Below are 57,671 nucleotides of genomic sequence, written 5' to 3'. Positions count from 1 at the left end.
GTGGCAGGATCTTCAGAAATATCGATAACTTCACCGGTTACTTCTGTAATCACTGCTTGTCCTTTCGGATTACGTGCTTCAAAGATTTCTTGGATACGAGGTAAACCTTGAGTGATATCGTCACCGGCAACCCCACCGGTATGGAACGTACGCATGGTTAACTGTGTACCAGGTTCCCCGATAGATTGAGCGGCGATTGTACCAACTGCTTCTCCGACTTCAACGTCAGAACCAGTTGCCAAGTTACGTCCGTAACAGTGCTTACATACACCATGTTTTGTGTTACATGTAAAGACAGAACGGATGGTTACTTTTTCAATACCAGCGTCCACGATTTCTCTGGCAAGATCTTCAGTGATTAATTGATCCGCACCAATGATGATTGCACCAGTTTCTGGATGAACAACTGATTTACGTGTATAACGACCTAATAGACGTTCGTCTAATGGTTCGATAATTTCGTTACCTTCACGAATTGCTTCGATTTCAAGACCACGGTCAGTGCCACAGTCGTCTTCACGAATGATTACGTCTTGGGCAACGTCAACTAAACGACGTGTTAAGTAACCTGAATCGGCTGTCTTCAAGGCCGTATCGGTCATCCCTTTACGAGCCCCGTGAGTTGAAATAAACATTTCTAAGACAGAAAGTCCTTCACGGAAGTTTGAGATGATTGGTAATTCCATGATTCGTCCATTCGGAGCGGCCATCAAACCACGCATACCAGCTAACTGTGTAAAGTTGGAGATGTTACCACGGGCTCCAGAGTCAGACATCATGAAGATTGGGTTACGAGCTTCCATACTTTCGATCAGTTTTTGTTGGATTTCGTCTTTGGCACCGTTCCAAACGCCGATTACACGTTCATAACGTTCGTCATCAGTAATTAAACCACGACGGAATTGTTTAGTAATTGTTTCAACTTGTTTGTGGGCAGCGTCAATGATTGCTTGTTTTTCATGAAGAACCATGATATCGGCAATCCCTACCGTCATCCCAGCATACGTTGAGTGTTTGTAACCTAAGTCTTTCATGCGGTCAAGCATTTTAGAGGTTTCCGTAATGTGGAATCTCTTGAAGACTTCAGCAATGATATTTCCAAGATTTTTCTTCTTGAATGGTAAAACTAATTCTTGCTCTTTAATGTGTGCAGGAATGTCTGTACCAGCTTCTACGAAGTATTTATCTGGTGTTTGAACAGTTAAGTTATAGTCTGTTGGTTCGTTCAAGTAAGGGAACTCAACAGGCATGATTTCGTTAAAGATGATCTTACCAACTGTGGTGATTAAGATTCGTTCTTTTTGCCAATCAGTAAATGGTTTGTCACCTAAAAGTGTTGTTTGAACCCCAATCCGTGAGTGTAAATGCACGTAGCCATTTTGCCATGCTAAAACAGCTTCGTTCATGTCGCGGAAGATCATGCCTTCCCCTTCACGGCCTTCTTCTTCCATTGTTAGGTAGTAGTTACCTAAGACCATATCTTGAGATGGTGTAACAACTGGTTTACCATCTTTCGGGTTCAAGATATTTTGGGCAGCAAGCATTAACATACGAGCTTCTGCTTGTGCTTCTTCATTTAGAGGCACGTGAACCGCCATTTGGTCTCCATCGAAATCGGCATTGTAGGCTTCACAAACTAATGGGTGAAGACGGATCGCACGACCTTCAACAAGAACAGGTTCGAAAGCTTGGATCCCTAATCTATGCAACGTAGGTGCCCGGTTAAGTAAAACTGGGTGTTCTTGGATAACTTCTTCTAAAATATCCCAAACTTCATCTTCGCCACGTTCGATTTTACGTTTCGCATTTTTAATGTTTGTCGCAATTTCACGTTGTACTAATTCACGCATTACAAATGGTTTGAATAATTCAATCGCCATTTCTTTTGGTAAACCACATTGGTACATTTTTAAGAACGGACCAACGACGATTACGGAACGACCAGAATAGTCAACACGTTTACCTAGCAAGTTTTGACGGAAACGACCTTGTTTCCCTTTCAACATGTGAGAAAGAGATTTCAATGGACGGTTACCTGGTCCAGTAACTGGACGGCCACGACGACCATTATCGATTAAAGCATCGACCGCTTCTTGTAACATCCGTTTTTCGTTTTGAACGATGATGCTTGGCGCATTTAAGTCTAATAAACGTTTTAGACGGTTGTTACGGTTGATAACACGGCGGTATAAGTCGTTTAAGTCACTTGTTACAAAACGACCACCTTCCAATTGAACCATCGGACGTAAATCTGGTGGAATAACTGGGATAACATCCATTACCATCCAGCTTGGTTGGTTACCAGAAGCACGGAAGGCTTCTAAGATGTCTAAACGACGGATGGCACGTGTCCGTTTTTGACCAGAAGCTGTTTTTAATTCTTCTTTTAATTGCGCAACTTCGCCATCTAAATCGACGTTATCTAATAATTGTTTCACGGCTTCGGCACCCATAGCAGCTTTGAAGGCTTGGCCATATTGTTCACGTTTTTCACGATATTCGCGTTCCGTTAACAATTGTTTTTTCTCTAATGTTGTGTCACCTGGTTCGATGACAACGTATGAAGCAAAATAAATGACTTCTTCCAATGCACGAGGGCTCATGTCTAAAACAAGACCCATCCGAGATGGAATTCCTTTAAAGTACCAGATATGTGAAACTGGTGCGGCTAATTCAATATGTCCCATACGTTCACGACGTACTTTTGAACGAGTGACTTCAACGCCACAACGGTCACAGACAATACCTTTATAACGGATACGTTTATATTTACCACAAGCACATTCCCAGTCTTTGGTTGGACCAAAAATGCGTTCACAGAATAACCCTTCACGTTCGGGTTTTAATGTACGGTAGTTAATTGTTTCGGGTTTTTTAACTTCCCCATAAGACCAGCTTCTGATCTTTTCTGGTGAAGCAAGCCCTATTTGCATACTTTCGAATTTATTTACATCGATCAAAAGGAATTCCCTCCATTTCCTTATTTAGAGAAGCTGAGTCAGCAACTTGTTAGCAAATGGCAAGCATCACTTGAAAGAAGGTCTGACGACACTTGGAACAAGTAATGGCTTGCGCAGTTGCAACAAAGTCGCAGTTGAATCAACTCATCAGAGTGGTAGCGACAAATTAGTCTCTGTCTTCGGCTGTTTCAATTTCTTGAACAACGTCTTGTGCTTCTTCTTTCACGACTGATTCTGCTTCTTTTTCCAGCTGTTTCGCTGATTGTTGTTCCGCAAATTTGGTTAGTGCGTCAACGGTGATTAAATCATCATCGTCATCGTCCATATCGCGTAACTCAATCTCAGCTTCCTCAATGTCCAAGACACGCATGTCTAAACCAAGTGATTGTAATTCTTTCACTAATACTCGGAATGATTCAGGCACACCTGGTTTTGGAATTGGTTCACCTTTAACGATGGCTTCGTATGTTTTCACACGTCCGACAACGTCATCAGATTTGTAAGTTAAGATTTCTTGTAATGTGTAAGCAGCACCGTAAGCTTCCAGTGCCCAAACTTCCATTTCCCCGAAACGTTGTCCACCGAATTGAGCTTTACCACCCAACGGTTGTTGCGTAACAAGAGAGTAAGGTCCGATTGAACGAGCATGCAATTTGTCATCAACCATGTGGGCTAATTTAATCATATACATGACACCAACGGAAATACGGTTATCAAATGGTTCACCTGTACGTCCATCGTAAAGAACTGTTTTAGCGTCGCTAGCCATACCAGCTTCACGAACAGTTTCCCAAACGTCTTCATCGGTTGCCCCATCGAAAACAGGTGTTGCGACGTGAATACCTAATTGGCGAGCAGCCATACCTAAGTGTAATTCAAGTACTTGTCCGATATTCATACGAGAAGGTACCCCTAATGGGTTCAACATGATATCAACAGGTGTTCCGTCAGGTAAGAATGGCATATCTTCTTCCGGCATAATACGGGAAACAACCCCTTTATTTCCGTGACGTCCCGCCATTTTATCTCCTTCGTGAATTTTACGTTTTTGAACGATATAAACACGAACTAACATGTTGACACCTGGTGATAATTCATCGCCAGCTTCACGAGTAAAGATTTTCACATCATGAACGATACCGCCGCCACCGTGAGGTACACGGAGAGACGTATCACGAACTTCGCGGGCTTTTTCCCCGAAGATTGCGTGTAATAAACGTTCTTCTGCAGATAATTCTGTAACCCCTTTAGGTGTGACTTTCCCAACTAGTAAGTCGCCATCTTGAACTTCAGCACCAATGCGGATAATCCCCATTTCGTCTAAGTCTTTCAACGCGTCTTCCCCAACGTTTGGAATTTCACGGGTAATTTCTTCAGGTCCTAATTTTGTATCACGTGCTTCTGATTCATATTCTTCAATATGCACAGAAGTGTAGACATCGTCTTTAACTAAACGACGGCTCATGATAATGGCATCCTCGTAGTTGTAACCTTCCCATGTCATGAAGGCAACTAAGACGTTTTGCCCTAAAGCCATTTCGCCTTCTTCCATAGAAGGTCCATCCGCTAAAGTATCGCCTTTTTCAACTTTTTCACCTAAGTGAACAATTGGGCGTTGGTTGTAGCTTGTTCCTGAGTTAGAACGACGGAATTTTGTAACCATATATTTGTCTAATGCGCCATTGTCGCGACGAACGCGAATTTCTTTTGCATCGACGAATTCTACGACACCGTCATGTTTACATAGTAAAGCAGCACCTGAGTCATGGGCTGATTTATATTCCATACCTGTACCTACCCACGGAGAGCGTGGTTGAATTAACGGCACCGCTTGACGCTGCATGTTGGCACCCATCAAGGCACGGTTGGAGTCATCGTTTTCTAAGAAAGGAATACATGCTGTTGCGACTGCGACTACTTGTTTTGGTGAAACGTCCATGTAGTCAACTTTGTCTACGGCAACTTCTAAGTTTTCACTTTGTAGACGCGCCATAACAACATCATTGGCAAATGTGCCATCTTCATTTAAAAGTGAGTTCGCTTGCGCTACGATATAATGGTCTTCGATGTCTGCTGTTAAGTAATCTACTTGATCAGTAACACGGCCTGTCGCACGATCAACACGGCGATAAGGCGTTTCGATGAAACCAAATTTATTCACTTTCGCATAACTAGATAAGCTATTGATCAACCCGATATTTGGTCCCTCAGGCGTTTCAATTGGACACATACGACCATAGTGAGAGTAGTGAACGTCACGAACTTCATAACCGGCACGGTCACGAGTCAAACCACCAGGCCCTAAGGCTGATAGACGACGTTTATGGGTTAACTCACCTAATGGGTTTGTTTGGTCCATGAACTGTGATAACTGTGAAGAACCAAAGAATTCTTTGATACTTGCTACCACTGGACGGATGTTAATTAATTGTTGTGGTGTCAATGTTTCTGTGTCTTGAATAGACATTCTTTCACGAACCACACGTTCCATACGGGCTAAACCAATACGGAATTGGTTTTGTAATAATTCGCCTACTGAACGGATACGACGATTACCTAAGTGGTCGATGTCATCGACATTGCCGATATCTTCCATTAAGTTGAAGAAGTAGCTCATTGAAGCAACGATATCTGCTGGACGAACTGTTTTGACGCTGTCGTCTGGATAGCCGTTACCAATCACATTTACGATACGTTCAGGATCTTTTGGTGAAAGAACTTGAATCACTTGGATCGTCATTGGTTCAGTTACTACCGCATCTTCACTTGGATAGTAAGTTACGCTGTTTAAGCCGTTGTCAATGTATTCGCCTAATGTTTCCATGATTTGGTGTGTTAAAACCGTGCCTTTTTCGACAATGATTTCACCAGTTTCTGGATCAACTAGCGTTTCAGCTAAGGTTAAGTTTAAGAGACGTGTTTTTAAGTCTAATTTTTTGTTAACTTTGTAGCGACCAACGTTTGCCAAATCATAACGTTTTGGATCAAAGAAACGTGCAGTTAACAAGCTACGTGAGCTATCTGCTGTTTTTGGTTCGCCTGGGCGAAGACGTTCATAAATGTCTTTCAAGCCTTCTTCTGTACGAGAATCACTTGCATTTTTGTGTAAATCTTTTTCAATTGTGTTGCGTAAGCTTTCGCTGTCGCCGAAAATTTCGAAGATGGTATCATCTGAACCGAAACCTAAAGCACGAACTAACACAGTTAAAGGAATTTTACGTGTGCGGTCAATCCGAACATAAGAAATGTCTTTCGCATCTGTTTCCATTTCTAACCATGCACCACGGTTAGGAATGACTGTTGAGCCAAAACCTTCTTTGCCGTTTTTGTCCACTTTTCCATGGAAGTAAACACCTGGAGAACGAACTAATTGGGAAACGATAACACGTTCTGCCCCGTTGATGATGAAGGTACCCATTTCTGTCATTAATGGGAAATCGCCGAAGAAGACTTCTTGGGATTTAATTTCACCTGTTTCACGGTTGGTTAAACGTAATGTTACATGTAATGGCGCAGAATAGTTGGCATCATGTGCGCGGGCTTCTTCTACTGTGTACTTTGGTTCTTTTAATTCATAGTCAACAAATTCTAAGGATAAGTTTCCTTGGAAATCATCAATTGGTAAAATGTCTTCAAACATTTCACGAAGTCCCTCATCTAAAAACCATTGATAAGAGTCTGTTTGGATTTCAATTAAATTTGGTAATTCCAATACTTCACTGATACGTGCGAAACTTCTACGTTCGCGATGCTTTCCGTATTTTACTACGTGTCCAGCCAAGCTCTTCACCCCTCTAGTTATAAGTCTATCAAAACACCGATCCGAAAAATTACATTTACGTTACATATATTAAATATATGTAACAAAAAGCATTTTTTGCAGTTTTTAAGCAAAAAAAAACCAAAAATAGAACATGCTTCCGAAAAATTTTCTGGCGTTTCTACTTTTGTTTTCCTATAAAAAACCGGAACGGACAATATTTCGCTCCTGCTTCGTCACTTTCAGATAGTTTTTGCTCTATAGATTCTACTACCTTTGTCTAGAAAAGTCAAGGGTTTCTTTAAGGTTTTCTTTTTCATAAAAAGGAGTTTTTTTGTAAAGGGTTTTAATGAAAAAATGCGTAATAAATAATTACGCATTTTTTCAACAACTAGAAAATATATTCAATTATTTGGTCAATTTTCGCCATATCTTTTAATGGCAAATGCTCAATTTGACTTAATTTTCTTTCAGTGAAGTCCAAAGACTTCAGTTGTGAGATCACTACTTGTCCTTGGGTTTCTATGTCATCGGGCAACGTATATCGAGTGGGAATATTTTTAATGGTGGAAGTAATCGGGCAAATCACAGCAAACATGGTTTTCCGATTAAATTCATATCTTGACACGACTAAACCAGGCCGTCTCTTCTGAATCTCTTTGCCTGCAGCAGGATCAAAATCAATCCATACAATATCTCCTTTTTTGGGAATGTACTTCTTTTCAACGTTCATTAAAAAAGTTCTCTCCCCTCAGGTGCAAGATCATGCCACTCATCTTTTTCATAATACTCACCTTCTGGACCTTCACTAAATGGATCCTGAATTTTAGGGACTAATGTAATTGTACCGTCGTCAGAATACATCACAATATATTCTTGGTCGACTTTTGGTTTTTTACCATTATCAGTGGGTAAAGTTAAAACGACCGAGCTTCCTTGTCTTCTTGATTTAGTTGTTAGCATGAAATCACTCCCTTCGCTTCATTATACTATGCCTTTGCAATGATGGAAAGAATTTTAAATCACATTTAATGTGACTGAGTTTACTATATAATGCACGTGGGACAAAAATCACTTTGGATTTTTGCTCCACGCTCAAAAACTGATAAACGGCGGGAACAGAAGTAACACTACGCGTTGCTCCGATCTCAACAACTTCTAAGGTGTTTTCTCGACATGCGTCTCGTCACAGTACAGCCTTCAAAAGAGCTACAGCTCTAAGAGTTGCGATGTTTCACTGTGAAGCATGAACAGATGAAATCATCGTACCTACTTGGTTCTCGGAGTTAAACGCTTCTGGCCCGACCTCCTTTTCCCCTATCTTCCTCTTCACACAAAAAAACGAATGCAAATATGCATTCGTTTTTGACTAACCGCCACCTAATAAAAAGTCTAGGACATTCATGCCGCCGCTTGTTTGGCTGCGGTAAAGTTCGGTGTAGCCGCATTGGGTACAGCTAATTGTAATAAATTTTTTATTTTGAACATCAAAAATTTTCGCAAAGTTCCCACCTGTTGCTTGAAATTGGTCCGACACATAGTGCATGTTGCCACATTTCTCACAAATATATTGCTGCTTTTCCATTCCCCTCACTCCTTCTCAATAAAACAAGTATAGCAAACGCCTGCTTCATTTTCCTCCATCCTAAGATGGATTTTTTCACTAGTTGACCAAGCCTTTTCCTTTCCGCTACAATAAGCATAACGAATCGGAGGAAAAAATATGTCGACAAAAAGCCAAGTCCTAACTTTATTGATGAAACAAACGCCCGCATTCCTTTCGGGCGAAGAGATGGCACAACGTCTATCCTTATCTCGCACAGCTATTTGGAAAGCGATTAATGAATTGAAAAAAGATGGCTATCAAATTACTAGCGTGCAAAACAAGGGGTATCGCCTTGAAAAATCAGATGTCCTTTCTGCAGAAGGCATTCAGTTGGCATTATGGCCCCAAACGCCACCTTTAACAATTACCGTCCTAGAAACATCTGAATCTACCATGACCGATGCTAAGCGGGCGATTTTAGACCAGACGCCCGACAATACATTGATTGTTGCTGACATGCAAGAAATGCCGCGGGGCAGGTTCGGCCGACCATTTTTCGCTACGCCAGGTAAAGGGATTTACATGAGCATGGTGCTTCAACCGAACCAAAATTTTGAAGAAATCGCTCAATATACTGTGATTATGGCCGTAGCGGTCGCTCGAGCAATGGATGCTCTGGCAGGCGTTCACACAGAAATTAAATGGGTCAACGACCTTTATTTAAACGGCAAAAAAGTTTGCGGGATTTTGTCGGAAGCCATGAGCAATGTGGAAACAGGGCAGATTTCTAATGTTATCATCGGCATGGGGATTAATTTTTCAATTACAGAAACCGAATTTCCTGAGGACATTCGGCAGAAAGTGACTTCTCTTTTCCCAGATGGTGAACCGACAGCGACGCGAAATGAATTAGTCGCCAACATTTGGAATCATTTTTATCAAATTTTAGACGAACGTTCAACGAAAGACTTTTTAGAAGAATACCGACAACGCTCCTTTGTGATTGGCAAAGACGTCGCTTTTACCCAAAACGGGCAAGACTTCCGCGGCGTTGCGACAACCATTAATGGAAACGGGGAATTGATTGTCCAGTTGCCTGATGGCACGGCCAAAACGTTGTCTTCTGGGGAAATTAGTTTGGACCAGATTGGTGAATGGCGTCGAGGATAAGTGGGGAAGTTTAGAAAAAGAGCAAGAAAGCATCTGTCTAAATTTAAACAGATGCTTTCTTGCTCTTTAAAAATCAACTTCTTTTTGTGCTAACATTTCGCACAATTCTTTTGGGAAATTCGTATAGGGATTTTCATTGATTTTCATTTCTTCTAAAGGAGACAACCAGTTTTTATTCGTATTCTGAAAAGCAATAGCTACTTTTTCTTCAAGATACTTACATACTTCTGCGCCTTTAAAATTTCGATAACTGTCTTTTAAATGCAGAACTTTCTCTAATCTCCCATATAAATTTTCTCTAGTCATGTATCGATTGACTTCCTCAAAGTGAAGTAATAACCAGAGTTCAAAGCATTCATTTGAAAAAATTGTCTTGATTTCAGGACGATGTCGTTGTGCACATCTTACCGCGTTTTCAATCGATTCTGTGGTTTGTTCGTCCTTGTCATACATAACATAAAACAAATCATAATTGTCTCGCTCCGCTTTTCCCATACTCCGAATACAGGAAACGGCGTATTCGACCAACGCCTCTCCTTGACGTCTACATGTTTTTACTTTGAGTTTACTTTTAATATTGACTGCAGAATATTTTCGTTTAATCAATCTAAGGTAAGCTTCTTCTGTTTCTCCTTCGCAAAAAATCATGACATTTGGTTTTAATTTCTTTCCTTTTTTTACCCTTTTTATTTTTGGCATACCAACTTCTACTCCTTTACCTTCACTGCCTGAACGATTTCACTTCGATCAATATGAGGAACACCACCGAACAGACCATTTAAATAACGGCGATAATATGTGATATCTCCGCGACCTTTTTTTGGGTCTGCTTCAAAGTCATACAAAGCGTATAATTCGCTGGCGCCACGATAATTCTTATCTGTGAAGTAAATTTGATCCTTTCTCAATTGATTATCCATCAAATGAAGTTCATGGGAGGTCAAGATAAATTGTGTATTCGTCTCCATGGCATTGAACGCTTCTAACAATGTTCCTGACAACTCTTGATGAAACGCATCATCAAATTCATCAAAAACAAAAACTTTTTCTTCTGGATTAAATAAAATATTTAGCGCTAAGCCAATTAATTTTTTTGTCCCAGAAGATTCCAAATCATAATGAATACGTTCTTGTCCGACCACTTGATTCATTTCGTCATATTGGTTATAAACAGAGTATAGCGAATACAGACTTTTCTTGACTCGACCAATTTCAATGGTCGGGGCTTTTTCTTGGATAATTCGTTCTAAAACAGCGGCTAATTTTTCTTGTTTCGAGTAATCTTCCTCTTTGTCTTTCACAGGAACCAAGTCAACCATGTTCATATCCGCAAGTTTCAAAAAGTTCAAGACTTTCTCTTTGTCTTTTTCATTGCTCAGCCGTTCAATATTCCGTAAAGATCCATCAAAAATAACTAACTGATTGGCAAACCAACGAACGACATTCGTAGCGTGCTGATCATTTTTTGATTCCAACGTATGGATAACTAACGAATTAGACTTAATTTGTGTTTGGTATTCTTGATATTTTTCTGGAAAAACGGAAGATTCCGCACCGTCTCTCTTAAAATAATAAACAAAATCATCCTGCGTTTTGTCATAAATCTCTAAAGATTCCTTAACTACTTCGCGCGCTGTGTTAGCTAACGAATAGCGATACAAGACACTGTCATTAATAAATTCAATGGTCATAACAGATGGGCTTTGTTTAGTAAGAGGGTCTAACGCAAAAGGTTCATATAATAAAGCATCATTAATCGAAGCTTGTTCTCTTAAAACTAATGTTTTTAATGCATTTAACCCACTCACTAAATTTGATTTTCCTGAACCATTTCCCCCAAAAACAATGGCACTCTTCAGTAACCTTAGTTTTTCTGGGTAATTTTTAGGTTTCACTTCGAAACGATTATTGACATACTTTCGTAAATACGCACCTGTTTGTAGGGAAAGTGTTTGTTCCTCTTTAAAAGATAGAAGATTTTTGACTGTAAAATTAACTAGCATGCTGTTCACCTCCTCGTTTTTTCATCTATTCTTTTATTATATCGTTAAAAGCAGATACTGTAAAACGTTTTTCCGTTTTTAAAATAACTTTCCCGAAATAACACTTTTCTCCCACACCTTTAAATTTATTTAAAAAACAATAAATTTTCTTAAACTTCATTGTGAGAACCGCTGCATAAATTCTATACTTCTAGCGTTAGATAAAATAACCTTGTTAGGTGAGGCTCCTATCCAAACATAGGCTATTGCGCAGAAATGTCGAAAGACACCAATGTGTAAAACAGGAATGGTCGAATTAAGGCTCTTCTAAAAATAGCTAAGAGAAATCTTTACGTTGGATAGTGCTAAAGCTCAGACGATGAGAACCGATTGGCTTGCTGTGTCCTGTTTAGTCGCAAGCGCTTATTTACGATCGATGCTGGCTTAGTCTACTCTTTCAAGGGAAAAAGAAAGGGATTCTCATGCAAACATCGAATAAAAAATTTCCACTTTATGCCCTAACAACGCTTGGTTTTACTTTCCTCACTTTGTTAGTGGCGGCTAGTCCAAATTGGTTTCAACAAATGGACGAAGCTATCTATCACATCAAATGGCAATTAAATGCCCCACTTTTAACAGCGGTCAATCTGTTAGCAAAAACAGCCACAATTGGACCAATGCTGCTATTCTTCTTATTATTGATGGTGTACCTTTTACGCAAAAAAGAAAAAATCCTAGCCTTTTGGGCTGTCAGTAACCTATTAGCTGTCGGCTTTTTAGGGAGCGTTTTTAAACATGTGGTGGGTCGGGCTCGACCAAACCTAGGCGCTTTAGCTGACCGGAGCTCTGCTAGCTTTCCCAGCGGACATTCATTATTAGCAATGGCGCTGGTCTGTACGATTTTGATCGTTTTGGCCTATCTTCATGTCGAAAAAACCAAAGGCATCAAAATTTCCTTACTCACTTATTTAGTTTTGATTGTGTTAGGTCGCTTAATCTTACGCGTTCATTATCCTAGTGATGTCATCGCTGGGATGCTCCTAAGTTATAGCTGGATCAACTTTTCATTTCAAATTGTTCAACGTTATTTGCCGGCACCTGAACCAGAGGAAGCAGAAGTACCGACACAACGCCGGCGCCGCCATTCTCGTAAAAGAAAAAGTTTATTCGTGGTCTTCAGTTTAACCCTTTTATTTTTAGGCACACTTTCTGTTTCGGCTTACGGCGTCAGCATGTATCGTAATTTGCAAAAAACGGCGAACACCATGTATAAACCAAGAAAATCTTCCATGAAGAGTCCCGATTTAGCCAAAGGTGAGCCGGTTAGTTTCTTAATTATGGGAATTGCGAATGACTCAAAACGCAAAACCGATTACCGCTCCAACGCCTTAATGGTGGTTACAGTGAATAATCAATTACAAAAAACTACCATCACCAGCATCCCGCGTGACTACTATGTGGAAATGGCTGGCACCAATGGCGAATACAATAAAATCAATGCGGCCCACGTTTTCGGTGGTGCCGATATGCAAATTAAAACGGTTGAAAATGTCTTGCACATCCCAATCAATCATTACTTTTCAATTGATATGGATGCTATGAAGGACCTTGGCGATGCGGTGGGCGGCGTCACTGTTGACAATGCCTTTGCTTTTGACGCTGAAGGGATTCATTATCCGAAAGGCAAACAGCATTTAGGGGGCTGGGAAGCTTTACAATACGCGCGCATGCGTTACGAAGACCCCGAAGGCGACTATGGTCGTCAACGCCGCCAACGAGAAGTTTTAATCGAATTAACCAACAAGCTACTTTCTTTTAACAGCTTGCTAAAATATCAAGAAATTCTGGACGTAATCGGCGAGCATGGCGAAACCGACTTGTCCTTTGACCAAATGATGGCAATGCTAAAAAAATACACCCCCGCACTAAAAACGATTGAAACCGATCAATTAAAAGGCTACGATTACACTGGCGATGGCGTGACAGGGATTGAAGGTATTTCTTATCAACTTGTGGAAGAGAGTGAACGCCAACGTGTCGAAAATGCCATCAAAGAACAAATGAACCTCTCTACGAAAGACACTGAACAATCGCAATAACGACTAAAAAGCAGCGCCCCTTAATGAAAGGGGCGCTGCTTACTTTGGCTAGTTAGACGGTCATTTCAAAAATATTAATTTTTGTCACCGTTAGTAACGGCTCTACATCAGAGAGGTATGTTAGCGCATAGCTCTCTTTTCATTACCATTATAGCACAATTACCTAAAAAAATATATTGGAAACTAATTATTTTTTTGTTTCACATGGTATAATCTAAGTGTAGAGAAGTTATGGCGGCGGCAAGCGCACAGGAACATGCGCTTTGCGACGAGAATCGCAACGAAGTGAGAAGCGTAGGAGCAGATGCTTTCCCCTTTCGGTGGTGGTGCTTATGAATGTAAGTACTGAAATCTATGAAAGGAGTAGGCCTTTTGTCAGCATATGAGACAATTCAGACGATCCTAGGGTTTGGTATGTTTACCATTGCTTTGATTGCACTGATTGTGAAATTGCTTAAAGAAGACAAAAAGAAATGACCGCTGTTTAACTTTGCCTAGTTAGACGGTCATTTCAAAATCTTTAAAATTTTGTCACCATTAGTAACGGCTCTACACTAGAGAGGTATGTTACAGCATATCTCTCTTTTCATTGCTATTATAGCACAATTACCTAAAAAATATATTGGAAACTAATTATTTTTTTGTTTCACATGGTATAATCTATGTGTAGAGAAGTTATGGCGGTGGCTATCCAATCTGAAAGAGAGGTGATGCGTATGCACGTATTTCCGAAATTTAGAGAAAGGAGAGGCCTTTTGTCAGCATATGAAACAATTCAGACAATTCTTGGGTTTGGTATGTTTACCATTGCTTTGATTGCGCTGATTGTGAAATTGCTTAAAAATGACAAGAAAAAATAACCGTCTACTTTGACTGAGTACGGTTATTTTTTGTAACTAAAAAGGTCACCGTCTTAAACGGCTCTACACTAGAGAGGTATGTTAGAGCATACCTCTCTTTTCGTCTCTATTGTAGCATATTTCTCTGAAAAATACGAATAAAAATATCGTTTACTGTACAGCATATGAAACAATTCAGACGATCCTAGGGTTTGGTATGTTTACCATTGCTTTGATTGCGCTGATTGTGAAATTGCTTAAAAATGACAAGAAAAAATAACCGTCTACTTTGACCAGTACGGTTATTTTTAAATAATCAAAAAGGTCACCGTCTTAAACGGCTCTACATCAGAGAGGTATGTTGGCGCATATCTCTCTTTTCATTGCTATTACAGCACAATTACCTAAAAAAACATATTGGAAACTAATTATTTTTTAGCCCTACATGGTATAATAAAATTGTAGAGAAGTTATGGCGGCGGCTATCCAATCTGAAAGGTGGTGGTGCTTATGAATGTAAGTACTAAAATCTATGAAAGGAGAGGCCTTTTGTCTATCGCAGAAGCTTTAGCTCTGATGATTAGTTTCGGTTCTTTTATCGCAACGTTAATCTTCGGAATCCTAGAGGCTGTTAAAGAAGACAATAAAAAATAACCGTCAACTTTAGCGAGCACGGTTATTTTTTATAAATCACTAAAAATCGCTACCGTCTGAAACGGCTCTACACTAGAGAGATATGTTGGCGCATACCTCTCTTTTCATTACCATTATAGCACAACGACCCTCAAAAGACCATCAATAAAAATGCCCGAGCCTTAGAAAAATAAGAGGCTCGGGCATTTTTATTTTTATGGGCCAGTCACTAAATTCCAAGTGACGGCGGCTTGGTATTGTTGGCCAGACATGCCTTGATTGGCTGGCACTTCTAGTTTGATGTTAGCAAACGTGAAGTCCAACTGATAGACGTCACTACCTGTAAACTGTTGGTTCGCGACCACCGCTGTTGCGGTATTGTCGGTGGTTAAATTCACGGTGCCAGTCTTGCCAAGCGGTGTCTTGGTTTCTGTTGGTTGGTTGTAATCGGTAAAGCTGGCAGCAGCAGCCGTTCCTAGCAACAAGCGGGTCGTTGTCGGCAGGCTGTCTGTGGCTGATTTTGGTTGCGACAGTTGCGCCGTTAAGCTCCAGTTGTCTTGGCTAGTATTCAGGCGTAAATAGGGATTGCGTGTGCCGTTGCCGTAGTAATCAGCGGCTTTTTTCAAACCATATTGTTGCTTACTTCCTGAAATCGCTAATTTGCCAAAATCAAATGTTGGCGTACTAATGAAGCCGTCGCCGTCAGGATTAGTTATTTCTTGGTCTAGGTCTTTAATACGGACCGTATCTTTGGCGATTAAGCTGCCAAAGTTGCCCGTTACTTCAACTTCAGCGGTTAAAACTTGACCAGGATTTCCTGTAACGGCGGTTCCTAATAAGTTCATTTGTAACTGTCCGCCTGCTGGTAAGGGCGTATTTAATGGCAGAGAAAAACCTGCTGCCCACTGTTCTTTCGTAACTGGGTAGGCCTTAGCATTCTGCCCTGTACCTAACACAAAAATAGTATTGGGCGGGCTGATGCCAGCGGCCCATGTCGCCGTTGGTTTGATTTTAATGGTCGTCAACGGGGCTTCTCCCGTATTTTTTAACAGCACTTCCCAGTGATCCATTGTCGCGCCATTTTCGACTATGTCAGCGGAACCTTTTACCGTTAATTCTGCTGTAGGAACCGCTTCTTGATACACAGCGGTCATGTCGTCATTCTCATCAAATGTTGGAGTAAAGCTTGGTGTTGTTGTTGTTTTTAAAGGTGTTGTTGTTTCTTTCCCCTTGTACCAGCCTTTGAATACATAGGTTTTTTCTCCGACTTGGTAGGTTTTCGGCAACGCTTTTGCAGCGGTATATTTATACGTTTCACTGTTCATTACCAGCTGATTTCCTTGCGTAAATCCTGTCGGTGCTGTAATCTTCGTACCATTCTCATCTACAAAGTTTTCAGTGATGCGTCGATTTTCTAAATAGTAATTTACTGTCCCTGTTGCGTATATTTCTGTGTGAGCAGTCACCCCGCTCACTGTACTCTTATAATCCATTTTATAAAGAGAAGAGAAGGTTGTTCGAGTGGTTTCCCCTTGCCACCCTACTTCAGGAAACCGGTAATCCGTTTGAGACCCCGCAATTGGTGTCACTTGTAAACGATTTTCAGTAAATTCTGCACTATTTTTCGTATTATGATACGCAATTATTCCCGTAACCCCAGAATAATTCGGACCATTATATTTACTCGACGGGGTTATAGTCGGCGTTTTATAATACTTAGGAATTGTCACGATGCTATTACGTGTTCCATAAAGCTCTTCATCCGACGTAAAACTTCCCACAATATTGACAGCTGGAAGCTTTAACTGTAGAAAATCACCAGTTGGTAACGCGGTAATAGTTTGCAACTTGCTTTGTAAACCACCCACTACCTGAGACATATCTGTGCGGATATTGAAATTACTTGGTGCTACATAGTCACCCATCTCATTGATAAAACCAAAATTAATCGTTTTGTCTTCCGTCTTAAATTCATCATATACTATAGTGATATCATCTTGGTCATCATAAGTCACTGGATAACTAATATTTCGATTTGTTCTGGTGATTTCATTTAGTTTGTCTGGTTTTTCTTTGCCTTTATACCAGCCTTTTAAGACATAAGGCCGATTATTGACTTTGTACATAAAAGGCAACGTACCTGCCTGAGTAAATGTAAAATTATCCTTATCAATGATTGTTTGTTTCCCTTGTGTGAACCCAGTTGGCGGCGTAATTTTCGTTCCAGATGCATCCACAAAATTTTCAGTTACACGGCGATTAACAAGATAGTAATATAACGTGCTTTCAGGAAACATTTCCACGCCAGCTAACGAATTATCATTTCTTATAAGTGTTGTTTTATATAAACTTGAGAAAAGGTTTTCAGGATTATCATTCCAGTATATTTCACGGAGTTTATAACGTTGGTTCTGACTCTTCGTTACTGTGAAATATACAGGATTTGCGCCTTCTGTATAAGGATTGCCAGCAAAAGTCCTTTCTACTCGTCCTGCTAATGGATACTCTTGTCCTTGATACCCAGAAGGTTTTTGAAACGAAAGGTTCTTATAGTATTTAGGAATCTCAATAAACGAGTTCCTTGTACCATAAAAGTTCGAGCTATTCGTTAACGTGTACTGTTTTTGTGGAATTGTCATGGCTTTTAAGTTTCCTGTTTGATCCGTTGCCGAAATATTATCTAAAACCGTGCTAACGCCATCGATAATCTGAACTACCTCTGTGGTGACTTTAAAGTCAGCAGGATTGAGTAATTGCCCACTTTCTCCAACAAACCCAAACTGCACGGTATTGCCGCCATATTTAATTTCTTCATATATAATTGTTAAATCATCATTATCATCATAGGAGGCATCATATTCCGGCACTCGTGTGGTTTGTAAATTTTGAGGTTGCGTTTTCCCTTTATACCAGCCTTTAAAACGATAGGCTTTGTCATTCGCGTAGTAACTATAAGGTAATTCTTGCGCCAATTTAAAATGGTAGGTGTCGCTGTCAATGACTGTTTGCTTTCCCTGGGTAAATCCTGTCGGTGCTGTAATCTTCGTACCATTCTCATCTACAAAATTTTCAGTGATGCGCCGATTTTCTAAGAAATAATACATCGTATCATCGGTTGTATAGTAATTTGGCACACTTACTTCTGTATTTGTACTAGTCAAAATAGAATCAAATCTCGTTTTGGTCGTATCCTCTGTCCAATAAGTGTAGTACAGTCGATACTGATTGGCTGTCGTTGTAGGATATAAACTATAATATTTGCCATCTGTCTCCACCCGTATGTCAGCTATCGTACTGTCCACAAAACGCATTCTTTTTGTTGCAACAGGATAAGCCGTACTGGAGCCTGTATAATGAGGCCCAGATGTTACTGTTGGTGGTTTGTATTGTTTAGGGATTGTTAAGCGAAAATTAGTACTACCATAAAAGGCAGGATTTATCGTTTTCGTGTAGGTTAATTGTTGACTAGGAATAGTTAATTTTTTCAGATTCCCACTATTAACACCTGTTGCTGTTCCTACTTGTTTCGCTATTCCGTTCATGATCGATGTTAAATTAGTCTGCATCCCGAAATTCGCTGGCGCTATTAATGCGCCTTTTTCATCTACAAACCCAAAACTATAAGTGATTTCCGGGATTGTCGTTGTCTTTTCTTCTAATTCCTCATAAAAAACATACACATTGTCTTTACCATCGTAAGTAACATCAAATTCTGGTGTCAATGTGGTTTCCAACTTAACGGCTTTAGGATCTGGTCGAGCGGATCCTTTATACCACCCTTTAAACTGGAAGTGGCGATTCCCAGAAGAATAGGTTTTTGGAAATGCTTTTGGGGCTTTATAGTGAAAATTGTCTGACTCAACCACCGTTTTCGAAAGGGCTGCATTATAGCCTGTCGGATAGGTTGGCAAAACTGTCGATGTCATGTCATTATAATAAATACTAACTCGTCTATTGGGTACATAATAATAAATCGTATCATCGGTTATTAAATAATTATTTTCACCTGCAGTCGTGGCCATACTGTAAGCAGCAGAAAATTGGACTTTTTGAGGATCAGGGACCCAAGAATATGTTCGCAAACTAAATTGCTTAGGCGTTGCCGTAGTAAACATATTAAAACGTTCCCCTGTTGTGTATGTACTAAAATCCTTGCCAGTAGCTATAGTTACTTGACGGGAAACAGCCAAAGGAAAGGTTGTCGTGTCTGGTCCTTTATAAAAATTATTAGGCGTTGTCTTGGGGGTAGCATATTGCCCCGGCAACGTAATTTTGTGATTGGTTAGTCCCGAAAAACCGTAGTCCTCTGTGGCGTCATCATCAGGAAGTGTAACTTTCGGCACCGTCAACATCTTGAAATTCCCTAGATTACTAGTTGTAATGGTTCCCACCTTTGTCTGAGTACCTGATTTTCTTTCTACTTTCGTGACATCGGCTGTGAACGTCACTTTAGCAGGATCAATAAACAACCCATTTTCATCAATAAAGGCCATTTTATAGGTTTTCTCAGGAATATCAGCCGTTTTAACTGCACGATTTTCTCGCTTTGTCGGCTCCTCCTGAGTCGCTTCAGCAGCCGCTGTCGTTGTATCGGCTGTTGCTTCAGTCTGGTCCTCTGCCGATGGTAGTTGCGGCTCTTCTATCATCTTTTGAGGTAATTCTGATGTCTCTGGTTCTGTGGTTGGTTCTGATGACGCAACTGTGTTGGCTGTTTCATTTTCTTGACTAGCGTTTAACGATGAGTCGCTTGTAGCGGTATCCTCACTTGCCGTTGTTTCGCCCGTTTCAGTGGTTGTTTCATTTTCAACAACCATTGTTTCGGCGAATACTGAGATGCCATTGAGTGAACTTATCAATAAGGAACAACACAAGGCGGTTGTAAGTAACTTTTGCCATTTTTGATTCATGCTATTCTCCTTTTTATGTATTGGTTTTATTGTTAATTGTTAATTGTTATATGTAAACCTTTTAATTTTCTCCATTATTCTATCAAAAAAAGGCGGCCTTGAAATTTTAAATTTTGCTACAGCTAAGTGACTTTTCCAATGATTCCTATTATACCAAGGCAGAAGAGCACTTTTTCACCGAAAAAGTGCTTGATAATCAAGAGAATCTGCCATTTTGCTACTGATTCTCAGTCAAATTCCTTAATTTTCATAAACAAAAGCTCAAAATATTAGTATCAAACACTAACATTTTGAGCTTTTCTCATGATATTTTTACTATTTATAAAAGGAGTCCACCACATAATCCCGAAGGTTGTTAAGGTCCTGTCACCAAATTCCACGTGACGGCGGCTTGATATTGTTGGCCAACCATGCCTTGATTGGCGGGCACTTCTAGTTTGACGTTAGCAAACGTGAAGTCCAACTGATAGACGTCACTACCTGTGAACTGTTGGTTCGCGACCACCGCTGTTGCTGTATTGTCGGCGGTTAAATTCACGGTGCCAGTCTTGCCAAGCGATGTCTTGGTTTCTGTTGGTTGGTTGTAATCGGTAAAGCTGGCAGCAGCGGCCGTTCCTAGCAACAAGCGGGTCGTTGTCGGCAGGCTGTCTGTCGCTGATTTTGGTTGCGACAGTTGCGCCGTTAAGCTCCAATTCGGTTGGGTTTTCTTGATCCGCAGATAAGGATTGCGTGTGCCGTTGCCATAGTAATCAGCGGCTTTTTTCAAGCTGTGCTGTTGCGTGCTTCCCGCTACCCCAACTTGACCAAAATTGAAGGTTGGAACACTGATGAAGCCTTCCCCAGTCGGTTCCTTTGTTTCTTGATCTAAATCTTTAATCCGGACCGTATCTGAGGCAGTCAGTTTGCTGAAGTTCCCTGTGACTTCCACAGCGGCTTTTAGCACTTGGTTTGGTTGTCCAGTAACTTTTGTTCCTAGGAGATTAATCGTTAGTTGACCGCCCACAGGAAGACTACTGTCTAAAGGAATCTCAAAACCTGCTTCCCACTGCTCTTTCGTGATTGGTCGAACTTTCGTATTTTGACCAGTACCTAAAATAAACAGTTCCGTGGGCGTACTAATTCCAGCCGCCCAGTCAGTGGTTGGTTTAATCTTAACTGAAGTTAAAGGTGCTTCTCCAGTATTTTTTAAGAGCACTTCCCAATATTCCATGGTTCCGCCATTGTCAATGACATCGACTGCACCACGCATCGTTAAGTTAGCACTGATGTTTGCTTCTTTGTAGACTGCTGTCATGTCGTCATTGCCATCAAAAGTTGTATTGTATGTTGGCGTAGTGCTTGTCGTTAAGGTACTGGGCTTGGTTTTACCTTTGTACCAGCCTTGGAAAATATAAGTTTTACCACCTACTGAATAACTAGCTGGTAAGGCTCTTGCGCTCGTATACTTGAAAGTGTTGCTCGTCATGGGAATCTGGTTCCCTTGCGTGAAGCCTGTTGGTGGCGTGATTTTAGTGCCGTTGGCGTCCACGAAGTTTTCGGTAACACGGCGGTTGGTTAGATAGTAATAGATTGGACCTTGAACAGTATAGTACGTTGCTGGCCCTGTAATGTGTGATATACCTCTTAAATAAACTGGGACCTGAACATTTTCGGGAGCAGCGGCTGTTGTTCTATTGAGAACAAATTCCTGACCTCCATTATTCTTTAATCCAAAATATTGGTGGATCTTAGGTAGCTCCGTACCAGATGCATTTAGTATAATTGGATAAGGATATGCGGCATCAAAACCCCCTTGTTGATTTTGTATACTGATGGATTTATAAAATCTTGGAAGCCGATATCTTAAGTTTGCTGCACTAAATTGAAATGCATCTTTACCATTCGCTTCAAGATAGTGAACTGGGTACGTAATTTCTTTAAGATTATTTTTTGTGTTTGCCTTAATTCCTGTTTCTATTTTAGTAGTTGCCCATGCTGATGGGATATTGTTGGGTGGTTCAGTACCAATACCGTACCAATTATCATATGTCAAATCAATCGTGGAGGCATCTACTCGCTTACCTGATTCATCAACAAAACCAAATTGATATGTACGACTAGGAAATTCCAAAACCTTAATCTCCTCATACACCACATTCAAATCATCATTATCATCATAAGTCACCGCATAGCTTGGTGCTTTGGTGGTGATCAAGGTGTTTGTCTTGGTTTTGCCTTTGTACCAACCTTTGAACTTATAGGTTTTGCCGTTGCTTGCTACTGTCGGACTACTTTCAATCGTGATTGTTTCCGCAACTGCGGTCACGCCAGAAAAAGCGTTAATCACTAAAGAACTACACAAGCCAATGGTTGCTAATCGTTGCCACTTAGTTTGCTTCATGTCGTCCCTTCTTTCTATGTACCATTCCTGCCAAGCCGATTAAGGCTAAGCCGAGAATGCTAAGATTTGCCTGACTCTTGCTCCCTGTACGAGGGAGCTGCGAGCCAGTTGTGGTGGTCTGTGTCGAACCACCACTTCGTTGATCTCCTTGCGGAGGACCAGCTGGTTCCTTGGGATCAGCAGCTGGCGCATCTGTTTTCGGTGGGGCATCTTTAGGAGCGGGTGTTCTCGGATTTTGGTAAAATTCAATCCCCACCGAACTAGAACCACCATCAGACGCTTCAACATTTATAAAAAAACTAGGAGAAGATAGTAGACACACAATCATTAAATAACGCTTTTTTTTCATTTAAAAACCTCCTTTAGATTCACTTGTATTCGTTGATCTTTTATACAAGGAATGTGTAACAACCTTTTTTCATACCTCTATAATAACAAAGAACCCCCCTTTAGGAATTGACGTTTTTTTCGCACCTCTTGCGAAAATTTTGAAAGTTCTTGTTATACTACGGTTTACAACGCCCGTTATTTAATAATCGTTACTAAAAAAAGGCGATTTTAGTCAATTTTTATCAAAAATCCCCGACAAAAGTTTAAGGTTTCTAGCCATTTAACGAGAAAAGCTCAAAAAGTTAGTAATTGATACTAACTTTTTGAGCTTTGTGTAACACTTTTGAAGAAGTCGCTTGAAAAAAAACAGTATTTTTTTCGTATTTTCTCTACTTTTTTAAGAATCTAGCCAAGCAACGCACTAATTAATAGCCCTAAGGCATAGGTGCCATTGAAAACCATTAAGTTTTTAATGGAATGACGGAAACTTTTCGGCTGCGGCAATTCTTGTTTAAACGTTTGAATATTTTTCCAAATGACAGGCAAAGTAGCAAATGTAATTAACACTGGCCATTGATAAATACCACTAATGAAGCCGAATAAAATCACCAGATAACCAGCTAGCGCTAACACTTGAAACAGCACAATCCCTGCTGGGCGCCCGATATAATAGACTAATGTATAACGGTGGTTCTCAATATCCGTGTCTAAGTCCCGTAAATTGTTGGCGAGCATGATGTTAGCAATCGAACAGACCAAGGGCAAGGACGCCACGACAATCGCAAGTACCGCCCAGAGATTGCCGTCTAAGCGAAAGGCGCCGCTAGCAAAATCGACCGTTAAGTAAAAAGGCGGATTGGTGACGACGTTCAAGTAAACGGTTAAGACGAAGATGCCTAAGCCCATCGTGAAGCCACTGAAAATTTCCCCCAAGGGCATGCGGGATAACGGAATCGGTCCATACGTGTAGAAGATCCCGATGAAGCAGCAAATCCCGCCTAATACGAGGAAGAGCCAGCCGGTTTGAACCGTTAAGTACGCACCCACAACGGCAGTGAAGGCAATCATGGCGAAAATCATGTTGCGGACCAGTTGTGGTGAAACGCCTGATTGTCCGATAATATTTTCTTCATATTTATAGACGTCAGATTTGGCTTTTTTGAAGTCCATGTAATTGTTAATGGCGGTGGTGGCCATATCAAAGACCACCATGCCAATGAAGAAAACCAGCGTGTTGCCCCACTGGACTTCCCCGAAATAGGTCATTGAAAACAAGACCCCGATAATGAAGGGAAAGAGACTGGCAAGCTTCGTCTGAATTTCCACTACTTTTAAAAACACATTTAAAGACATTTTTAGTCGCTCCTTATTTCAAATCGGCCCGATTCCCCATCGTATAGCCAGAGTCTTTGCCGATTTCAAAGTTGCCTTCGATATCTTTGCTGATGTAGACTTTGTCGTCTTTTGTGACGAAAATGGCATCGGTTCCTTTCAGACTTTCGACATATTCTAGTCCTTTTTTGACGCCCATTGAGAAGACGGCTGTTGAGAGACCATCACCATCGATGGATTTGTCGGTGATAATGGTGACACCTGCGATGTCGTTATCAAACGGATAGCCAGTTTCACGATCGAAGAGATGGTGGTATGTTTTGCCATCGACTTTTAAGTAGCGTTCATAAATTCCTGATGTGACTAAGGTTTTGTTGCTTTCTTTGACTTGACCTAAGACTGTGTTGCGGGCTTTATTCGGATCTTGAATCCCAACTGTCCAATCCATGTCTTTGCCACGTGGGCTGTGTCCTAAGACGTAAACATTCCCGCCTAAATCGACGATAGCGGTGGTGACGCCGTTGTCTTTGAGGACTTTCACGACTTCGTCGGTGATGAAGCCTTTGGCAATTGCGCCTAAATCCAATTGCATGCCTTTTTCTTCAAGGTAAACGGTTTGTTCTTTGTCGTTGAATTTGACTTTCGTGTAATCAACGAGTTTCAAGGCTTGATCAATTTCGGCTTGGCTTGGTTTGCGGGCATCATCGAAGCCAATGTGCCACATAGAGGTGATTGGGCCAATTGCCATGTCAAAGCCGCCGCGGGAGTCTTTGCTATATTCATAGGCTTTTTTCAACAAAGGATACAGGTCATCTGAGACTTTGACTGGTTTCACGCCTGCTTCTTGGTTGATTTCATCAATTTCTGAACCTGGTTGGTTGACCGTGATTTTATCGCCTAGTTCTTTGACGCGGGCAAAGGCTTTCGGTAAGACGTCTTCTTTGCCATCATCGTAGATGCGAATTTGAACGTAGGTACCAAGCATTGTTTGACGGTCAGAGTATGGTTCTGTATTAATTTTCGCTTCTGGTTTTGAGGAACAAGCAGCTGCCACAAACAGCACTGCTAGAACACTCACCATGAGCAGAAGTTTCTTTTTCATAGGATTCCCTCTTCTTTCCTTCTTTAATTAAAAAATAAGTTCTCTTGCATAGTAGCCTTTTTTGGAAAAAATGAAAAGTCTTTCTCTTGGAAATTCACAAATTTCTGTGAAAAAATTTGTGAAATGATGGACAGAACTAGCGAAGAAAAAGGGGCGGGAAAGTCAGCCAACCGACTTTTTCCCAACCCCTCAATGGTGTCAAGTAATTGCTGAAAAGCGTTTCAGGAACTACTTCACGATTCATTTATTATTACTTATTTTGTTACGATGTTGTCAACAACGATTTCAGTTGTGTCGCCTTTTTCAGCAGCGTTCACTAATTGTTGTGCGTAGTTGATGAATGAATGTGTGCTGTGTGTTGCACCAGTTACCACTTCAACACCTGCAGGTGAGCCGTCTTCTTCGCCCATTGCTTTAACAAATTCTTTGTTTAATGTTTCGATATATTCTTTTGGTCCAACGCCAGCAACGTCTTTCATTTTGCTTTCGTATTCAGTGTCATCTTTTTTAGATTTGCCGTCAGCGTTCACGTTATCGTAGTTAGATTCAGTCACTTTACCATCTTTCACAGTCATTGAGAATGTTGTGTGGTAGCCGTTTGAGTCATTTTTTTCTTTCAATGAGTACGTACCATCTTTCAATGTTGCCCCATTGTCGATTTCGATTGTGTCTGTGTTACCAGCTTGTGCTGCTTGGATTAATTGTTGTGCGTAGTTTTGGAATGATTCAGATGAATGAGTCGCACCAGTTACTACTTCCACACCGCTTGCGCTTTGTGCTTTAACAAAAGAATCGTTTAATTGTTTGATGTATTCTTTTGGTCCAACACCAGATTTTGCTTTCATGCTTTCTTCATACTTAGTGTCTTCTGTTTTAGATTTGCCGTCAGCATTGATGTTGTCATATTTAGATTCAGTGATTTTGCCGTCTTTTACAGTCATTTCAAAGACTGCACGGTAACCATTTTTTTCATTTTTTTCTTCTAATTTATACGTACCATCTTTTAAATCGCCACCGGCAACTTTTTTCGCTGGTGCTGATGATTCAGTTGATTTTTTCGTTTCTGAAGATGCTGCGCTAGAAGAGTTCGTTGTGTTGTCTTTCTTGTCTGCGCCACAGCCTGCTAATACTAAACTAAATAATGCAATTGCCGCAAAACCTTTAACAAATTTATTCACTTTCATTGATAGTCACCTTTTCTTTCATGATTTTCACAAACATCAAAAGTTTGTGATACATTACACATTATAATGGTTTTAAAAACGTTGTCAAGACCATCCCCTAAAAATATTTACATTTCGGTCTTTTTTTCATCAAAAACTCATCGTTGGAGTAAATTTGTTGACAATTAAAATTTATATTAGACAAATTCGTGAAATACTTATATAATGTTAGTCGATTGTGTACTTATTAATCATTATCACTATTTTACTACTTACAATATTAAGGAGCGGATTGTCAATGACAAAGCAAAATATTGTCGTTGTAGGTGCTGGGTATGCTGGCGTTTCAGCTACTAAATTTCTAGCAAAGAAATTTAAAAAAGATACGGACGTAACAATCACATTGATTGATCGCCATTCTTACCACACTATGATGACCGAATTGCATGAAGTAGCAGGCGGACGTGTTGAACCAGAAGCAATTCAATACGACTTACAACGTTTGTTCTCACGCAAGAAAAACGTAAAATTGGTAACAGATACTGTTACTGGGATCGACAAAGAAAATAAAGTTGTGAAAACTTTAGCAGGTTCTTATCCATTTGACCAGTTAATTCTGGGTATGGGTGGCGAACCAAACGACTTTGGAACACCAGGCGTGAAAGAAAATGGTTTCACCTTATGGTCATTTGATGATGCAGTGAAAATTCGTCATCACATTGAAGCAACCGTTGCTAAAGCAGCCATCGAACCAGATGCTGAAGTACGCAAAGCAATGTTAACATTCGTTGTCTGTGGTTCTGGTTTTACTGGGATCGAAATGGTCGGCGAATTAATCGACTGGAAAGATCGTTTAGCGAAAGATGCCAAAATTGATCCAGACGAAATTACATTAATGGTTGTTGAAGCAATGCCAACCATCTTAAACATGTTATCTCGTAACGATGCTGCCAAAGCAGAACGTTATCTAGAAAAGAAAAATGTTCAATTATTATTGAACTCACCAATCGTTGAAGTTGCAGCAGATCACATTAAATTAAAAGATGGTTCTGAAGTCCCAACGCATACGTTAATCTGGACAGCTGGTGTGAAAGCAACTTCTGATGCCGCTGACTTTGGTTTAGAAGCAGCACGTGGTAGTCGTTTAGTTGCGAATGAATACATGCAAGCAAAAGGTTACGAAGACAAAAACATTTATATCATTGGTGACTTGGTTTATTACGAAGAAACACCAAATACACCAACTCCTCAAATCGTTCAAGCAGCTGAACAAACGGGTCATACTGCAGCTGCCAACATCGTTGCAGATATTAAAGGTGGCGAAAAACATGCCTTTAAAGGAAACTACCAAGGATTCATGGTTTCCATCGGCGCGAAATGGGGCGTTGCCAACTTATTCGATAAAATTCATTTGAGTGGTTTCTTAGCCATCATTATGAAACATATCGTTAACTTGAAATACTTCTTTGATATTCGTTCTGGTTACTATATGTTCCAATACATTATGCACGAAATCTTCCATATTAAAGATGATCGTTCTGTTGCTCGCGGACATACGTCTCGTTACGGCAATGTCTTGTGGAGTGTTCCGCTACGTGTCTTCTATGGTATGGTTTGGTTAGTCGAATCAATGAAGAAAATTGTCGGCAACGGCGATTACTTGAAACCAAGCACTTGGTTTGGTGACGGTTCTTGGTTCACAGATAAAGTCGTTTTCCCATTCCCTTGGTTACAAGAACAAGTAACAACAGGTGCTTCTCAAGCAACTGAAACAGCAACAACTGCTGCAAGTGGTGCGGCGGATGCGGCGGCAAGCGGTGGTGCCGATGCGGCAACACAAGCAGCGCACTTTGGTTTAAGCTACGCTTACGGCGAAACACCAATGCAAGTGTTTGATCACATGCCTAAATGGTTCGAAAGCGTAATGAAATTTATGATGCCAAACCAAGAAGTTGCTTTGTTCATGCAAAAATTCATGACAATCGTTGAAGTATGTATTGCTTTAGCATTGATTGCTGGTTTATTCACTTGGTTATCAAGTGCTGCTACAATTGGTTTAACAATTGCCTTCTGTTTATCTGGCATGTTCTATTGGGTAAATATCTGGTTTATCTTTGTCGCTTTTGCTTTGATGAACGGTTCAGGCCGTGCTGTCGGTTTAGACCGCTGGGTAATTCCATGGATTCAACGCAAACTTGGTAAAGCGTGGTATGGTACCCCGAAAGCTAGATACGGCGGTAAGTAAGCAATCGATAATCGATTGACAACTACGAGCAAAAGCTGAGACACATGTCTCCAGCTGACTATCATAGGATTTAGTATGTGGGACAGCAGTCAAGCATGACTTTTGTCCCACATATTTTCTTTTATATAATATGGTGGCTCAACTGAGGTCGGGACAGAATCGTTTAGCTCCGAGAACCAAGTAGGTACTGTTCAACATCTATTTGCTTTGCAAATAGTGTTTCTCAGCAATAAGAAGAAATTTTCGAAAATTGTCATAAAACACAACGAGGAACGAGTTGATGTTGCATGATACCTACCCGGTGCTCTTTAATTTTTGGAGACCAAGTAGGTATTGTTCATCATCGAATCACTACGTTCTTCGTGATTCTCAACAATTTCGGCTTATTTCCGAAGGACCTTCAACTCTTAGAGCTTTAGCTCTTAGAAGTTGTTGAGATCGGAGCAACGCGTAGTGTTGGTTCTGTTCCCGCCGTTTATCAGTTTTTGAGCTTGGAACAAAAATTCAAAATAATTTTTGTTCCAAGCTCGTTCACTGTGTTATGATAGACAAGAAAAAAACACCAAAGGAGAGAGAAGAAAATGACGATCAAAGAATTCATTAAGAAGAGTCGCTTGAAAACATGGGACGTTATTATTATTGCTGTTTTAGTTCTTGGTTCTTTTCTGCCCCTTGTTGTTTTTGCCATGCAAAACCGTGGTCAAGAAGCGGCTACGTATCAAGCAGTCTTGAAAGTAGACAACAAAGTAATCAAAGTCTTTGACTTAAAAAAGGACGGCCCGCATTATACATATAAATACGAAGCAAAAGACGGTGATTACAACCTGATTGAAGTAGATGGTGATCGTATCCGCGTGAAGGAAGCCAACTGTGCTGACTTAGTGGATGTTCGACGAGGCTGGATTTCCAAACCTGGTGAAACCCCGATTGCCTGTCTACCCCACAATTTGTTTATCACCGTGGAAGCTTCTGATGGGAGTGAAGACGGTAGCTTAATTTATTAAGCACGACAACTATGAGCAAATTACACAAGAATATTTATATTGCTATGCTCGTTGCCCAAGGGGTCATTATTGGCTTAATCGAAAATATGATTCCTTACCCTTTCGCATTTGCTCCTGGGGCAAAGCTCGGTCTAGCAAATTTAATTACCATTATTGCGATTTTCACCATGCGTAAGCGTGATAGTTTTTTCCTAGTCTGTTTACGTTTGATTTTAACGACATTACTGGGCGGCACACTTTCGACCTTTTTCTATAGTGCCAGTGGTGCCTTATTAAGTTATTTCGGCATGTTGCTTGTCAAGCAGCTGGGGCCAAAACGGGTCAGCATTATTGGGATTAGTGCCGTTGGTGGTTTCTTACACAACGTTGGTCAGTTGCTAACGACCTCTTTCTTTGCTCATTCGTGGGCGCCGATGCTGTACTTACCATTTTTATCTCTGTTTGGGTTACTTTCGGGGATTGCCATTGGGATTGCCGCTAATTATTTACTACAACATGTCCAGACGTTACGAAAATTCCAACTGAATTATGAACAAACAACGAAACATAAGTGGAGTCAATTTTTCTAATTGAAAACCTGTCCGCCACAATTAAAGGAGTCATCTTATGAATATACATCCTATGTGGAATACCTATCCTACGTTATCAAAAGAATTAACAACTACTCTTCGCTTGATGGAACAAGCGGTTCAAATCGATAATCAAGAGATTCAAGCTGCTGTCCATGACATGATTCATTCTGGCGGCAAATTGCTACGTCCAGCCTACCAACTGTTGTTCTCTTATTTTGGTGAACAGCGGGACCCTAAAAAGGCGACAGCGTTAGCGGCTTCCATTGAATTACTGCATACCGCCACGTTAGTTCACGACGATATTGTCGACGAAGCCGATACGCGTCGTGGCTTGCCAACATTGCGTTCGCGCTTTGGAAATAGCACAGCCGTGTATACAGGCGATTATCTTTTTGTTTGCTGTTTCAAGCTCTTATCTGATTATTCTTCTTCATTAAAAAGCATTCAATTAAATTCGCGCAGTATGGAAAAAGTCCTGACTGGTGAGCTTGGTCAAATGGACAATCGCTATAATTTCGAGGTAACGATTGACCAATATTTAAAAAATATTTCCGGGAAAACTGCGGAACTATTTGCGCTAAGTTGTTTTGTCGGTGCCTATGAAAGTGGCACCTCCCAACGTTTTGCCAAACGTTGTGGTGAAATCGGCGAAAATATCGGACTGGCTTTTCAAATTATTGATGATATTTTGGACTATACGCAAACTGCCGATGCTATCGGCAAACCCGTCTTAGAAGACGTACGTCAAGGCGTGTATTCTTTGCCCTTGATTTATGCACTTGAAGCCAATCGTGAAGTCTTGTTGCCACTTTTAATGAAAAAAGAAGCCTTGACCGATGAAGAAACACAGGAAATTTATCGTCTTGTCCATGAACTAGGTGGCGTAGAAAAGGCCCAACAATTAGCCACTCATTACACAGAAAAAGCGCTGAAAGAAATCAGCAAACTTCCTGAAACAAAGGCCCAAGCGAAAGAACAATTGTATGAAATTACACAAACGATTTTGACAAGAGAAAATTAAAAAAGCCGCTGGATCCTATTGAGGATTTAGCGGCTAGCTTTTTAGGTGATGTCAAACATATATTTGTATGATAGAATTTAAAAATATACTTGATTTATTAGTAAAAAGAGGTGACACTATGACTTATCTTGAAACGGATAGACTTATCCTAAGAACCTTTACGGAAAAAGATATCAATGATCTTCACTTACTCTTGAATGATGTGTCGGTTAATACTTTTCTCCCGTGGTATCCTCATACTACACTCAGCAAAACGTGGGCGTTTTATGAAAAAACAATTAAGCACCAGCCTTATTACCTTGCCATCTGTCTTAAAGGAAATAATTGTCCAATTGGCTACGTAAAAGCGGAAATGAACGATAGTCACGACTTTGGCTATGCACTTCGAAAGGAGTTTTGGCATAAAGGGATTGTGACAGAAGCCAGTAAATCATTGGTTTCGTTACTAAAAAAAGAGGGCATCCCCTATATTACAGCCACGCATGATGTTGAAAATTACCGCAGTGGAAATGTGATGAAACAAATCGGGATGACTTACTGTTACTCATACAAAGAACAATGGCAACCAAAAAATGTGCTCATTACTTTCCGAATGTACCAGTTAAATTTAGATGGTCATGCAGACCGTGTTTATAAAAAATATTGGGATACTTATCCTGACCACTTCATAGAGGACATTTGATGTAAGCTTGCTTCTTCTAAATCCTTCTTGTCGTTTTTATGTATTGAAAGCGTATACTAATAATTGAAAGGACGTGATTTTTTGCGTAAAGATGTACCAACTATGTTCGCTTAATTTAACATTTTTCCCAAGACAAGTAATATCAGCCTTGGAGACTAAAGCGAAAAGAGAGAAAAAATGAATTTACAAGAAATAATCCATAGATTAGAAACTATCTATCAACAGACCGATTACAATGGTAGTTATGCACTTGTAACCGCTGATAAAATTTTAGCTAAGAAAAATTATGGGTTTGCAAAATTTAAGGAAAAACAGTTATTCACAGAAGCAACTCAAAGTTGTATTGGCTCTGTAACGAAGCAATTCACTGGTACCGCCTGCATGATCCTTCATGAACAAGGTAAGTTAAACTTGGAAATGCCAGTAGTAGCCTTTTTTCCAGATTTGCTAATCCCAAAAGCAATCACAGTTAAACATTTATTGACAATGAGTAGTGGTCTACCTGATTATCCAACGGAGCTATTCTTAAATAGTTTGAAAAAAATTAAAGAACAGAGACCAGAGCTAAACGAAAAACTTCAGGAATTTTATGCTGAATTTGCTACCGCAGAACAAATTTCTTTCAATAAATTGAAAACGATAATTACTACTAAACCGATGGATTTTCAGGTTGGAACCCGCGTTTCTTATAGTAATACTAATTATTATTTATTAGGTTTGATTATTGAAAAAGTATCTGGACTCTCATTTGAGAAATTTGTAACACAAAAAATCTTGTCTCCTTTATCGATGGTAAAAACTTCCTTTGCCACACAAAATAGCATAGCAAGGAGCTATCGTAACATTGATAATGAACTACATGAATTTCCAAATACTTATCAATTACTATCTGCAGATGGCTGTATGGTCTCGACTATTAACGACTTATCGAAATGGCTACAAGCAGTTCTCAAAGGTGAAATTTTGTCGCCCGAAAGTTGGGATCAAGTTTTCAATCTCTATTTAAAAGAATATAATTGTGGTTGGATGAAGTTAGGAGATTGGTTTTACCATGGCGGTCAATATCTAGGTTTTTACTGCGAAATCTTTCTGCATCGAAAAGCAGGTCTAGGAAAAGTTATGCTTTATAATCGGGAAGCCACTTCTGAATTAGATCAATATTCTATGGATGAACGTTCCAATTGGCGTAATTTAATTCGAGATTGGTCATTTTCTCAAAATTAATAAAAAAGCTCTAATCCTATTGAAAGATTTAGCGGCTAGCTTTTTAGGTGATACCTTGGTATAATAAACACGAAGAGAGCGTACTAGACATACGCTCTCGGGTAGACCGTTTAAGACGGTAGCTTGATTTTGATACGGAAATAAACCCGTCAATCCCAGCTAAAGGTTATGACGGGTTTATTTTTTGTTGTTTTTATTACTGATTTTGACAATTAACGTTGCGAAAGCAATCGCAAGCATCAATGCTTCAAAGACAGTCACTGCTATTCCTTTCTAGGGAAAAAGCGAACAAGCAAAAACATTGGCAGTCCCCCTTTTTTTGAGAAATTGCCACCGTCATAAACTTCCTACTTTTGTAGTATAACACATCTATCCCTTGCTAGAATACGCTTTCTTTTTTTATTTACTATTCGACTTTTCCGTTTCAACTTGCTATAATAAACACGAAGAGAGCGTACTAGACATACGCTCTCTGGTAGACCGTTTAAGACGGTAGCTTTAATTGTGGATAAATAAACCCGTCAATCTTCGCTAAAAGTTATGACGGGTTTATTTTTTGTCGTTTTTATTACTGATTTTGACAATTAATGTTGCGAAAGCAATCGCAAGCATCAATGTTTCAAAGACAGTCACTACTATTCCTTTCTAGGGAAAGAGCAAACAAGCAAAAACATTGGCAGTCCCCCTTTTTTGAGAAATTGCCACCGTCATAAACTTCCTACTTTTGTAGTATAACACATTTGTACCTTCCTAGAATACGCTTACTTTCCTGATTATTCAACAGCCGCTTTCTTTTGTAATAAAAATCGCTCACCGTTTACTGGGATAAAACGATTCAGCCAACTAAAATTTTTTAGACTAAACAGACCGACCATCTTTTTTGATGGTCGGTCTGTTTAGTCTATTGCTCCGCCTTTACTCCTTCTCCGACAATGCTCGCCAGACATCAAATGTTTGTTTTAAGCCTTGGACATTATGAACACGTAAAATTTCTACGCCTTGTTGTGCTGCATATAAGGAAGCAGCGGCTGAGCCAAAATCACGGTTGGCTGGTTCTGGTTCGTTCGTTAAAGCGCCAATAGTTCGTTTGCGAGAAACGCCGTACAGTAACGGATAATCTTGGTAGCGAAAGGCGTTAGGATCTTTTAACAGTTGAAGGTTTTCTGCAACAGTTTTATGAAAGCCAATCCCTGGATCGAAACAAATTTTTTCTAAGGAAAGCCCATATTTTTGGCATTGTTCAATTTTTTCTGTATAAAATTGGTGCAACTCTTCTTTTAAAGAAAGCGATTGGCGTTTTCTAGAATGCATAATCACAACTTGGACTTCAGGATATTGTGCGAGGACTTCTGCCATCCCCGGAGTGTCTAATCCTTTGATGTCATTAATCATTGTGGCGCCAGCTTGGATCGCGGCTTCTGCTACTTCGGGATAGTAGGTATCCACAGAAATCGGCGCTAGAGAAGTCTCACGTATTTTTTTAATTAACGGTAATACTCGGTCTGCCTCAACTTGTGGAGAAACTTCTTCGTAGCCAGGACGTGTGGATTGGCCGCCAATGTCTAAAATATCGGCCCCCGCTTCTAGTAGATGAAGCGCATGTTGATAGGCCACGTCGACCGTTGTGTAGCTACCGCCATCAGAAAAAGAGTCGGGGGTCGTGTTGACAATCCCCATAATTTGGTAATTCTTTTTTAAATCAATCATTGTCACATTGCTCCTTCATCTGCTGAATCATCTTTCGTAAAGCCCGCATTCTAGGACTTATCTTCATTCGTTCACTCGTGGACAACTCCGCTAAGGTTTTGCCTCGATCTGGTAAATAAATAATCGGATCAAAGCCATAACCACCTGTACCGCGCGGTTCAACTAATTCACCAGTCAAAGTGGCTTCCGTTTGCAACAGTTTGTCGTCGTCGAGTACATAGACCAACGTGGCTGATAAGGTTAACTCTCGGGTCGACTGTTGCCCTTCAAATAAGTGCAACAGTTCGCGGTTCTGTTCTTCCGGATTGGCTGAATGGAAAAAGCGGCTTGTATGAATACCTAATAAATCAGGAAAAGCAGTTAACGTTAAGCCGCCATCATCACCTAACACTGGGCGGCCAATTAATTGTTGGAAAAAGCGAGCTTTTAGATAAGCATTTTCAGCATACGTAGTGCCAGTTTCTGCAGGTTGTTCTTGACTGGTTGTATACTTTCGATAAGAGACAAGTTGAATAGCGGGGTCCTTAAGTCCTGATTGCATTTCTTTTAACTTACCTTGGTTATTCGTGCCAACAATGATTTCCATTTTCTAACGTATCTCCATTAAAAATTGATTTTTCCACTCTTGTTCTTTAAATAGTCCGGTAAATTGAAATGTTTTGGTGCTACTTTGTGGTGTTTTCACGCCGCGCATCGTCATACACATATGTTCCGCTTCAATGGCTACTGCAATGCCTTTGACGGGAATATTTTCTTGGAGTTTGCGGGCAATTGTCACTGTTAAATCTTCTTGAACTGTGGGACGTTTGGCACAATGTTCTACTAATCTTGGTAACTTGCTTAGTCCCAATACTTTGCCACCTTCTGGCAGATAAGCGACATGTACTTTTCCATAAAATGGCAATAAATGGTGTTCACACATTGAATAAAAGGCAATATCTTTTACTAAAACCATTTCGCCTTCATTTAAGCTATCAAATAATTTATAATCATCAAATTCAGGTTCGGTTAATCCACTAAAAACTTCTGCATACATTTTAGCTACGCGTTTGGGTGTATCAATGAGTCCTGCCCGTTGAGTATCTTCCCCCACTGCTTCTAAGATTGTGGCAACTGCCTGCTCAATTTGCGCTTGTTTTTCCTGCTCCATCTCTACCATTCCTTTTCGCTTACTCGCACTTCTTCTTGATTGCCACTGCGCTGAATCCACGTAGCTATTGGCGCGCCCAATAGTTGTTCCTCTGCGTAAACATCACTTAAGGGAATCAAAACAAATGACCGTTTTGTTAATTCTTGATGAGGAACTTGTAAGTGGGGCAACGCGACTGACTGTTCCCCTAATAATAAAATATCAATATCAATAATCCGCGGACCCCAGTGAATTAATTTTTTACGTTTCATTACTTGCTCAATCCCTTGGGTAACAGCCAATAACTCTTCAGCGGTATAGCTAGTATCAATTTTCAATACGGCGTTCAAAAAATCATCTTGGTCTGTATAGCCGTAAGGATCCGTTTCATAAAGTTTTGAAGAAGCCACGACCTGAATCTGCGGGTCTTCGTTTAAATAATTGCGGGCTTTCACTAAATTTGCGTATGGATCGCCGACGTTACTACCTAATGCTACATAGCCAATCATCTATACTTCTCGCTCCATTTCAATTTCAATATTGTCAAAAAGGCCGGGCATCGGCACACTATATTTTCTAATTTTAATGATAATTTTGTTCAATTGTTCTTGATAATCTGCGGAAATATCATCTAAAATAGCACTCGCTAACCCTTCGATTAAATCGTACGAGTGATTGTTTACTCGTTGGGCAATCAATTCATTCACTTCGGCATAATTGACAGTTTGAGTGACATCATCTGTTCGCCCTGCCTCAGCTAACGACAACTGCATTTCAAGGTCGATTTCTACTTGCTGTCCTAGACGTTTTTCTTCTGCCAAAACACCATTTTTTGTGAAAAATTTCAAGTTGTTGATTCTAATTTTATCCATCCTCTAACTCCCTACCCTCTGTTTTGCTGATTTTTTTAATCATAGCATATTTCTTGGAAAAGTCAGTAGTTAAAAGATGGAAAAGTGGTTATTGGTATGATATAAAAAATTACTTTTTACGAATCAAATAGTATAACTCGTGTATTCAAAAAAGAGCGTTGCTGATGCAACGCTCTTTTTCGGGATTTATTCGCCTTTTATCGCATTGTTACAAATTCTTCTGATCCTGTTGGATGAATCGCAACAGTATTATCAAAATCAGCTTTGGTCGCGCCCATTTTAATAGCGACTGCAAAGCCTTGTAGCATTTCGTCAACACCGATGCCGATGCCATGCAAACCGACAATTTTTTCTTCTTTGCCGACACAAATTAATTTCATGTCGCATTTTTGACGGTATTCTCCTAAAGCAAAATACATTGGTGTAAAGCTAGAGCGATAGATTTTCACTTGGTCTTCACCATATTCTTCAAGCGCTGCTTTTTCCGTCAAGCCAATTGTCGCAACTGGTGGATGGGTAAAGACCACCGTTGGCACCAAGTTATAATCCAGATATAAATCGGTTTGTCCGTTAAATAAGCGTTCAGACAGGCGCCGACCAGCGGCAATCGCGACTGGCGTTAAGTCGATTTTACCAATGACATCGCCGACTGCGTAGATGCCATTTTGCGTGGTATTTTGGAATTTATCTACTTTGACGTAGCCTTTTTCATCAAGGGCTACTTTCGTATTTTCTAAGCCTAATTGATCCGTGTTCGGCTGACGGCCTGTCCCGAAAATCACGGCATCTGTCGTGATTGATTCACCATTTTCAAATGTAATAACGTACTCATTCTGCGCCGTTTTTTCAATTTTAGCTGGTGTTGCATTCGGATGAATTTGCATGCCCATTTCTTGATAGCGTTCTACGACTTTTTCAGAAAGCATGTCATCAAAGCTTCGTAATGGTCGTTCATGACGGAAGGCCCAATGTGTTTCTGCGCCTAAGCCATGTAAGGTTCCTGCTAATTCGGCTGCGATGTAACCCGCACCGACAAAGACCACACGTTTTGGCATTTCTTCTAACGCAAAGAAGCCGTTTGAATCTAAGGCATATTCTTCTCCTGGAATACCTAGTTTTTTCGGACGACCACCTGTCGCGATTAAAATGTGCGGCGCCGTATATTCTGTCCCATTGACTTCAATTGTTTGCTCCCCAGTAAACGTAGCGTAACCATGGATACGTTCAATGTTGTTACTGTCTAAACCACGATTATACGCACCATGTAAGAAGTCAATATATTTTTCACGATTTTCAACTAATTGTTTAAAGCTAAAATTTTTGATTTCAACATCAAACCCGTAGCCTGCTGTATCTCTTTCCATCATTTCCATCATGCTGCTGGCTTGCCACATGACTTTTTTAGGCACACAACCAACGTTGACACAGGTCCCACCAATTTCGTTGCCCTCAATTAAAAGGACGTTAGCTCCGTGCATTCCTGCGCGGTTAGCAGAAGCAATCCCGCCACTACCGCCACCAATAACAATATAATCATAGGTTTTCATTTATTCTGGCTCCCTTTCAATTTGAACTTTCTCCCTTATTATCGCAAAAAATAGCAAAAAAAGACAGTCGTATTACTTACTTTTGTTTAGTTTTCTGCTGCTTCTGTTTCATGGATTCGTTCCGTAAAAGCACTGGGGGAAAGGAATTCAATCGTAGCATTGTCGAAGGGAATTCCTAAATCTTCTTTCGTTACGTTTGGGTTCATTGTAATGACGTAAAGTGTTTTGCCTAAGGAAAGTGCAATCCCAATTTCTAAATAACTTAGTCGGTCAAAGTCACCATTAATAAAAACGTAGGTTGCTTCGTGAAGATACCGTTTTATCACTTCAATATCTGTAAACATTCCGGTTTGAACACAATCTGCTAACCCGAAGCCCACTGCACCCATACAGCCATGCTCATCTTCAAACAGCTGAGGATCTACCAAAAGGTCCGTTTGAATACGAGGGTTTTGACCAATTTGGTAGGCGAATAATTTAGCCATAGTTATTCCTCCTTCTTTTTGATTACTTGTTAGAACGTAATAATTCAAGAACAATTTCTGTTTTGTCCTGCTCCGTTTGAATAGCTGTTCCTAATATCTTTTCTATTTCTTCTTTAGGTAATTTAAAAGCTTGATTTAGTTGACTTGCAGGAATGACTTGGTGCTCTAAAATCATGTGGTAAACTTTTTGGAAAACTTCTGGCTGTTCGATAGTCAGTTGTTCATCGTAAGGCTCTTTCGTTTTCCATTTATTTTTAGCAATTCTTTTATTTAAATAGAGACGTTGATCATCATTAATTAACGCTAATGTGTATGTTTTTTGAATCATTGATTGAAGAGAAACTTTCCAATACTTTTTCAAATCAATATAGTATTCTAACGAAATAGACAAGAGCGAATCAGAAAAAGCCGCTGAAGGAAGGAGAAAATGCGCAGCAAATAGATTTGCTTGATACTCAATAATGTTCTTTAATTCTGTTTGCGAATACTCATGAATACTTTCAACACCGTTGTGTAATAAAATATGTCCTAGTTCATGCGCCACGTTAAAACGACGACGGACAGCAGATTCATGATTATCTGTGAGCATAATAAACGGCCGACCAATCATCCAACGCGAGACCGCATCTAGTGTTGGATTGGACATGTTTGCTTCTGAAATAATCACACCATTTTGTTCAGCCAACTGAATAAGATTAGGGACTGGCGAAATCAAGTCTAAGCCCCAAATTTTCCGTAATTCCTCAGCCTTTTTCACAATTTCTTCTTCTGTGATTTCATAAATACTCTTTTCAATTAATTCTGGTAAACAAACTTTGGGAAAGTTCACATATGTTGCTAATACTTTATACACTTCTTGCACATATTTTAACCGCTCTTTTTGCATATCTCTTACTTTCTTCGTTGCCGCACTTCGGCTTCTAAAAAAAGTTGCGCCTGAATACAATTCAAATGTATCTGCTGAAAAGAAACTACGGGGAAATTGTAAAACAGAAATTAGTTTTAATATGCTATCTGCTTTAGGAATTGTTTTTCCCGATTCGTAATTCGAAATCATTTGCCTAGATAGCTCTGCTTTTTCGGCTAATTCTTTCATTGTTAATCCTCGTGCAATGCGAGCCGAAGTTAATTGCTTTGGATTAAAAATCAACCTCTCGTTCATTTTCTAGTCCTCTCCTTATCAGTTCGTCAGCGGTTGACGTAAAAGTCAAATGTAGGTCCTTACGAACTTCCTCTGGATTTTTTAAAAGAACTGGTGCCTGCGTAATATCAATTTGGTCAATCCAACGACCAACTCCAATATCTGGTAACCCTAATCGAACAAAACGTAATTGATGATTCGATCCGCCATAAGTTAGTAATAAGAATGGCGGTTGATTGGCATCATAATACTCATTTAAATCTTCTGGTTTGTCAAATAAATTATACTGCTTATTTAATAAGCTCCCACGATTTCTAAATAATGCCTTTTTAGGAACTGAAGCTTCTGATAAAACTTTCGCTGGCGTTAAAATTGCGCCTTTGGTTTCAATCATTAAGTACGTATGGCCATTGACATATCGACTACTAGCTTTGTCAGCTATTTCATGTGGGATTGCTGATGAAGTTAACACTTGTTTTAAACCAACATCAACCAATCCATGCCGAACGTGTCCCCAAACTTTTTTCATTTCTGCTCGTTGAAAAATAGATTCTCTTTCTGTTAGCTCCATTAAGTAGCGATATGCTTCTCTTATGCTTAACGATAAAACACCAACCATTCGTGCATCACAATTTCTTTTTAAATGTTCTTTTAAAATACTCATTATTTTCTCTCCTTTTTTCATAACACCCCAACAACATACCATGTTAACATTTTGCCTTTTCTAAAAAAATATGTCAACACAAAAAAAATGAACTTAGGAAGGTAAGTCATTTCGACTTACCTTCCTAACTCTGAATTTTAAAATAAACGGCGAGACAGATATAGCTTCTTCTGTACTCTTCAGGATAAAACTTCAATCGACAGCCCTAGCCCGACCTCATATTTCAAATAACTCTTCTTATAACTTTTGCTTTGCACTGGTCCTCAATACATGTTCCCAACCACTTTTACTCGTAAGCGGGTTGCATTTTCTGGATGATAGGCGAGTGGTGTTTCTTCCACCTCGACTAACTCGATTGTGCCAGGGACTGCACCCGCAAGTTCGGCTTGTTGGACGGCTTTTTCTTGGGCATCGGCCAACGCCGCGTCCCGTTGGATTTTTGAATAGACATAAATTTGTTCGTATTGTCCGCTAATCTGAGCGATAGAGGCACCGATGGCATTCGCCACTGCCCCGTTTTCGTTGCGAATTAGCGCTTTAACGCCTGTCAATTCTTCGGGGATGATAATACTCCCACCACCAACTAAAACGACCGTCACGTCTGCGGAACTGGTCTTCATGCGATCAATCGCTTCACTGACCAATTCGCCAATTTTTTGGTACACTTTTTCCGCAAACGTTTGGTCTAAATGAGCCACTTTGCTAGGATCACCGACTTGGGCATGGCCTAAGCGAACCGCGATATCAGTGGTCGTTAATTGTGTGCCGCCAAAAACAAGGGCCTCTTGTGTAATACGGTAGCCGACACTATCGGGGCCAACTGTCACAGAACCATCTGGTTGTTCACGCACTAGACTGCCGCCGCCAACACCGATTGACACGATATCTGGCATTCTAAAATTGGTCCGTACTCCGCCAACATCAACGGCCAGTGAAGATTCTCTTGGAAAGCCATCCACTAACACGCCAATGTCTGACGTTGTGCCACCAACATCTAAAACAACCGCATCTTTCAAACCAGCTAAGTAAGAAGCGCCACGAATACTATTGGTTGGTCCACAAGCAATGGTTAAAATAGGAAACTGTTTGGCATACGTTAACGACATTAACGTACCATCATTTTGACATAAGTACACTTGGGCGTGATGAATTTTTTCTTGTTCTAAGGCTTGTTCAAAGCCTTCGCTGGTCACTTTAATTACTTTGTGCAACGCAGCATTCAAAATTGTCGCATTTTCCCGTTCAATTAAACCGACAGACCCAATCATTGAGGAGCAAGATACAGGAACATCTGCCCCTAACACTTCCTTCGCAAGTGCTTGGACAAACAATTCTTGGTCATTTTTTAAAGAAGAAAAAACGCCAATTACTGCGATTGCCTCTACTTCTCCTCGCCAAGAGGCCAAAATCCCACGTAATTCTTCTTCGTCCAGTGCAGTCAACGGTTGTCCATCATATTCGTAGCCGCCATGTGCTAAAGCATACGTTTCTGAAAGAGTGGCCACTAAATCCTTGGGCCAAGCTGTGTAAGGCAAGACCGAAGCGGTTGCTGGATAGCCCAAACGAAGGACCCCAACTTTTGCTAATTTTTTTCGCTCAACAATGGCATTTGTACATTGGGTCGTGCCCAACATTGCATGTGTGACTTTGGTTGGGTCCACTGCTGATTCTGCCAAGACTTTATTTAAGGCACCGGCAATCCCTGTTTGAATATCATCGGTTGTTGGAACTTTCACTGAATGAATCAAGTTTAATTGATGATCTAAAATAACAGCATCTGTATTTGTGCCGCCGACATCGATACCGATTTTATACATTTATTTGTCCTCCTTCGCTACTAAGTTTTCTAGTGGTTGATAATCCATTTCGTAGCCGAAATACCGAGGACCCACTGTTTCGATACCTTTTTTCGTTCGCCAAGCAGCATTCGCTTTCAAGCCCATTACTTGGACACGTTTGCCGTATTTCAAGCTTTCTGTTGTCACAGGCGTTAAAGTTTCTAAATCTACCATACAAATCAAATCAGGCGTCATCGCAATCACCTGACCATCTTTCTCGGCAATTAAATTTTCATTTTGAAAATGGACGACTGCTTCTGAACCAGCATCACTGTTTAAGCCACTCAATTTGACACGTCCCAAATTGAAGCCACCTTTTACTTCTCGTTCCACATCTAGAATTTTTCCTTGGAACAATTCAAAGCCATCCGTAACTTCTACTAATGCTTGGCGTTTTTCTTGTTCATCTGCATAGGTACCTCGAATCACTTTGCCAATTTCTTCTGATAATGTCACGATGTTGTGAATACCATAGTCTTGTAATTGTTTGCCTGTCGCGGGATAAATACTCACTAAAGCACTGGCGCCCATTTCAACCGTTTGAACACGAGCAAGACGTTCTGTCCAAGTATTATCAATCGTTTCCATAATGCCAATATTTCCTTTTTCATCGGTAATTGCCATAGGGGTCGCTGACATCCCATTCAAATGGAACGTTACCATAGGCAATTCTGGAAAGGCCCGACCCATACCATCGCAATCCACCAAGGGAATGCCTAGCTTCGCTGCAACAACAATTGGAATCATTGAATTGACGCCCCCAGCTTCCATTGGAAAGGTTCCCGCAATCGTTTCTTGGTCTAAATATTTTCCTAACTTCTCAAAGACACGGACGAATTCGTCGCCTTTGGGAAATTTTTCAATTGCGACAGATGGGGCACCCATCATTGCGGCGGGTAGGAAAAAATCCTCCGCGGCAATTTCTTCTGGAGAAACCAGTTTGACAGGTCCGTTTTCTTCGATGGCGGACAAAGCCATCATTTTACCAATGTAGGGATCACCGCCACCTCCTGTCCCTAAAAAAGCTGCTCCTGTGGCTATATTCTCAATTGCTTCTGCATCTAAATAACGCATTCTCCGACACTCCTCTTCTTCATTCCATTTCTAATGATTCGGTGTTCGTCTGTTGACGTTTTGCACCGAAATAATAAATAACAAACGATAAAACAATGCCAATTAGCGGTTGGTTAGGCAATTGAGGGGCATTGGGAAAGAAACTCATAATCACCGGAATGCCCCCCACTGCAGCACCAATTAGCCATGAAAAAACACCTAATTTATTCACGCCAGGCGTTGGCTGCCATTTGGTTCGATCGCCTTTGTTAATCAACCAATAGGCAGCAATCATTACACCAGCCACTGGTGGCACCATCGCAGAAAGGACGGACATAATCGGCGTAAAGTAATTTAAAATCCCCACAACTGCTAATAAGGTTCCAATGGCGCCGGCCGCACCGACAGCGACTTTTTCTTTTTCTTTTGGAATATCAAAGACATTAATCAAGGCCAATCCGCCAGAAAAAGCATTCACGGCATTCGTGGTCCAAGTTGCTAAAATTAGCGCAATAATTCCTAAAACTGGAAAACCGAGATTCATAAAAACTTCCGTGATATCTGCGGTGTTCGATGCAATGGTCAAGACCGCACCAACGCCAATCATCAACAAGCCTGTCGGTAAAATCCCTAAGGTGGCCGCTTTAACCACATCTTTACGAGAAGAAACATACTGAGAGTAATCTCCAGCAATTACTGCGCCTAATGCAAAAGAACCGACAGTCATTGAAAGACCTGACATAAAGCTTCCTGCTGTTTGAGGTGTATATTGACTAACAGCTTCCCAACCGTTGTTTCTTAACGAAGCCACTAAGCCATAAAGACAAACCAGAACTAACACAGGAACCGCAAAATAATTCAGAATTTTCAATATTTTTATGCCATAAAGAGCCGAAATAAGCATGATAACTCCCCAGATTAAGGAAGAAAGCGACACAGGTAAATCAATGCCGTAAATTTTTAAAAAGTTCGTGAAGGCGCCGCCGCTGACATTGGCTTGCAAGCCAAACCAACCTAAGCAAGCAATCGCTAGAATAATAGAAATGATCTTTTGCGAACCTTGAATGCCAAACACTTGAGAAGCGACTTTGACAGAAGGTTCTTGTAAGTCGGAACTTTGAATTCCTTGTAAAATCATTAAAATAACAATAATACCGTAACCAATAAATCCTGTTAACAAAGCTTCCCATAAAGGCATGCCTGCAACTAACGTTCCTCCAATAATTAATCCTGGCACGCTAATCATTGCGCCCGCCCAAACAAATGCTAAGCTAAGCCACGATTGTTGTTGCTCGTTTTTTAATTTCATTCTCATTCCTCCTTAATTATTTTTTCAATTATAACGAAAAATCAGTCATAGGTCTTTTTCAAATTAAAAAAAATATCGAGGAAGTTTTGGCTTAAAATAAAAAAGAGACAAGAACCTGGGACAAAAATCACTTTGGATTTTTGTCCCAGGCTTAAAAATTGATAAACGGCGGAAACAGAAGCAACACTACGCGTTGCTTCGATCTCAACAACTTCTAAGATGTTTTCTCGACATGCGTCTCGTCACAGTACAGCCTTCAAAAGAGCTACAGCTCTAAGAGTTGAAGGGCCTTCGGAAATAAGCCGAAATTGTTGAGAATCACGAAGAACGTAGTGATTCGATGATGAACAATACCTACTTGGTCTCCAAAAATTAAAGAACACCGGGTAGGTATCATGCAACATCAACTCGTACCTCGTTGTGTTTTATGACAATTTTCGGAAATTCCTTCTTATTGCTGAGAAACACTATTTGCAAAGCAAATAGATGTTGAACAGTACCTACGTGGTTCTCGGAGTTAAACACTTCTGTCCCGACCTCTGTCTGCTTTTTTCATTCATTCGTGACCAAGCGATATAAGATCATCGCCAAATAGACTTCATAGGCTTCGGCGGCGTTGGTCATATCATAGCCGAGCGCTTCATTAATTTTACTGATACGATATTTGACCGTATTTTTATGAACAAATAGGCGTTCGCCGCATTCTTTAAAATCACTACTTGCATCTAGTAAAAACGTTCCTAATGTCATTAACTGCTCTGATTCTTTTAAGAGAGGTTGGATAACTGCTAAGCGTTGTTGGATTGCTTCTTCTCCTGCTTGGAGACACGTCATCATTTGTTGAACTGTACGAATTTCCGCGATTGATAACACTTTTCTTTGTGGATAGACGCGCTTTAAAAACGGCGCGACTTGATTAGCGGTTTGGTAGCTGACACGCACTTCAGTCGTGTTACGAACTTTCGGACAAAGGATGATTTCACCTAAATAGTCCTGATAGTCTGTGGCTTGCAAGTATTCTTTACTAATCGTGGCTTCAGGCTGTTTGTGTAAATAATTACCTAAGAGAACAATCAGGTAATTTTCTGTTTGTTGGACAATCGTTGTTTGGTAATAGTAACGTAGGAAATCTTTCAAATCTTGCTGAATAGCGTGGATTTCTTGTCCTTGTTGCCAAATAGGCAAAAGCCACATCGTTTCGACAGAAGAAATATCAATCATTAATTTTTTGGCTAATTGGTACATCTTATCACTTTCATCGTTAATGATTGCTTGGACTAAGGCATACTCACTGACTTCGTCATAGTTTTTCCCCCATAAATTCAGAGCCATCTGAACGACTTCCACCGCTTGATTCATCTCAAAAGAGGTTAACTGCTCTTCTTCTCGAATGAAGTAAAGCTTCAATGTTTGTCCATCTCTCTGAGGAAGTTTTTGCGAGGTAATGAAGTAGGTCGTTTCTCCCAGCGCTACTTTCTCTTGTGATTGATAAAGTAACTTGGTTAAGGGCAATTTCGTGCTTCGCGGCCAATTGATGGTGCTGATGATTTCATTGGTATAGGTGGTTAACGCAATGTTGACTTTTAAAAAATCGGATAGGATTTTCAAGGTCATTTCCACACTGCGGTTTTGTTCAGGCAAAAGGGAAACTTTTTCCAAGAGGTCCGTTGCAAAAGAAGCCATTTTATTTTTATTGACTAACAATTTCATGACTTCATAAATGACTTCGTTGTAGCGTAATGTTGGATCGTTTTTAGGCATTTGGATTAAAATAAAACCTAAAGAATCCGCTAATTGAATCACTTCCTCTGCAACTTTCGGTACGATAATCCCAACGTAGTACAAGATTAGGCCTACTTCGCCTAATTCATGGAGATGCCGAATCGTTTCACATTGCTTCACCACATCATGACGAATGGCACAAAATGAACCAATCAAAATTTCGCCAGCATGGTATTCATTTGTTTTGTGAAGTTTTTCCGAAAACAAAGACATATCAGAGACTTCTAAAAAAGAAAGAGAAGCAACAGATGTGTCCAATTGGTTTTTACCAGAAAGTACCGTTGCTTCTCGCAAAGACGGTAATTTTAATAAATCATTCACGCGGACACTCATAATTACTCCTCCTTTTGGCTGGTTTATTTTTTCTTACGAATCATATCGCCGACTGCAACAGGTTGCGTCACTTCCATTGTTAACAACATCATGGGATTAGGTGCCCGATCGATCGCTTCACCGTCTTCATTATACATCTCTTTAACGGTTTGGTGGAAATGGGTAAACCCGGGACCATAAAATTCAATTTCATCGCCGACACTGAAAAGGTTCCGTTGACGAATTGTCGCGACTTGCGTCTTTTCGTTGTACGTAATCACTTCGCCAACAAATTTATATTGTGGAATTTTACGACGTTCGCCGAATAATTGTTCATTTTCACTTGGTGTATTGTAATAAAAACCAGTTGCTAATTCACGTTGTGCTACTTTCCATAATTCATCAATCCACTCTTGTTGGCAGACATAGTTTTCAGGGTCTTCCATGTAAGAATCGACGGCTTTTTTATACACATTAGCGACTGTCGAAACATAGTGAATGGATTTCATGCGGCCTTCAATTTTAAAACTATCGACACCATTTTCAATTAATTCTGGAATATGTTCAATCATAGACATATCTACGGCGCTCATTGAAAACTCTTCTTCAACTTCCCCTTCGCTGGTTTTGCTCCGACGTTCTGTCCCAAAAGGCATATCAAATAACTCATATTTCCAACGACAAGATTGAGAGCAACCGCCACGATTGGCATCCCGCATCGACATATGGTTGGATAAAGTACAACGTCCTGAATATGAAATACACATTGCTCCATGAATAAAGGCTTCAATTTCAATGTCCGTATTTTCACGAATCGCTGCAACTTCCTCCATTGAAACTTCGCGCGCTAATACCACACGTTCTAAGCCTTCATTTTTCCAAAATTCTAATGTTTCATAGTTGGTTGCTGAAGCTTGTGTCGATAAATGGATAGGTAAACCTGGTGCTTCTGTCGCACAAATTTCGATTAAAGCTGGATCAGAAACAATCACAGCTGAAATTCCGATGTCTCGCAATTCTCTGAAAAACGCTCCTGCCCCTTCCTGGTTTCCTTCATGAGTGACCATATTGGCAGCGACATAAACTTTCGCATTATGTTCGCGGGCAAAGGCTACGCCTTCCGCCATTTCTTCTGGCGTGAAATTTCCTGCGCGGCTACGCAGACCGTAGGCATTCCCTCCGATATAAACGGCATCGGCACCGTAACGAATTGCGACTTTTAGTTTTTCTAGCGTCCCGGCTGGAGCCAACACCTCGGGACGCTTCAATGTTCGTTCTGTCATTACTTTCATGTTCTTCTTCCCCTTAAATGAATCAATTTATTTTATTGCATCGGCACTTAAATCAAAGAAACCATTGTCTAAGCCACGACCTGTTGGATGTAATTTTTCAATTTCAGCTGTTGCATGAGCTGCTTGATCTTCTGACCAAGTTCCCGCTTCAAGTGCTGCTTTCGCTTCAGCAAATAAGCGAGCAATCGCGACAAAATTTTCACCTGGTGTGTAAAGGCCATCGAGCTTCCATGTACGATAGTGATGGTCATACAAGTTTGTTAACTCATTCATCAAGTTCACATCGTTATTGGCAAAAATATGCGTACCATGACTATCTTCATAAATGGAATAGTGGGTTTCTGGTTTTTTGGGTTCAGAAATAAACAGCCCTTCGTCTTTCGTAACCCCTTTGTCGTTCTTTGTGTAATTGTAGTAATTTTGAATTAATGGGCGTTTCGATTGATGAATACAGGTCGCCCCATAGACAAGAATTTCAGCTGGAACTGCTAAGTTTTCTTCCATTGCGACCATTTCTTCAAAAGGTACTTCCCGAGCTAGGACAGCTCCGATGGCTCCTCGTTTACTCCAAAAATTGATTTGACGTGAGCTCGTTACTAAGGTTTCGCCATCATAAACGTAAGGAATTTCTAATCCATCTCGTTGCATAATAAACACAATACCTGGATCACCCAAAGTAATTTTATCGACGTTGATTTCTTTTAAAAATGTCAGATACTCTGGGACTAATTTCATTTTTTCAGGGTGCATAATGCCATTTACTGCAACTAGCACTTGTTTGCCCATTTCATGTGCACGTTTCACAATCTCGCGTTGTTCATCTCGTGTAAAAGATACGGGCAAACGCAACCCGAATGTTTCTTCTCCAATATATAATGTATCCACACCTGTTGCGAGTAATTCTACAGCCTGCTCAACAGATTCTGCAGTTGCAATCAGTTCAATCATAAATATAGCCTCCTTCTTTATGACCGTTTAATAGTATCATACGTTCACAAACTTTAAAAGAGCCTATCTGTATTAAACGTACATTTTTCACAATGTTTCCGAAAAAAATCTTGGTAGAGAAGCGCCATCCGCTTACCTACCAAATACTCTTTTTTTAATTACTGGTCATCTGTTCTTTGGTCACTCGTTCAAGTGATATTTTCGTTCATAAAACGTTACTACAACGGTGAATAGCCACGCTGCTGCTAAGCCTAACAAGCTGCCTAAAACAATCCCCAAAAAGCGGAATTGAATCAACGTTATCACGTACTGCTGACGAACGAGCAATGAAAGCATCAGAGCCATAGGCGTTGTGAAAAATTGCGCCAATCCATAATTACGACGAATAAAATACTCAACGGTCACAAATAAGATTGTAATCACGACAATCGATTCAAAAGTTGTCAAAGCTAAATTAAGCAGAAAAGCGGAAATAACCAATCCAATCGTTGTGCCAAAAATTCGCTGAATATTTCGCTGCTTAATCGCACGTAAATTGTCTCCTTGTAAAATGGATGCACAGGAAACGACTAACCAATACGGATTCTGTAAATGTAAACTTTCGCTGATATATACAGCAAAAAATAAGACAAAGCTATAATATATGCTATCTAATGGCGCTTCTGGATGCCGATAAATTCGTTCCCGTAATGATTGCTTAGCTAGCGGGGCACTGATTTCCTTCTCTGTAAAATGCAACACTAGTGCAAACAAAATAGAAAAGCCAATACCTAATAACATACAGCCACTCATGAACGGAATTTTTGCTAACGGAATACTCGTACTGGCACCCATCGCTGTCACCATCACACCAAAGAAGGCCCCTGGTTTTGAAATATCGTAGACTTCAAAGAAAAAGCGGCCACCAAAACCGACCAGGGCAACAACAATGGGAATGAGCCATGCAATATGGGTCGATAACATGCCTAACAAATTTCCTAAAAAAAGGTAACTACCGACCACAGATAAACGAGTCATTAACTGTTTTAATGGTAACGGCTGATAATATAAAAAAGTAAAAATACCTAACGAGCCAAAGCTTGAAATCAATAATTGATGATTGATATAGCCCAAAAAAAGAATGCTGAACATAACCAAGCCAGCAAACACTAGTCGAAAAGGATTATCCTTTGGACGCTGATAATGTAGTAATTCTCGAAAAAAAGATTGTTCCATTCCATCACCCCTCCTTATTAACGTAGCACAGAAAAATCAATCTGGCAATTCTCAAAAAGAAATCGCCACTGGAAAATAGAAAAGCCTGGTATAAAAACCCTAAATGGTTTTTATACCAGACTTCGCATCTCATCTATACAGTTTGTAATTCTTTCGCTTCTGTTTTTGGTGCTTTTGGTGCCCGCACATTTAACGTAATTTTGCCTTTGCTAGCGCCTAAAGTTACTTTATCCCCTAACTGAATTTGACCAGAAAGAAGGGCTTCACTTAAACGATCTTCCACTTCTTTTTGCAAGGCCCGACGAATTGGACGTGCGCCATATTCTGGATCAAACCCGACTTTACCAATAACTTCAATTGCAGCTGGTGTGATTTTCACTTTAACCTCTTGTTCGGCCATCCGTTTCACGACAGATTGACTCATAATTTTTACGATTTCATGAATTTCCTCTTGTTTCAAGGAATGGAAGACAACCGTTTCATCAATTCGGTTTAAGAATTCTGGACGGAAGGCTTTTTTCAATTCTTCCATGATTCGTTTTTGCATTAATTCATGATTTTTAGAAATGTCTTTCACATTGAAGCCAACATGTTTTTCTTCACGAATCGCTGTTGCTCCTAAGTTGGAGGTCATGATTAAAATCGTGTTACGAAAATCGACTTTTCGTCCTTTGGCATCCGTTAAATGGCCATCATCTAAGACTTGTAATAAAATATTAAAGACATCTGGATGGGCTTTTTCTACTTCATCTAGCAAAATAACGGAATAAGGACGTTGACGAATTTTTTCAGTTAGTTGGCCGCCTTCTTCGTAGCCGACATAACCTGGAGGAGAACCGATTAAACGGCTAGTACTGTATTTTTCCATAAACTCAGACATGTCCACGCGAATCAAGGCTTCTTCGCTGCCAAACATCGCTTCGGCTAAGGCTTTGGCAAGTTCCGTTTTCCCAACCCCTGTTGGTCCTAAGAACATGAAGGAACCAATCGGTCTTGCTGGGTCTTTCAAGCCACTACGCGCACGACGGATAGCGCGTGAAACAGCTTCAACTGCTTCATTTTGGCCAACGACCCGTTGATGTAAAATGGTTTCTAATTCCATCAATCGTTCGCTTTCTTTCTTCTCTAGCTGCTGCAAAGGAACCCCTGTCCATTGTGAAACGACTCCAGCCACGTCTTCTTCTGTTACTTGCGTACTGTAACCAGACAGACTTTTTTCTTTCACTGCAATCAATTCTTCTAGTTTTTCCATCACTTGTTTTTCTTTTTGACGAATCCGAGCAGCACTTTCAAATGATTGGTTTTGAATGGCCTCTTCTTTTTCCGTAATTAATTGAGAAATTTCGGTACGCAATTCATTAATTTCTGAAGGTTGATCTGCCTTATCTAAACGAACTTTTGCTGCAGATTCGTCCATTAAATCAATTGCTTTATCTGGTAATTGGCGGTCATTTAAATAGCGAATCGATAATTGAACCGCTGCATGTAGAGCTTCATCTGTAATTTCTACGCCATGATGTTTTTCATAGCGTGAACGCAAGCCTTTTAGAATTTCTTCTGCTTCTTCTGGGGTTGGTTCTGCTACTTGAATACGGGCAAAACGACGTTCCAAAGCGGCATCTTTTTCAATATATTTTTGGTATTCATCCAGAGTTGTCGCACCAATGGTTTGCAACTCGCCACGTGCTAAAGCAGGTTTTAAAATATTTGAAGCATCAATCGCCCCTTCTGCACCGCCAGCACCGATCAAGGTATGCAATTCGTCGATAAATAAAATGACTTGTCCATCTTGATAGATTTCATCGACAACTTTTTTCAAGCGATCTTCGAACTCACCTCGATATTTGGTTCCAGCAACCAAGGCACCCATGTCTAGCATCATTAAACGTTTGCCTTGCATATCTTCAGGGACTTCCCGGTTGACAATTTTCTGGGCTAAGCCTTCTGCTATCGCTGTTTTCCCAACACCTGGTTCACCGACTAAGACAGGATTGTTTTTGGTACGGCGACTCAAAATTTGGATCAAACGACGGACTTCGGTACCGCGACCAACTACTGGATCCAAGCTTTGTTCTCGTGCTAACTTGGTTAAATCTCTTGCTAAAGAATCCAATGTTGGCGTCCCTTGTGGCGCATTTTTACTTTGACCATTCCGACGACGTTGTGCACTATTGGGTTCGGAAACGCCCATTTTTTTCAATAATAATTGACGCATTTTGGATAAGCTTAATCCTAAATTCACTAAAATTCTAGACGCTAAAATTTCTTCGTCTCTTAACAAGCCTAATAATAAATGCTCGGTACCAATTTTTTGAGCCCCTAAGCGCTTCGCTTCATCTCCAGCATAGGCAAAGATTTGTTTGGCTCTTGGTGAATAAGGTAAGTATAAGTTGTTATTCCCCATTGGACTTTGCATGGTGCCATAGCCACTTAAATGCTCAATTTCTTCACGGATGTCTTCTGTGTCAGTATTTAATTGTCGTAATGTTTTTCCGGCAATCCCATTTGGTTCTAAAACGAGTGCTAATAATAAATGTTCAGAACCGACGGATTGGTGACGAAAATACTTTGCTTCTTCTTGGGCAATCGCCAGTACGGCTTTCGCACTTTCTGTAAATAGTTCATCCATAGTTATTCCTCCTCATAGCTCAAGCGCTCTAAAAATGAACGCATTATTTGAGCTCTTAGAAAATCTTCGTGATTCCCCAGACCATTCAATGTGCTTTTACTTAAAGCAGCTAGCATTAAATTGCCTTCCTTTTTCGTAATCACTTCTTCTTCATACAATGTTTGAATAAATGTTAGCGCATCTTTTTCTGTTAAGGTTGCGCCAATCAATTGATCCATTTGTTTTAGTAATTGATCGTTATCTGAAATTTGTACTTTGACAATGCGAATATAGCCGCCTCCACCACGTTTACTTTCAACTGCGTAGCCTCGTTGGATGGTAAAACGTGTATTAATTACATAGTTAATTTGTGAAGGAACGCAATTAAATAAATTAGCCATTTCCGCCCGACGGATTTCAATTTTATTACTTTCTTCTAAAATCTTTTTTAAATAAGCCTCGATTAAATCTGACGTATTTTGATTACTCATAGTCTTCCATCCTTCTTCTCTCTTGACTAATATTGACCATTATTATATCGAACTTTGCCTATTAAATAAAGAGGAACGCTTTGACTTTAATAAAAAAATGCAAAACAGGAGGAGCAACCTCAGTCAAACTGACTTAAGTTCCCCTCCTAAAATTGAAAATATGTTATTGAATCACAGAGGCTGAGATAAAAGTGTTTAGCTCCAAGAATTTCGGCTTATTGTTTTCTCGCCAAAGGCTCGTCACAGTTTTATCCTTGCGAATTCCGAAGGAGTTGCTTTTGTTCAGCTGATTATCTTAATGTCTCACAAAAGCGTTTCTTCGCCGTAGGCTTGATCCAAGGCTTGTTGAATATCTTCGATAATAGATGTTGGCTCTTCCAAACCAACGTACATGCGAATGTGCGCTGGCGACAAGCCTCTTTTCTGAACAGCCGTCAAGTTATTGCCTTTGAATACAGGCAAGGCCAAACTTTCAAAGCCACCCCAACTGACCCCGATTGTGACCAGCGTCAATGCGTTCACAAATGTTTTCAAACGTTCAAAATCGGTATCTTTTAAATCAATCGCAAACAATGAGCCATAACCTGTTAAATATTTTTCTGCTAACGCTTGTTGTTGTTGATTTCCTACAAAAGGATGATATAAGCGACTGATTCGCGGATCCTTTTGCAAAGCCGACAGCACCGTTTGGATGGCTTGAGACTGATGCGCCAACCGAACAGGCATGGTACGAATACCACGTAACGCTAACCAAGAATTGAAGGGACTATTGACTGCTCCTAAAGCTTGATGACCATGTTCAAAAATTTGATCCACAAGCGCTGCTTTGCCAATGACAGCCCCTGCTACAATGTCCGAATGACCACCAATATATTTGGAACAAGAATGAATCACCAGGTCCACATTATGGCATAAAGGATGCTGAAATAACGGTGACGCCCACGTGTTATCAATGACAGTGTATGCGCCAATTTTTTGTGCTAACGCAGTTATTTTTTCTAAATCTAGCAGTTCAAACTTTTGTGAGGACGGACTTTCAAAGTAAATGACTTTGGTGTTTTCCTGAACAAATTGAAAAAGTTCTTCTGTTTCTGTAACGTCTACTTTGGTCAAGGATACGCCAAATTTCTCTAAATATTGCACAAACGAAACAGATTCTCCATAAATTGTATTGACCATTAAAACATGATCGCCTTGTTGGAGCAACGTAAACAGCGTTGCCGAAATAGCGCCCATTCCTGAGGCAAAAACTTTACATTTTTCTCCACGTTCCAAACGAGCAATTTTTTTCTCTAAAATTTCTGTTGTGGGGTTGGTGCCACGTGTGTAAACATAATTATTTTTTTCATCTATACTCGCTGCCATAAATTCTTCGTAAGTTGGAAAATAAAAGGAAGAGGTTTGAACCAACTCGGGCACCATCGGATGATACATTTTTTCCATTCCTTTTTCCACTTCACAGCAAATATTTTCATCATTCTCAACATGCATTTCCTTCACTCCTCTTTCTCTACAATGTTTCTGGTACTTCATGGGCTTCTTCTTTTTGATATTGTCGATCTAAGGCTTTTACAAATGGATAATAAATAACGACACTAGCGGCAACAGCTAAAACTTGCGTCACTGCACCTTGCCATTTTCCCACTAAAAAGCCCGAAAACAGAAAGGGCGTAGCCCATGGTGCTTGAATGTTTGTAAACATTGGCATGAACCCAATTTTCATTGACAGAAAGGCAATCAAGACCGATAAAATCGGCGCGACCGCAATCGGAATCAATAATAAAGGGTTAAAAATAACTGGGAGTCCAAAAATCAAGGGTTCATTAATGTTGAAAAATGCTGGAACAAACGAAATTTTCGACATGGCTTTCATTCTAGATGAATGTCCGACGATGGCCATTGCAATAGCCAAGCCAATCGTGCAACCAGCGCCTCCAATTGTGGCAAATTGATCGAGCATTTGGACCGTGCCAAAGTTGCCACTTTGAGCAGTTAATTGTCCTAATTCCGCTAAGCTTTGGTTTTTGTCTGCATTCGCATATAAAATAGGATATAGCATGGAATTGATGACAGTTGGATGAATTCCAAACCACCAGAACAGTCCATTTAAGCCAGCCACAATAATAATTGCAAAAGGGGTTCCGATTAAACCTTGCAGTGGCGCTTGAATCACCGCATAAATTAATTGCGGGAAGGAATCCGCAAACGAAAGCCCAATCCCATTAATCAATAAAGCCACCGCTACCACAAAAATCCCAGGAATCAATGCACTAAAAGCTTGGCTCACCATAGCAGGCACGCTGTCAGGCATTTTGATGACTAATTTTTTCTTAATACAGAAACGAGTCAACTCAACCGAAAGAATTGACATAATAATGGCCGTAATCACCCCTTGCGTTCCTAACCAATCAAACGATAAAACTTTCGTCACAACTTCGCCTGATTCAGTAGTCACCGTTTTCGGTAAAACGACTACGTAAGCAACAATTCCTAAAATTAATGAAGTTAAACGATCCATTTCGTAACTTTCCGCCAATTTATAGGACATCGTCCCAGCAAAAATAATTCCCATCATGTTGAAAGTTGCTCGATAAGCTGGTGAAATCATATCCGCCCAACCTGCACCGAAAATTCCAGCCATAAAATCGCCATACCCTGCTACTGGAAAATCTGTAATCAACATAAAAATCGATCCAATAATTGTTAACGGCATAATCGCAAAAAAACCATTTCTTAAGGCTTGAAAATAACGTAAACTTGTAATCCTTGAAACTTTAGGCACTACGGCTTGCTCCACCCAGTTTGTTAACTTATCCATTTCACTTCTCTCCTTAATCCTTTGTGATATCCTCATCATAAAGAAACCGCTTTCTGATGTAAATACGACTAACTAATTCTGTAACTATGTTTCATAATTCATACGCTTAAGGTATACTGAAAGCGAAACAAAGTACCACAGAGAGGTGAACCCATTGAATCTAATCGAATGTTTAGAACAAAAAGAACGCTATACATATAACGAAGGGCTAATTATTGATTTTATTTTATCTCATACTGAACGAGTCCTGCATATGTCGATTTATGAACTAGCAGAAGCCACCAACTCTTCAACCTCCACGATTGTTCGTTTGTGTAAAAAAACAGAAACTAGCGGTTTCAAAGAATTTAAAATCCGCTTGTCCCGCGACTTAGAAATTCACTACCAAGCAATCCGGAATGTTGATGCGAATATGCCTTTTTTAGCGCAAGATTCTGATTTACTAATTGCCAAGAAAATTGCGCAGTTAACGACTGAAACTGTTCAATCCACCCAACAGTTATTAACCGAGGCCATGTTAAATAAAAGCATTGATTTACTTTTAACCGCTGAAAATATTTTAGCAGTGGGTGTCAGTAACTCCTACATTCGCTTAACGGATTTTCAAACAAAGTTATTACGCATTCAGCTATTTATCCATTTAATCCCTTATCAAGCTGAACAATTTTATTTAGCCATCAATGCCACCAAAAATGACGTAGCCATCCTCGTCTCTTACAGTGGTAACACTGCAGAAATCGTAAATGAAGCACGGATTTTTGCAGAAGGAGGCACCCCGATTATTGCCATTACTTCAGACTTGAACAGCCAATTAGCTAAATACGCCACAGTGATTTTGCCCATTCCTAACGTTGAACATGCAGATTTCAAAGTCTCGACCTTTTCCTCTCAACTAGCCATCGAATATATCCTCAATGTCCTTTATTCCTGTATTTTTAGTCGCAATTTCGATAAGAATTACACATCACAAAAAAATACACCTACTTCGATACTTAAATTTTAAACAAAACAAAAAAACAGTACTGATGATCAGTACTGTTTTTCACAATCGGGAAGACAGGATTCGAACCTGCGACCCCTTGGTCCCAAACCAAGTGCTCTACCAAGCTGAGCTACTTCCCGGGCTATGAAGTTAAAGTAATAAAAAAAGACTATCGAATTAAAAAGAAACTCACGTGCACCTTTTTAAAACTTAGTCAATCACTCAACTATGCACCCAAAGGGAGTCGAACCCCTAACCTTTTGATTCGTAGTCAAACACTCTATCCAGTTGAGCTATGGGTGCTAAATATAAAACAATGCCGAGGACCGGAATCGAACCGGTACGGTGATCACTCACCGCAGGATTTTAAGTCCTGTGCGTCTGCCAGTTCCGCCACCCCGGCGTAATGAATTGGCTAAGCGGAAAACGGGGTTCGAACCCGCGACCCCCACCTTGGCAAGGTGGTGCTCTACCACTGAGCTATTTCCGCAAAATGGTGCCGGCTAAAGGACTTGAACCCTCGACCC

At 40.2% G+C, this 57,671-nt stretch carries 47 protein-coding genes, 5 tRNA genes and 1 riboswitch (2 of these 53 only partly in view); of the genes, 13 read left to right on the top strand and 39 right to left on the bottom strand.

Features of this window, described 5'->3' with window-relative positions; all coding sequences use genetic code 11:
- From rpoC to IGL80_RS01300, 5 genes are all read right to left on the bottom strand, one after another.
- Positions 1–2,960: the 5' portion of a DNA-directed RNA polymerase subunit beta' gene (gene rpoC / locus IGL80_RS01320; protein ID WP_430598423.1), read on the bottom strand. Its footprint begins 694 nt before the window's first position; 2,960 of the gene's 3,654 nt are visible here — the first part of the coding sequence; it begins with the start codon at positions 2,958–2,960; the stop codon falls past the left edge of the window.
- 166 nt (positions 2,961–3,126) lie between these two features.
- Positions 3,127–6,741 (bottom strand): DNA-directed RNA polymerase subunit beta, encoded by a 3,615-nt coding sequence (gene rpoB, locus IGL80_RS01315; RefSeq protein ID WP_002389470.1) that lies wholly within the window; start codon positions 6,739–6,741, stop codon positions 3,127–3,129.
- Positions 6,742–7,111: 370 nt separating this feature from the next.
- Complete coding sequence (locus tag IGL80_RS01310; RefSeq protein ID WP_002354774.1) at positions 7,112–7,453, bottom strand: type II toxin-antitoxin system PemK/MazF family toxin; 342 nt, start codon at positions 7,451–7,453, stop codon at positions 7,112–7,114.
- Positions 7,453–7,683 carry a type II toxin-antitoxin system PemI/MazE family antitoxin gene (gene mazE, locus IGL80_RS01305; protein WP_002354773.1) on the bottom strand — a complete coding sequence of 77 codons (231 nt, stop codon included), beginning with the start codon at positions 7,681–7,683 and terminating at the stop codon, positions 7,453–7,455. Before mazE ends, IGL80_RS01310 begins: the two co-directional genes overlap by 1 nt.
- 406 nt (positions 7,684–8,089) lie before the next feature.
- A complete protein-coding gene (locus tag IGL80_RS01300; protein WP_002358974.1) occupies positions 8,090–8,305 on the bottom strand; it encodes a zinc ribbon domain-containing protein in 216 nt (71 codons plus the stop codon).
- Positions 8,306–8,443: 138 nt separating this feature from the next.
- Between IGL80_RS01300 and IGL80_RS01295 the strand changes: the two genes are divergently transcribed.
- The gene (locus IGL80_RS01295; protein ID WP_002358973.1) at positions 8,444–9,436 is read left to right on the top strand and encodes a biotin--[acetyl-CoA-carboxylase] ligase; all 993 of its coding nucleotides are present in this window, start codon (positions 8,444–8,446) and stop codon (positions 9,434–9,436) included.
- Between the two features lie 66 nt (positions 9,437–9,502).
- Here the strand turns inward: IGL80_RS01295 and IGL80_RS01290 are convergent, their stop codons facing one another.
- A complete protein-coding gene (locus tag IGL80_RS01290; RefSeq protein ID WP_002358972.1) occupies positions 9,503–10,135 on the bottom strand; it encodes an RloB family protein in 633 nt (210 codons plus the stop codon).
- Positions 10,136–10,143: 8 nt separating this feature from the next.
- Positions 10,144–11,439: an AAA family ATPase gene (locus tag IGL80_RS01285; protein ID WP_002396787.1), complete on the bottom strand. Its 1,296-nt coding sequence runs from the start codon at positions 11,437–11,439 to the stop codon at positions 10,144–10,146.
- Positions 11,440–11,642: 203 nt separating this feature from the next.
- A riboswitch (M-box (ykoK) riboswitch) is annotated at positions 11,643–11,809 on the top strand.
- 91 nt (positions 11,810–11,900) lie between these two features.
- Between IGL80_RS01285 and IGL80_RS01280 the strand changes: the two genes are divergently transcribed.
- From IGL80_RS01280 to IGL80_RS01260, 5 genes are all read left to right on the top strand, one after another.
- On the top strand, positions 11,901–13,517 hold the full coding sequence (locus IGL80_RS01280; RefSeq protein WP_002358967.1) for a phosphatase PAP2/LCP family protein: 1,617 nt from the start codon (positions 11,901–11,903) through the stop codon (positions 13,515–13,517).
- A gap of 354 nt (positions 13,518–13,871) precedes the next feature.
- On the top strand, positions 13,872–13,994 hold the full coding sequence (locus tag IGL80_RS01275) for a putative holin-like toxin (protein WP_002404776.1): 123 nt from the start codon (positions 13,872–13,874) through the stop codon (positions 13,992–13,994).
- A gap of 239 nt (positions 13,995–14,233) precedes the next feature.
- Positions 14,234–14,377, top strand: a complete 144-nt coding sequence (gene pepG1 / locus IGL80_RS01270; RefSeq protein WP_002389461.1) for a type I toxin-antitoxin system toxin PepG1 — start codon at positions 14,234–14,236, stop codon at positions 14,375–14,377.
- Between the two features lie 124 nt (positions 14,378–14,501).
- Positions 14,502–14,636 carry a putative holin-like toxin gene (locus IGL80_RS01265; RefSeq protein ID WP_156194042.1) on the top strand — a complete coding sequence of 45 codons (135 nt, stop codon included), beginning with the start codon at positions 14,502–14,504 and terminating at the stop codon, positions 14,634–14,636.
- 230 nt (positions 14,637–14,866) lie between these two features.
- On the top strand, positions 14,867–15,010 hold the full coding sequence (locus IGL80_RS01260; RefSeq protein WP_002396786.1) for a putative holin-like toxin: 144 nt from the start codon (positions 14,867–14,869) through the stop codon (positions 15,008–15,010).
- Positions 15,011–15,204: 194 nt separating this feature from the next.
- On the opposite strand, the gene IGL80_RS01255 is transcribed toward IGL80_RS01260, so the two are convergent.
- The 6 genes from IGL80_RS01255 to pplA form a co-directional block, all read right to left on the bottom strand.
- Positions 15,205–19,896, bottom strand: a complete 4,692-nt coding sequence (locus IGL80_RS01255) for a WxL domain-containing protein (RefSeq protein WP_085366674.1) — start codon at positions 19,894–19,896, stop codon at positions 15,205–15,207.
- Positions 19,897–20,251: 355 nt separating this feature from the next.
- Positions 20,252–22,276: a WxL domain-containing protein gene (locus IGL80_RS01250; protein ID WP_430598419.1), complete on the bottom strand. Its 2,025-nt coding sequence runs from the start codon at positions 22,274–22,276 to the stop codon at positions 20,252–20,254.
- Positions 22,263–22,625 (bottom strand): LPXTG cell wall anchor domain-containing protein, encoded by a 363-nt coding sequence (locus IGL80_RS01245; protein ID WP_002370158.1) that lies wholly within the window; start codon positions 22,623–22,625, stop codon positions 22,263–22,265. The genes IGL80_RS01250 and IGL80_RS01245 overlap by 14 nt, the downstream gene beginning before the upstream one ends.
- 386 nt (positions 22,626–23,011) lie before the next feature.
- Positions 23,012–23,959: a 1,4-dihydroxy-2-naphthoate polyprenyltransferase gene (gene menA, locus IGL80_RS01240; protein WP_002358958.1), complete on the bottom strand. Its 948-nt coding sequence runs from the start codon at positions 23,957–23,959 to the stop codon at positions 23,012–23,014.
- A 13-nt stretch (positions 23,960–23,972) separates the two neighbouring features.
- Positions 23,973–25,040 carry an FAD:protein FMN transferase gene (locus IGL80_RS01235; protein WP_002354751.1) on the bottom strand — a complete coding sequence of 356 codons (1,068 nt, stop codon included), beginning with the start codon at positions 25,038–25,040 and terminating at the stop codon, positions 23,973–23,975.
- 254 nt (positions 25,041–25,294) lie between these two features.
- Positions 25,295–26,224 carry an extracellular electron transfer flavoprotein PplA gene (gene pplA, locus IGL80_RS01230; protein WP_002368513.1) on the bottom strand — a complete coding sequence of 310 codons (930 nt, stop codon included), beginning with the start codon at positions 26,222–26,224 and terminating at the stop codon, positions 25,295–25,297.
- Positions 26,225–26,501: 277 nt separating this feature from the next.
- Between pplA and IGL80_RS01225 the strand changes: the two genes are divergently transcribed.
- The 6 genes from IGL80_RS01225 to IGL80_RS01200 all read left to right on the top strand — a co-directional run bounded on the left by IGL80_RS01225 (position 26,502) and on the right by IGL80_RS01200 (position 32,951).
- Positions 26,502–28,448: an NAD(P)/FAD-dependent oxidoreductase gene (locus tag IGL80_RS01225; protein ID WP_002354747.1), complete on the top strand. Its 1,947-nt coding sequence runs from the start codon at positions 26,502–26,504 to the stop codon at positions 28,446–28,448.
- Between the two features lie 581 nt (positions 28,449–29,029).
- Positions 29,030–29,452 (top strand): NusG domain II-containing protein, encoded by a 423-nt coding sequence (locus IGL80_RS01220; RefSeq protein WP_002358956.1) that lies wholly within the window; start codon positions 29,030–29,032, stop codon positions 29,450–29,452.
- 11 nt (positions 29,453–29,463) lie between these two features.
- Positions 29,464–30,021: a Gx transporter family protein gene (locus IGL80_RS01215; RefSeq protein WP_002354743.1), complete on the top strand. Its 558-nt coding sequence runs from the start codon at positions 29,464–29,466 to the stop codon at positions 30,019–30,021.
- 37 nt (positions 30,022–30,058) lie between these two features.
- On the top strand, positions 30,059–31,045 hold the full coding sequence (locus IGL80_RS01210; RefSeq protein WP_002358954.1) for a polyprenyl synthetase family protein: 987 nt from the start codon (positions 30,059–30,061) through the stop codon (positions 31,043–31,045).
- 118 nt (positions 31,046–31,163) lie between these two features.
- Positions 31,164–31,727 carry a GNAT family N-acetyltransferase gene (locus tag IGL80_RS01205; protein WP_010708365.1) on the top strand — a complete coding sequence of 188 codons (564 nt, stop codon included), beginning with the start codon at positions 31,164–31,166 and terminating at the stop codon, positions 31,725–31,727.
- 177 nt (positions 31,728–31,904) lie between these two features.
- Positions 31,905–32,951 carry a serine hydrolase domain-containing protein gene (locus tag IGL80_RS01200; RefSeq protein ID WP_002358951.1) on the top strand — a complete coding sequence of 349 codons (1,047 nt, stop codon included), beginning with the start codon at positions 31,905–31,907 and terminating at the stop codon, positions 32,949–32,951.
- 915 nt (positions 32,952–33,866) lie between these two features.
- Here the strand turns inward: IGL80_RS01200 and folP are convergent.
- The 21 genes from folP to IGL80_RS01095 all read right to left on the bottom strand — a co-directional run bounded on the left by folP (position 33,867) and on the right by IGL80_RS01095 (position 56,162).
- Positions 33,867–34,658: a dihydropteroate synthase gene (gene folP / locus IGL80_RS01195; protein ID WP_002387594.1), complete on the bottom strand. Its 792-nt coding sequence runs from the start codon at positions 34,656–34,658 to the stop codon at positions 33,867–33,869.
- Positions 34,651–35,244, bottom strand: coding sequence for a non-canonical purine NTP pyrophosphatase (locus IGL80_RS01190; RefSeq protein ID WP_002358949.1), 594 nt, complete (start codon positions 35,242–35,244; stop codon positions 34,651–34,653). Before IGL80_RS01190 ends, folP begins: the two co-directional genes overlap by 8 nt.
- Before the next feature lie 3 nt (positions 35,245–35,247).
- Positions 35,248–35,817: a GTP cyclohydrolase I FolE gene (folE, locus tag IGL80_RS01185; RefSeq protein ID WP_002404689.1), complete on the bottom strand. Its 570-nt coding sequence runs from the start codon at positions 35,815–35,817 to the stop codon at positions 35,248–35,250.
- Complete coding sequence (folK, locus tag IGL80_RS01180; RefSeq protein WP_002368519.1) at positions 35,811–36,296, bottom strand: 2-amino-4-hydroxy-6-hydroxymethyldihydropteridine diphosphokinase; 486 nt, start codon at positions 36,294–36,296, stop codon at positions 35,811–35,813. Before folK ends, folE begins: the two co-directional genes overlap by 7 nt.
- Positions 36,297–36,659, bottom strand: a complete 363-nt coding sequence (folB, locus tag IGL80_RS01175; protein ID WP_002354733.1) for a dihydroneopterin aldolase — start codon at positions 36,657–36,659, stop codon at positions 36,297–36,299.
- A 197-nt stretch (positions 36,660–36,856) separates the two neighbouring features.
- Positions 36,857–38,206 carry a glutathione-disulfide reductase gene (gene gor / locus IGL80_RS01170; RefSeq protein WP_002354732.1) on the bottom strand — a complete coding sequence of 450 codons (1,350 nt, stop codon included), beginning with the start codon at positions 38,204–38,206 and terminating at the stop codon, positions 36,857–36,859.
- A gap of 86 nt (positions 38,207–38,292) precedes the next feature.
- The gene (locus IGL80_RS01165; protein WP_002358946.1) at positions 38,293–38,691 is read right to left on the bottom strand and encodes a hypothetical protein; all 399 of its coding nucleotides are present in this window, start codon (positions 38,689–38,691) and stop codon (positions 38,293–38,295) included.
- A gap of 22 nt (positions 38,692–38,713) precedes the next feature.
- Positions 38,714–39,853, bottom strand: coding sequence for a helix-turn-helix domain-containing protein (locus tag IGL80_RS01160; protein ID WP_002365444.1), 1,140 nt, complete (start codon positions 39,851–39,853; stop codon positions 38,714–38,716).
- A complete protein-coding gene (locus IGL80_RS01155; protein ID WP_002354729.1) occupies positions 39,831–40,496 on the bottom strand; it encodes a hypothetical protein in 666 nt (221 codons plus the stop codon). Before IGL80_RS01155 ends, IGL80_RS01160 begins: the two co-directional genes overlap by 23 nt.
- A gap of 263 nt (positions 40,497–40,759) precedes the next feature.
- Entirely contained in the window at positions 40,760–42,313 is a 1,554-nt protein-coding gene (locus IGL80_RS01150) for a hydantoinase/oxoprolinase N-terminal domain-containing protein (protein WP_002358944.1), read from the bottom strand.
- Complete coding sequence (locus IGL80_RS01145) at positions 42,314–43,408, bottom strand: DUF917 domain-containing protein (RefSeq protein WP_002354727.1); 1,095 nt, start codon at positions 43,406–43,408, stop codon at positions 42,314–42,316. It abuts the gene before it with no gap.
- Between the two features lie 19 nt (positions 43,409–43,427).
- Entirely contained in the window at positions 43,428–44,702 is a 1,275-nt protein-coding gene (locus IGL80_RS01140; protein WP_002358943.1) for a cytosine permease, read from the bottom strand.
- A gap of 35 nt (positions 44,703–44,737) precedes the next feature.
- Complete coding sequence (locus IGL80_RS01135; protein WP_223302471.1) at positions 44,738–44,917, bottom strand: hypothetical protein; 180 nt, start codon at positions 44,915–44,917, stop codon at positions 44,738–44,740.
- A gap of 331 nt (positions 44,918–45,248) precedes the next feature.
- Entirely contained in the window at positions 45,249–46,811 is a 1,563-nt protein-coding gene (locus tag IGL80_RS01130; RefSeq protein ID WP_085366668.1) for a PucR family transcriptional regulator, read from the bottom strand.
- 23 nt (positions 46,812–46,834) lie between these two features.
- The gene (locus IGL80_RS01125; RefSeq protein ID WP_002358942.1) at positions 46,835–48,082 is read right to left on the bottom strand and encodes a peptidase U32 family protein; all 1,248 of its coding nucleotides are present in this window, start codon (positions 48,080–48,082) and stop codon (positions 46,835–46,837) included.
- 27 nt (positions 48,083–48,109) lie between these two features.
- Positions 48,110–49,030 carry a peptidase U32 family protein gene (locus IGL80_RS01120; protein ID WP_002354722.1) on the bottom strand — a complete coding sequence of 307 codons (921 nt, stop codon included), beginning with the start codon at positions 49,028–49,030 and terminating at the stop codon, positions 48,110–48,112.
- A 180-nt stretch (positions 49,031–49,210) separates the two neighbouring features.
- On the bottom strand, positions 49,211–50,245 hold the full coding sequence (locus IGL80_RS01115) for an FUSC family protein (RefSeq protein ID WP_002358941.1): 1,035 nt from the start codon (positions 50,243–50,245) through the stop codon (positions 49,211–49,213).
- Between the two features lie 133 nt (positions 50,246–50,378).
- Positions 50,379–52,874, bottom strand: coding sequence for an ATP-dependent Clp protease ATP-binding subunit (locus IGL80_RS01110; RefSeq protein ID WP_002358939.1), 2,496 nt, complete (start codon positions 52,872–52,874; stop codon positions 50,379–50,381).
- Between the two features lie 2 nt (positions 52,875–52,876).
- Positions 52,877–53,344 (bottom strand): CtsR family transcriptional regulator, encoded by a 468-nt coding sequence (locus tag IGL80_RS01105; protein ID WP_002354715.1) that lies wholly within the window; start codon positions 53,342–53,344, stop codon positions 52,877–52,879.
- A 303-nt stretch (positions 53,345–53,647) separates the two neighbouring features.
- Positions 53,648–54,877 (bottom strand): aminotransferase class I/II-fold pyridoxal phosphate-dependent enzyme, encoded by a 1,230-nt coding sequence (locus tag IGL80_RS01100; RefSeq protein WP_025186158.1) that lies wholly within the window; start codon positions 54,875–54,877, stop codon positions 53,648–53,650.
- Positions 54,855–56,162 (bottom strand): PTS sugar transporter subunit IIC, encoded by a 1,308-nt coding sequence (locus IGL80_RS01095; RefSeq protein ID WP_010708363.1) that lies wholly within the window; start codon positions 56,160–56,162, stop codon positions 54,855–54,857. Before IGL80_RS01095 ends, IGL80_RS01100 begins: the two co-directional genes overlap by 23 nt.
- 145 nt (positions 56,163–56,307) lie before the next feature.
- Here IGL80_RS01095 and IGL80_RS01090 point away from each other — a divergent pair, with 145 nt between their 5' ends.
- The gene (locus IGL80_RS01090) at positions 56,308–57,165 is read left to right on the top strand and encodes a MurR/RpiR family transcriptional regulator (protein WP_002354705.1); all 858 of its coding nucleotides are present in this window, start codon (positions 56,308–56,310) and stop codon (positions 57,163–57,165) included.
- Between the two features lie 45 nt (positions 57,166–57,210).
- Here the strand turns inward: IGL80_RS01090 and IGL80_RS01085 are convergent.
- The 5 genes from IGL80_RS01085 to IGL80_RS01065 all read right to left on the bottom strand — a co-directional run.
- Positions 57,211–57,284, bottom strand: a tRNA-Pro gene (locus IGL80_RS01085).
- Positions 57,285–57,373: 89 nt separating this feature from the next.
- Positions 57,374–57,447, bottom strand: a tRNA-Arg gene (locus IGL80_RS01080).
- 14 nt (positions 57,448–57,461) lie between these two features.
- Positions 57,462–57,547: transfer RNA gene (locus tag IGL80_RS01075), tRNA-Leu, on the bottom strand.
- A 15-nt stretch (positions 57,548–57,562) separates the two neighbouring features.
- Positions 57,563–57,634 (bottom strand) — tRNA-Gly (locus IGL80_RS01070).
- Positions 57,635–57,638: 4 nt separating this feature from the next.
- Positions 57,639–57,671: transfer RNA gene (locus IGL80_RS01065), tRNA-Thr, on the bottom strand; it runs 43 nt beyond the window's last position.

It is taken from the genome of Enterococcus sp. DIV2467a (genome assembly GCF_050532945.1).
In the GTDB taxonomy this organism is placed as follows: domain Bacteria; phylum Bacillota; class Bacilli; order Lactobacillales; family Enterococcaceae; genus Enterococcus; species Enterococcus faecalis.
Note: the sequence above shows the minus strand (reverse complement) of the source record. Positions and strands in the feature narration are given on the sequence as shown.

Excerpts from the sequence above, each read along its gene's own strand:
- IGL80_RS01310 (WP_002354774.1), bottom strand. The coding sequence starts at position 7,453 with ATGAACGTTGAAAAGAAGTACATTCCCAAAAAAGGAGATATTGTATGG.
- mazE (WP_002354773.1), bottom strand. The coding sequence starts at position 7,683 with ATGCTAACAACTAAATCAAGAAGACAAGGAAGCTCGGTCGTTTTAACT.
- IGL80_RS01300 (WP_002358974.1), bottom strand. The coding sequence starts at position 8,305 with ATGGAAAAGCAGCAATATATTTGTGAGAAATGTGGCAACATGCACTAT.
- IGL80_RS01295 (WP_002358973.1), top strand. The coding sequence starts at position 8,444 with ATGTCGACAAAAAGCCAAGTCCTAACTTTATTGATGAAACAAACGCCC.
- IGL80_RS01290 (WP_002358972.1), bottom strand. The coding sequence starts at position 10,135 with ATGCCAAAAATAAAAAGGGTAAAAAAAGGAAAGAAATTAAAACCAAAT.
- IGL80_RS01285 (WP_002396787.1), bottom strand. The coding sequence starts at position 11,439 with ATGCTAGTTAATTTTACAGTCAAAAATCTTCTATCTTTTAAAGAGGAA.
- IGL80_RS01280 (WP_002358967.1), top strand. The coding sequence starts at position 11,901 with ATGCAAACATCGAATAAAAAATTTCCACTTTATGCCCTAACAACGCTT.
- IGL80_RS01275 (WP_002404776.1), top strand. The coding sequence starts at position 13,872 with ATGAAAGGAGTAGGCCTTTTGTCAGCATATGAGACAATTCAGACGATC.
- pepG1 (WP_002389461.1), top strand. The coding sequence starts at position 14,234 with ATGCACGTATTTCCGAAATTTAGAGAAAGGAGAGGCCTTTTGTCAGCA.
- IGL80_RS01260 (WP_002396786.1), top strand. The coding sequence starts at position 14,867 with ATGAATGTAAGTACTAAAATCTATGAAAGGAGAGGCCTTTTGTCTATC.
- IGL80_RS01255 (WP_085366674.1), bottom strand. The coding sequence starts at position 19,896 with ATGAATCAAAAATGGCAAAAGTTACTTACAACCGCCTTGTGTTGTTCC.
- IGL80_RS01250 (WP_430598419.1), bottom strand. The coding sequence starts at position 22,276 with ATGAAGCAAACTAAGTGGCAACGATTAGCAACCATTGGCTTGTGTAGT.
- IGL80_RS01245 (WP_002370158.1), bottom strand. The coding sequence starts at position 22,625 with ATGAAAAAAAAGCGTTATTTAATGATTGTGTGTCTACTATCTTCTCCT.
- menA (WP_002358958.1), bottom strand. The coding sequence starts at position 23,959 with ATGTCTTTAAATGTGTTTTTAAAAGTAGTGGAAATTCAGACGAAGCTT.
- IGL80_RS01235 (WP_002354751.1), bottom strand. The coding sequence starts at position 25,040 with ATGAAAAAGAAACTTCTGCTCATGGTGAGTGTTCTAGCAGTGCTGTTT.
- pplA (WP_002368513.1), bottom strand. The coding sequence starts at position 26,224 with ATGAAAGTGAATAAATTTGTTAAAGGTTTTGCGGCAATTGCATTATTT.
- IGL80_RS01225 (WP_002354747.1), top strand. The coding sequence starts at position 26,502 with ATGACAAAGCAAAATATTGTCGTTGTAGGTGCTGGGTATGCTGGCGTT.
- IGL80_RS01220 (WP_002358956.1), top strand. The coding sequence starts at position 29,030 with ATGACGATCAAAGAATTCATTAAGAAGAGTCGCTTGAAAACATGGGAC.
- IGL80_RS01215 (WP_002354743.1), top strand. The coding sequence starts at position 29,464 with ATGAGCAAATTACACAAGAATATTTATATTGCTATGCTCGTTGCCCAA.
- IGL80_RS01210 (WP_002358954.1), top strand. The coding sequence starts at position 30,059 with ATGAATATACATCCTATGTGGAATACCTATCCTACGTTATCAAAAGAA.
- IGL80_RS01205 (WP_010708365.1), top strand. The coding sequence starts at position 31,164 with ATGACTTATCTTGAAACGGATAGACTTATCCTAAGAACCTTTACGGAA.
- IGL80_RS01200 (WP_002358951.1), top strand. The coding sequence starts at position 31,905 with ATGAATTTACAAGAAATAATCCATAGATTAGAAACTATCTATCAACAG.
- folP (WP_002387594.1), bottom strand. The coding sequence starts at position 34,658 with ATGATTGATTTAAAAAAGAATTACCAAATTATGGGGATTGTCAACACG.
- IGL80_RS01190 (WP_002358949.1), bottom strand. The coding sequence starts at position 35,244 with ATGGAAATCATTGTTGGCACGAATAACCAAGGTAAGTTAAAAGAAATG.
- folE (WP_002404689.1), bottom strand. The coding sequence starts at position 35,817 with ATGGTAGAGATGGAGCAGGAAAAACAAGCGCAAATTGAGCAGGCAGTT.
- folK (WP_002368519.1), bottom strand. The coding sequence starts at position 36,296 with ATGATTGGCTATGTAGCATTAGGTAGTAACGTCGGCGATCCATACGCA.
- folB (WP_002354733.1), bottom strand. The coding sequence starts at position 36,659 with ATGGATAAAATTAGAATCAACAACTTGAAATTTTTCACAAAAAATGGT.
- gor (WP_002354732.1), bottom strand. The coding sequence starts at position 38,206 with ATGAAAACCTATGATTATATTGTTATTGGTGGCGGTAGTGGCGGGATT.
- IGL80_RS01165 (WP_002358946.1), bottom strand. The coding sequence starts at position 38,691 with ATGGCTAAATTATTCGCCTACCAAATTGGTCAAAACCCTCGTATTCAA.
- IGL80_RS01160 (WP_002365444.1), bottom strand. The coding sequence starts at position 39,853 with ATGAACGAGAGGTTGATTTTTAATCCAAAGCAATTAACTTCGGCTCGC.
- IGL80_RS01155 (WP_002354729.1), bottom strand. The coding sequence starts at position 40,496 with ATGAGTATTTTAAAAGAACATTTAAAAAGAAATTGTGATGCACGAATG.
- IGL80_RS01150 (WP_002358944.1), bottom strand. The coding sequence starts at position 42,313 with ATGTATAAAATCGGTATCGATGTCGGCGGCACAAATACAGATGCTGTT.
- IGL80_RS01145 (WP_002354727.1), bottom strand. The coding sequence starts at position 43,408 with ATGCGTTATTTAGATGCAGAAGCAATTGAGAATATAGCCACAGGAGCA.
- IGL80_RS01140 (WP_002358943.1), bottom strand. The coding sequence starts at position 44,702 with ATGAGAATGAAATTAAAAAACGAGCAACAACAATCGTGGCTTAGCTTA.
- IGL80_RS01130 (WP_085366668.1), bottom strand. The coding sequence starts at position 46,811 with ATGAGTGTCCGCGTGAATGATTTATTAAAATTACCGTCTTTGCGAGAA.
- IGL80_RS01125 (WP_002358942.1), bottom strand. The coding sequence starts at position 48,082 with ATGAAAGTAATGACAGAACGAACATTGAAGCGTCCCGAGGTGTTGGCT.
- IGL80_RS01120 (WP_002354722.1), bottom strand. The coding sequence starts at position 49,030 with ATGATTGAACTGATTGCAACTGCAGAATCTGTTGAGCAGGCTGTAGAA.
- IGL80_RS01115 (WP_002358941.1), bottom strand. The coding sequence starts at position 50,245 with ATGGAACAATCTTTTTTTCGAGAATTACTACATTATCAGCGTCCAAAG.
- IGL80_RS01110 (WP_002358939.1), bottom strand. The coding sequence starts at position 52,874 with ATGGATGAACTATTTACAGAAAGTGCGAAAGCCGTACTGGCGATTGCC.
- IGL80_RS01105 (WP_002354715.1), bottom strand. The coding sequence starts at position 53,344 with ATGAGTAATCAAAATACGTCAGATTTAATCGAGGCTTATTTAAAAAAG.
- IGL80_RS01100 (WP_025186158.1), bottom strand. The coding sequence starts at position 54,877 with ATGAAGTACCAGAAACATTGTAGAGAAAGAGGAGTGAAGGAAATGCAT.
- IGL80_RS01095 (WP_010708363.1), bottom strand. The coding sequence starts at position 56,162 with ATGGATAAGTTAACAAACTGGGTGGAGCAAGCCGTAGTGCCTAAAGTT.